Genomic DNA, 54,197 nt, shown 5'->3' with positions numbered 1-54,197 from the left:
TTTTATTTAACATCACCGCCGATGGATGTGCATTCTACAGCATTCCTAATCCTACACAACCCCTTTTCTTAATTAATTTTAATTATTTGAATCGAGTGTGTGTTTTTTCTACTATTTTGATAAAAAAGTATATTTTTCACCTATTTTTTGATCATTTATAATAAAAATTTCTGATTTTCTTCCATTCTTTAATATTTTTTTGCTTTGCTGTATCTCTATAAATAACCAATCCCTGTATTACCATACCAAAAGTCTCGTTATTTTCATGACTATTATCGGATTCAATGAATCTATATGTACAAACTAAGCTTTTAGATTATCAAAATGATAGTTATATGCATAAAACTTAGCTCAACCATTAAAACAAGCACCCTAAAACTATCTTTTATAGCTATGCCTCATCTTAACTTGCTTTCACAACCAGTGAATCTAGTCATGTTCAGATTATTCTAAAACCCATACACATACTTCTTTCTATCAATACTTCACTTTGAGCATCTTCTTTATATATCTTCATCAGCTTTAAACAAAAAAACCTATACTTCGACTTTAGGTATCACTTAAAAGCAAAAATCTCTATTCTCATGTGATCCTTCACCCTTTAAATGTGAATCCAAAATGCAAAAAAGCCTGCATAAGCAGACCTTTTCAAATTCTAGAGAGTCTATTGCATCATTTGTTTGGCATTTTCACTTCGAAAAGTACGCAAAATTTGCTGTCCTGCTCGCCCAGTTGGACTTAAACCGAGTTTAGTTTGCTCTTGGCGAATGGCTAGACGAGTTTTATCACCAATCAAACCATCAGCATCTCCAATGTCATAACCACGTTTTAACAGGAAGTTTTGAATTTCACGACGTTCTGCACGTGAAGTTCCTGCATCATCCGTTGGCCAAGCTTGAACAAAAGCGCCTTTTCCTTGTAAGCGATCTGATAGATGTGCAATCGCAAGTGCATAACTTTCTGCTGCGTTATAGCTATATATAGCATCAAAGTTTTTAAAGACTAAGAATAATGGACCATTTTCACCTGCAGGCGACATTAAGCCTGCTTGGCTGCTTTCCGAAAGGTTACCTTGAATAATCGCTGAGCCGTCCGCACGCGTTAATCCACGATTAACCCAATTATTAAGAGACTTTTTATTACGACGACTTTCACCACTTATAGACATACCTTCTGGGACTTTTACTTCAAAACCCCAAGGCATGCCTGTCTGCCAGCCACGCTTTTTCAAAAAGTTAGCTGTAGACGCTAAAGCATCAGCGGTACTTGATACTAAATCACGGCGCCCATCCCCATCAAAATCAACAGCCAGCTCTTCATAAGTCGATGGCATAAACTGTGTATGACCAAAAGCGCCTGCCCATGAACCTTTCAGTTGTTCTTCTCTTAAGTCACCACGTTGTAAAATACGCATGGTGGCAAAAAACTCACCTCGAAAATAACTTTGACGACGACCTTCACAACTGAGCGTACCTAAAGCCTGCAATAAAGGATATTTCCCTGAGATATCACCAAAATTACTTTCGACACCCCATACAGCAACAACTGTTTCAGCTGGAACACCATAAGCTGCTGAAACACGATTGAGTACGTCACGATGTTGTGCAAGCAATTGACGACCTTTTTGCACACGCTCCTCATCTACAAGCCCAGAGAGATAATCCCAGATTGGTGTCGAAAATTCAGGTTGATAGTTCAATTTTTCAATCACTGAATAATCAGGCGTTAAATTTTGTGTGTAACGATCAAAAGTAGAACCACTGACACCTGAAGCAATTGCTTGTGAACGTAAATTGGCGATACAGCTTTGAAAATTACTTTGAGATGTAAAATTATTATTTGAAATAGATGTTGAGGCTGTACTGACAGATGTGGGCTGTCCAGTTGCTGTTTGACCATTAATAATAAGTTCAGCATTGGCTTGAGTAAAAGCTAAAACAATCGATCCGCAAAGAAGTGATAAGCGACGCATAATATCCACAATATGGTTTTAAATTTAAATTATGTAATTACCATAGCATCCTGTGAATAAAATGACAGAAGCAAAACGTAAAATTTAAATTCATTCTCTCCATTTTGAATTCATAACCTGCGATTGCTTGTTTTAAATTTAAAAAATTTATCCACATACTGTTTATTTCAATTATTTTTAAATTTAAAATATTGAATCAACTTTGAATTCAAAAGATGATTCAGCCGCTCACAAGATTTATCCACAATTTATTTTAAATATTGAAATCTAAAAGTAGATGACATACTGTTGATAACTCAAGATATATTGATATTTTTTAAAAATTTTAGCTTATTTTATTTTCTATCTTTTGCAAAATACGATTTTAAATTAAAATCTTTGAATTTACTTCTAATGAAGTTTTAAATTTAAATATTTTTTCTTATGATCATGTGGGTAACTCGTAATCTCAGATATATTTATGTTGATTGATAAAACTTACCCACAAGCAATAATTTAAATTCAAAGCATAATTTATGACTAAATTGATCTCTAAAAATGATTGTATAAGATCTTTAATTTCTCCTTTCAAAAGAAAAATAAACAGGTTATTACCCCTTATGCACAAAATCTAAGTAAGAATTTACACATTTTTCATTCTTTTTCTTGGCTTTTTTATCATCATTAATGCCTTTATACACAATCAGTTGATTATATTTTAAGACAAATAACCGTTGCCTAACTGAAAGGAAAGCCATCATACAGAAAACTTAGCAATAAAAAAGCGACCATTTGCATGACCGCTTTTTTAACATTCAAACTCGTGTTTAAACGCTCATATCTTCACTCAGCGCCAATGGCTCAGGTAAGATTTTCGCCAATTGACGGCATAAATTAGTCAATTGTGAACTGTCATTCGGCATTAAAGTGATGTGACCAATTTTACGGCCTGCACGCTCAGTTTTATTGTACAGATGCAAATGTGCGCCATTCAAAGCCAGTACATCTTCAGATTTTGGATACTGACCAATAATATTCACCATAACCGTAGGGCGAACTACTTCTGTCGAACCCAAGGGTAAGCCTGCAACCGCACGAATATGATTTTCAAACTGTGAACATACTGCGCCTTCAATTGACCAGTGACCCGAGTTATGCACACGCGGTGCCATCTCATTGGCATATAAGCCGTTTTCAGTCACAAATAATTCAAGCGTCAACACACCGACATAATCCAAATGATTCAATAGGCGAGTGATGTAATTCTGCGCCACAGGCTGTAAATCTGTGCTGTTTGGTGCAGGAACAATGGAATGCGAAAGAATACCATTATGGTGATGATTTTCTGCTAAAGGCCAAGTTTTCACTTCACCATTTTGCCCACGCACTGCAATGATTGAGACTTCACGAGAAAAAATCACAAAACTTTCGGCAATCAATTCACCAGCAGGACCCAATTCAGCCCAAGCTTGTTCAATTTGATCTGCTGAACGTAATACAAACTGACCTTTACCATCGTAACCGCCAGTCGCAGTTTTCAACACGATTGGAAGACCTAAGTCTACAACCGCTTGTTGTAAGCTGTCTAATGAATCAACCGCTTTATATGGCGCAACAGGAATCTGTAATTCATCAAACAAGGCTTTTTCTGACAGACGATGCTGTGCAATGGCCAAAGCTTGACGAGGAGGGTGTAAATCTTTTTGCTTTGTTAAAACATCGACATCGATCAAAGGTGTATTTTCAAACTCAAGGCTGAAAACATCTGCACTATTGATAAAATCCTGCAAGCCATTTTCTACTTTGGTTGAAATGACCTGACCCAATGTTGCTGATGGACAATCTGTATTTGCTTCAAAGAAGGTACATTGAATATTCAGTGGTAACGCAGCTTGTGCCATCATACGGCCAAGTTGCCCCCCACCAAAAATACCGATGGTTTTATCCATAATCGTTATCCCGTGTAAGCTTAGCTTTAGATTTGACCAGGAATATTTTTGCTTGCCACTTTTTCAGTTTGCGCAGCACGGAACTCAGCAACATTTTTTGCAATTTCAGGACGTGTTAGACCTAAAATTTGCGCTGCCATAATTGCCGCATTGGTTGCGCCAGCAGGGCCAATCGCCAATGTACCCACCGCAATACCCGCAGGCATTTGTACGATAGAAAGCAATGAATCGACACCATTTAAAATAGACGATTTCACAGGAACGCCCAATACAGGTAAATCAGTTTTTGCTGCACACATACCCGGTAGATGCGCTGCGCCACCTGCACCTGCAATAATCACCTGAATGCCACGTTCGCGTGCTGTTTCAGCATATTCGAATAAACGGTCAGGCGTACGATGTGCAGACACAACTTCAGCTTCAAAAGGGACACCAAGCTGTTTCAGCATATTGGCAGTGTGTTCTAAAGTTGCCCAATCAGATTGAGAACCCATGATAATTCCAACTAAAGGAGCATCTTGTGCAGCGGCCGCATTCATTGCAAATATTCCATAAACCAATGTAAGGAAGGATAAATCTTGACGATAGCCAAGCTTTAAATGAATCAGAAGCTCACTATTATAGACTGAAAATTCATCTCACGAAAATTTAACAGATGCTGTGTCGCTATATTTTCGATATTTTTTAAGGAAATAATTCAGTCGAGCTTTTAAAAAGTATCCATTCTGTATTTAAGAATATGAGCGAATATCAATATTGAATCGGAAATACAAAGATGCTGAATTCTAAACACTTTAGATTAATTCCGTTATAGATCTTATTTACTGGCTTCTAAAAACAAAATAAACACAGCCAAAAAGGCATAGTCCTGCCCACACATAATCGAGCTTAAATGGCTGTTTAAACAATAAAATCATGAAGGGGACAAACACCAATAGAGTCACAACTTCCTGCGTAATCTTCATTTCACCCAAAGACCAACCTTGTTGTGCCAATAAACGTGTTGCAGGAATCATAAAACTATATTCAAGCAGAGCAATCGCCCATCCAAAGAGAATGGCTTGCCACAGTGGTGCATCATGTAAAAATTTAAGATGACCGTACCACGCCAATGTCATAAAGCAATTGGAGATGATGAGTAAAAATAGAGGAAGAGATAAGGCCATTTTAAAAAGATAATGATAAGAACATCGCAATAGATTACACGCTAAGCTTTAAAAAATAATAGAGTGGTCGACAATATAAATTGATAGAAAATCTAGATTAAAAGTTAATACAGCTCGATCACATCAAAAGTATCGTTTAAAGAAATTAGATATTTTATCTCAATTTTTTCAAACTCAATCCGTACAGGGCAAATATTAAATCAGAAAAATTCCCTTCTTATCTTTACCTATATTTCATGCTTGATGGCATAGCCAAAAACATACCAAGAAAAACTATCTTTTCACGAAAAGCCTTGATATCGTTGCTTTCAAATCAAATTAATCACGACAACAGCACAAAAAATTAAGTGATGTGTCTAAACCGTAGTGGAGTTAAGTATATGCATCTGCATATTTTGGGTATTTGTGGCACCTTTATGGGTTCTTTAGCGCTATTAGCACGAGATTTAGGACACAAGGTGACGGGGTCAGATGCGAATGTCTATCCACCCATGTCAACCCAACTTGAAAATGCAGGCATTACTTTAATGCAAGGCTATGACCACAGTCATTTACAACCACACCCAGATTTAGTGATTGTGGGCAATGCTATGAAACGTGGTATTGATGCTGTGGAATATATGTTGAATCAAGGTTTACCCTATATTTCAGGTCCGCAATTCCTAGCAGATCATGTACTACAAGGTAAACATGTGCTTGGTGTTGCAGGAACACATGGTAAAACAACCACCACGACAATGTTGGCTTGGGTGCTCGATCAAGCAGGTTTAAACCCTGGTTTCTTGATTGGTGGTGTACCTTTAGGTTTTAGCGAAAGCGCACGTTTAGGCGGTGGCAAATATTTCTGCGTCGAAGCAGATGAATACGATTCTGCATTTTTTGATAAACGCTCTAAGTTCGTACATTATCATCCTAAAACAGCCATTTTAAATAATCTTGAATTTGACCATGCCGATATTTTTGATGACTTGGCTGCGATTCAAAAACAATTCCATCATTTAGTCCGTACCATTCCAAGTGAAGGTCGAATTATTGCACCGATTACTGAAACGAATATTGATGAAGTCTTAGACATGGGTTGCTGGACACCTGTAGTTCGCACCTCTTTAGACGCCAACGAGACTACTGAGGTTTATGCGGAACAATTGGTCGCAGATGGTTCTCATTTTAAAGTATTGCAACACGGCGTTGTCAAAGGCGAAGTGAAATGGACAATGACTGGTCAACACTCTGTAGCCAATGCATTAGCAACCATTGCGGCAGCGGAGCATGTCGGTGTTTCGATTGAAACAGCTTGCGAAGCATTGTCGAATTTTGGTGGTGTCAAACGTCGTATGGAGTTGCTTGGTACAGTGAATGGTATCGAAGTCTATGATGACTTTGCACATCACCCAACAGCGATTGATACAACATTGGAAGGTGCTCGAAAGCGTTTAGCTGAACGTAAACTTTGGGCGATTATTGAACCGCGTTCAAACACCATGCGTATGGGTAGCCATAAAGATGGTTTAGCCCATTCTGCTCGGTTGGCGGATGAAGTGATTTGGTATCAACCTGAAGGCTTGGACTGGGATTTACAGCCTGTCATTGATGCTGCAACCAATAAAGCAGTGATTGCTCGTACTTTGGATGACATCATTAATACTATTGTTTCCAAAGCAGGCGAGGGTGATGCTGTGGTGATTATGTCGAATGGTGGTTTTGGTGGATTACATCAAAAATTGATGACGGCGTTAAAAGCAAATAATTGATTTGAAAGAAGAAAGCCCGCAATACGGGCTTTTTAATTTAATAAAATAAATATATCAAGCTACAACATCCGCAAAGCTTTTCTCACGTCTAAACATTACTTCAACATAAGAACAAGTGGGCACAATTTTTAACTTCTTTTCACGTGCAAATTCAACTAAAGTATCCAAAAGCTGACGTGCCATGCCCTGACCACGCAATGAATCATCGACCCATGTATGGTTGGCAATAATTTTATGCGCATCACTCCATACATAACTGATTTCTGCAATGCGTTTGCCTTGCTCATTATTCAGAAAAAATTCACCATTCTGTTGATTATCGATATGTTGAAATTGCATTTTTATCTCATTCATTTTTAATATAAATCAACTTTAACAAACAAACTTATGATTTCAAAACATCATGAATAGATGGGTCTTTATCAAAAACTGATTTTGCATAAGGGCAAAGAGGAATAATTTTTACATTCTTTTCACGGGCTAAACTGATTGCACGATCTAAGAGCTTATGACCGACACCTTGACCACGTAATTCATCATTAACCGTCGTGTGATCGATAATAAATTTATCTTCACCCGCCCATGTATACGCCATTTCTGCGAGACGATGACCTTCTTCACCAATATAGAACTCACCTTTCTTACCATCATCTTTATGCTTAATTTCTAACATTTTATTGATCTCTAAATGTGGTTTTCGGCAATCAACATGCCATACATTACATTGTGCCTTTGTTTACTTTTTGTCTAATACTGATCATCACATTTCATTTTTGCATTTGAATTAAACTTAACAAGTCACATTATTCAGCCTAAAATTAAGTATTCCTTTCAAAATTTCTGACTATGTCAAGCTCAGTGTTACATCCCACACCAAATACCACCCAACAGTGGATCAGTGTCATTAGCTTAGCTTTTGCTGCTTTTATTTTTAATACCACAGAATTTATTCCAGTCGCTTTACTCAGCGATATTGGTCAGAGCTTTGCAATGCCTGCAACCGAGGTCGGCATCATGATTACCATCTACGCATGGGTGGTCGCACCTATGTCATTGCCCATGATGTTGCTGACCAAGAACATCGAACGGCGCTTTTTGTTGATTGCTTTATTCACCGTTTTTATTGTGAGTCATGTGCTGTCTTATTTTGCATGGAGTTTTGAAGTATTACTTGCAAGCCGAATTGGTATTGCCTTTGCACATGCCTTATTTTGGTCAATTACGGCTTCATTGGCAGTTCGTGTTGCGCCCAAAGGTAAAGAATTCCAAGCCTTAGGATTACTTGCAACAGGTACAGCTTTAGCCATGGTTTTAGGTATTCCATTTGGTCGAATGATTGGTGAGGCTTATGGATGGCGCAATACCTTTGCACTCATCTCCATTTGTGCAGTAATCATTTGTATTATTCTTGCCAAGACTTTACCTTTACTGCCAAGTGTGAATTCAGGCTCATTGAGTAGTATTAAAATCTTTTTAAAACGACCAAGCTTAATGATTGTATTTGCACTCACAGTCATCATCATCACCGCACAATTTACGGCTTATAGTTATATTGAACCTTTTGCTTTAACCATTGCACATTTCACTTCATCACAAACTACAACGTTATTGCTAATTTACGGTGGGGCAGGGTTTATCGGTTCGTATCTGTTTGGAAAATTAGGTGGTAAATATCCCAAACTTGCTATTCCTTTAAGTTGTGGCTTATTGGCAATGTCGATGTTGCTACTCTTACCATTATCTCAAGACTTCCTCAGTTTAACTAGTTTGAGTTTATTTTGGGGTATGGGCATTATCTGTTTCAGTTTAGCCATGCAAGCCAAGGCACTGAACTTAGCTTCTGATGCGACTGATGTCGCTATGGCGATTTATTCAGGCTTATACAATGTGGGTATTGGCGGTGGAGCATTATTAGGCGGTTACGTTTCGGCAAGCTATAGCCTAAACCATATTGGTCTAGTGGGCGGAATATTGGCAATTTTCGGGACAGTTTTGGCGTTATTTTTAGTACAACGTCGAGATTTCTTAGCCAAATAATCAGTTAAAATTTGCACAAGTCGTTTAAATATGCGATCCTGTGCAGATATTAAGAAATGTCATACATTTCTTTCAATACATACGTTTGAACAAGGGGAGTAGCCTCCTTCAAACTATATACATTTAAGTCCTGAATTAATAAAAGCACTTAAATGTATATAGGGTCAGAATATCGTCATTACGCTTTGCAAAAAGCCGGTATCTGAGCATTATTTTAAAAGACTCTTTTAAGATAATGTAGGCAAGACTTTGATCATGTTGGTACAGATGTTTAATCATCTGGCAACGGGTCAAGGTCTTTTTTATGCCTGATTGCCAGATTTGGAGAATTCGATGGACTCTATTGGTAATTTATGGCTGTATCTGGCATTTTTCGGCATTGTGGCTGTCATGTTGGTGATCGACTTTTTAGGCTTCAAACAAAAAGAAGGCCAAGAAGTTAAAATTAAAACTGCTGCATATTGGAGTATTGCATGGGTTTCCGTAGCAATGCTGTTTGCAGGTGGTTTATGGCTTTACTTGCAACAAACGGTTGGTGTTACTCTCGCTAATCAAAAAACCATGGAATACATTGCAGGTTATTTACTTGAAAAATCATTGGCGATTGATAACGTCTTTGTATGGCTGATGATTTTTGCTGCTTTTGCTATTCCACCTGCATTACAACGTAAAATTTTGCTTTACGGCGTACTCGGTGCAATTGTTTTACGAACCATCTTTATTTTTATTGGGGCTTGGTTTGTTCAAGAGTTTTCTTGGATTCTCTATATCTTCGGTGCATTCCTCGTATATATGGGCTTTAAACTCCTGAAAGGGCAGGATGAAGAAGACACCAATATTGAAGATATGAAGATTTTAAAGTGGTTACGTAAGCACATGCGTATCACACCGACAATGCAAGGTGAAAAATTCTTTGTTCGTCAAAATGGCGTGTTATGGGCAACGCCGTTATTCTTAGTTTTAATCTTGGTTGAAGCTTCGGACGTAATTTTTGCAGTCGATTCCATTCCTGCTATTTTCGCCGTGACCAGTGATCCGTTTATTGTATTAACAGCAAACTTAATGGCAATTTTAGGTTTACGTGCAATGTTCTTCTTATTGGCAGGTGCTGCATCGAAAATGCATTACTTACCTTATGGTCTAGGCATTATTTTGGTCTTCATTGGCGGTAAAATGTTATTGCTTGATGTGTTCCACATGCCAATCTGGATTTCACTGGGCTTTATTGTGGTGACTTTAGCGATTACAGCATGGTTATCGATTCGCTATAACAATAAGCAAGAATTGCAGTCTTAATACTTTTTTGATTGCGAGAGCCTTCCTAATTTGGAGGGCTTTTTATTTTCAGGCAAAGACTGTAAATTACACATAAAATGGGGAATTGATAAAAATGAGCCATGCATGTTTAACCATTAATTTTCAAACTAAAAATGTCAGTATTGATGGTAAAGCCATTACTTTAGAAGGCCTAATAAATGGGCTATTTCATGCAGAGTTTGATGAAACAAAACAGCTTTGGACAATAAAAAACTCTTTCAAAGTCTATGGTCATACTGGCAATGATATATATGTAAAACAAATGTCAACAGGTATTAATTTTTTCATTATGTTTTGGGCTGAAGAAGGGCATTTAATAAATTCTAAAATAATTAAAAAACTTAAATATAAGCTAAAACTCAAAATCAATCATAACTCAAAGGTCACAATACTCGATACAGCATGGGCAAATGCTTATCTTCATTATGATATTCGATACAATGGAATTACGCTCATTTTAGAAAATTAATCAATGAGCTGAAGCTGTCCCCATCGTTCTAAAAACTTTTTAGAATTAACTCTTTGCATAAAAACTGCATGACTAACCAAGGCATTATTCCAACTTAGCTTTAATTCAAATAAATCCTCTAAACCTAACGGCGCAATTACCTCAAAATCATCATTATCCAATAAACGAATAGCAACGGCTGTCGCCGTTTCAGGCCATAAAGACAGTGCATGATGAATCGACTGTAATGGGGCAATCGATTTTCCATCTTCGGTTTCATACCATGTATGCACAAAAGCTTGATTTACCACATCCCATTCATTCTTTGGAAATTTCTTCTTCAAATAACCTGCTAAATTTTGTTCTTTAATCGCTAACTCATCTTGAGCATCATAAAAAATCACATCAATTTCTATCTGCGCAATATCATAATCTTGATCATGTAATACCGACCAAACAAAGTTACGAATCACACCTGCACTTAAAAATGCAGATGCATTAAATGCTCTTAAATCAATCAGAATTTGCATCAATGCATCATGCGCACTGATCATTTGTTTAAGCTTGGTTTGATAAATATCTGTATTCAAGAGTTGATTCGGCTTCGCTATAAATATCAATAATATGCTGATTTATCAATCTTCAGCACTGTACATTCTAAAAGCATGCAAATATCATAGCTCAGATAAAATATGTTTTATTTTTTATCATCGTACATAGCATAACGATAAAAATTTGAATAATACAAGGCTGAAAATGCGCTCAAAAAAAATTAGTTTGGTGGTTGTTCCATTGCTGATCACTGCATGTAGTAGCAACAATAAAACCTTAGTTCAAGATGTTTATAATAATCAATATGACTGTTCTTATGATTGGAAAACAGAACTCTGTGAAGAAGAAAATAATAGTGCGACAAGCTCATTGGGTGGACATTCAAGTGGATACTATGGTGGCTCACGCTACATAGGACCGCAATATTATCAAGGTAATCGTAAAGTCAATTTTCAGGGGCGTAAAGTGGAACCATCCTCAAACCTAAGCGTAGGAAAACCATTCGTTTCACAAGTCACCAAGAATCATAGTAAATCTTCACCTATCCGTGGTGGCTTTGGTCGCAGTGGTTTTTCCTTTGGCGGGTAGTTTTAAATAGAGCAATCAATACATCTCATGAAAAGAAAGTTATTTCAGCCACGCCCCAACTGGCAACAAGAACACGAAAAAATTGGTTTCGATTATTACAACTTACCTTCGCTTGATGGTTCAATTTATTGGTCTGAAGGCGTTGCATATGAATTTACTCTGAAACAAATAGAACAATTGGAAGATGCTTCCAACGAGCTTCATCAAATGTGTATACAAGTTGCAGGGGAGATGATTCAAGAGGGCAATTATCCTGACTATTTTCAAATTCCACAGGCAGCGATTCCACTAATTGAACATTCATGGCGCAACCAAGCGCCTATGCTCTATGGACGTTTTGACTTTGCCTATGATGGTCGTCAAATCAAGATGCTTGAATACAATGCTGATACACCTACAGGCTTGCTTGAAGCATCTGTAGCGCAATGGCACTGGATTGAGCAGGTTGAAAATATTCCGCATCGAGATCAGTTTAATAGTATTCATGAAGATTTAATTAAGCGTTGGAAAACCATTTTTCCACGTGGAACACATGTGCATTTTGCAGCCTGTCAGGAAGCAGGGCGCGAAGACTGGGGTAATCTGGAATATTTAATGGACACTGCTTTTCAGGCAGGTTTTAGTGTGTCTGAATTGTCGATGGAAAATATCGGTTGGGATGGACAAAATTTAGTGGATTTGAATAATCAAAATATTCAGAACTTATTCAAGCTATATCCTTGGGAATGGGTTTGGGAAGAAAATTTTGCACAGTATTTAAAGCCTGACATCCGCTGGGTTGAACCGTGTTGGAAAATGTTACTGTCGAATAAAGCCATTTTAGTAGAGCTTTGGAAAAAGTTTCCCAATCATCCTTATTTGCTTGAATCTCATGCTTTTAACAGTGCTACAAACTTACAAGGAAAATGGGTAAAGAAACCGATATTGGCACGTGAAGGTGCAAATATTCGTGTCCTTGAGGATAATGTAGATAAAGGCACAGCTTCGGGTAGTTTTTATTTTGATGATTATGATAAGTACGGCTATATTGCACAGAAATGGGTAGATACACCGTTATTTGATGGCAAGTTGCCAACGCTTGGCTTATGGATGGTGGGGCACAGCTGTGCAGGCATGTCGATTCGTGAAGATTGTTATGACATCATTGGCAACGATGCACATTTTGCAGCGCATTATTTTGTGGAGTGAAATAAAACTCAGTATATTCAAACTAAACTTTATCTATATTTTAAAGAGAAAAATCAACTTTCAATACAGTCAATTTTTTATTGTAAATCTTTATCAATTTTAGATGGTATGTTCAGCCACACGCTTCATATACATATTTAAACGAGTAAAAAATAAAATCTGCAAAAAAATGGTAAAAGCTGAAACACACCATTCATACCACACATCAAATGCCGTATTTTCTAAGCCAAAATACTGATAAATCCCCAATAGCAACAGACCAAAAACAATCCCTGCCACAGTGGTTTGTAATAAAATAGGGAAAGACAACGCCGTGATACGGTTCATAAAATTAATCCCCTCATCACCGCCATTGGCAACATAAGTTCGTTGAATTCCAATAAACATAATCACTAAGGTCAAAACTACTTCTAAGCCGATCACACGTACATCATAATAAGGCGAGAACATTCCATAATAATAAACAGCGCTGACCACTAAGGCTGCCAATAAATAATAATTTTTATAATGACGTTTCTCTAAACTATCTTCAGCCAATTCATGCGCTAAGGCTTGGGTATTCCAAAAATACATGACTATTGTTGTCTCTTATTTCTTCATTTGTGCACACTTTACGCATTCTAAAACAAAAAATAAAGCCGATTCTTCGCACTAAAATTAGTCTCAACTCTCGATAAACTAGCATTACATAGAATCTAACAAAAGCCATGAGCACAATCTTCAAATCAGGTACAATCAACTGAAAAAAGTATAAGTGTAGGTTTTTATGTCTTCCAATTCTGCTGTAACTGCTATTCGTGGTCGTTTTTTAGATATTCAAAATATCGTTTCTCAAGCCGCTCAAATTACAGAACAAGTTCGCTACATCGAAGATGGTCTACTCATCACAGAACAAGGCAAAATCACGTGGTTCGGGTCTTGGGAACAAGGTAAAAACAACCTTGATGATACGATTCAGGTTGACCATTATCCTGAACAATTGATCGTTCCTGGTTTTATTGATACGCATATCCATTTCCCACAAACGGAAATGGTTGGGGCATATGGCGAACAACTTTTAGAATGGTTAAACACCTATACATTCCCCACTGAAATGCAATTCCAAGATAAAAATTATGCAGATCAGATTGCTAAATTTTTCGTTAACGAACTGCTTAAAAATGGCACAACCACCGCATTGGTTTTTTGCACGGTTCATCCACAATCAGTAGATGCTTTATTTGAAGCTGCTGAACAACATCAAATGCGCCTAATTGCAGGTAAAGTGATGATGGATCGTCATGCACCCGAGCAACTAACCGATACTGCTGAAAGCGCGTATAACGATAGCAAAGCACTAATTGAAAAATGGCACGGTAAAGGTCGTAACCTATATGCCATTACGCCACGTTTTGCACCAACCTCTACACCTGAGCAATTGGAAAGAGCAGGACAGTTAAAAGCGGAATATCCTGATGTTTATGTGCATACTCATTTAAGCGAAAATAAAAATGAAATTGCTTGGGTGAAAGATTTATTCCCTGAGCAAAAAAGCTATTTAGACGTTTATCACCATTATGGCTTAACAGGGGAGCGCTCTGTATTCGCGCATTGCGTACATTTGGAAGATGCTGAATGGCAATGTATGCATGATACTGATTCTGCGATTGCCTTCTGTCCAACTTCGAATTTATTCCTTGGCAGTGGTTTATTTCCATTGAAAAAAACATGGGAACAGCAAGTCAAAGTCGGTTTAGGAACAGATATTGGCGCAGGAACAGCATTTTGTCAGTTACAGACTTTGAATGAAGCCTATAAGGTTCAACAACTTCAAGGGGATAAGCTTTCTGCATTTGAATCGCTTTATCATGCAACCATTGGTGGGGCAAAAGCGCTACATTTGGATGATAAGTTAGGTAATTTCAATATCGGCAAAGAAGCAGATTTTGTGGTTTTAAACCTTAAGGCAACGGCGTTACAAGCATTGCGTCAGCAACGTGCTAGAAACATCGAAGATGCTTTGTTTGCGCTATTCACCATGGGTGATGACCGTAATATTCAAGCAACCTATATTTTTGGACGAAAAGTATATGAGCAGGAAACCAATGAAAAAACAGCCTAAACAAAAGAGCACATCAAAAAGCTCGAAGAAAAAAGTCATTTTGATGGGTATAGTTTTTGTGGCTTGTGCATTACTTTTAAAACGAGATGCTCATTAGACTTCTTGCATAAAACCTTTATCTTTCTCCTCTCAGGAGAAAGATAAAAGGATGCTAAATCCGCTTATGCAAGATGCCTAAACACTCAATAGCCAATAAAAAAAAGCCATTTACATATTCAAATGCCAAAAAAGATGCATCTCCGAGTGATATGTTTTAAAATTGGCACATATTTCAGGTGTTGCAGGTCAACGCCTTTTTTTATTTTTTGTTTAGGTATCTACCCATGACCATCCAAATGAAAGTGATGATTTCAACTGAAGAAATTCAAGCGAAAGTCAAAGAACTTGGAAAACAAATTGATGCTCATTATGCCAAAAGCGACAAAGAGCTTGTTTTAATCGGATTACTTCGTGGTTCTGTAATTTTTATGGCGGATTTATGCCGTGCCATTAGCAAAGGACACGAACTCGATTTTATGACTGTATCTAGCTATGGCGGTGGTACAACATCTTCCCGTGATGTCAAAATTTTGAAAGATTTAGACGGCGAAATTCGTGGTAAAGACGTGCTTGTGATTGAAGATATTATTGATTCAGGCAATACACTCAGCAAAGTACTCGAAATTTTAGAAACGCGTCAGCCAAATTCTATTGAGCTTTGCACTTTAGTCAGCAAACCTTCGCGCCGTGAAATTGACTTAGACGTTAAATTCCTTGGCTTTGAAGTTGAAGATAAATTTATTGTCGGTTATGGTTTAGATTACGATCAAAAGTATCGCCATATTCCATTCATTGGTGAAATTGGTCTTTAATCAATTTTCCATGAAATAAAAAAGCGACGTCAGTCGCTTTTTTATGGCCCACCATTTCATTCAAAAACCAATGAACAAAAATGCAACACATTGTAGCAAAGCTGTACTTTCATGATGTGTGAAAATAATCAAAGATAAAGAGTATTTTCAATTCCTTAACACTAGAAAAGATAAGAAAAGGAGAAAGCTCATGATGGCATTAATTGGTGCAATCATTATTGGTTTTTTTGCAGGATTAATTGCTCGTGCAATTCACCCTGGGGATGACAAAGCAGGGTTCATTCTGACCACTGCATTAGGTATTGTTGGTTCTTTGGTTGCGACCTACGGCGGACAATTACTGGGACTTTATCCAAAAGGTTCATCGGCAGGTTTTATTGCATCAGTGATTGGTGCAATCATCGTATTATTTATTTACAACATGATTGCTAAACGTACCTAAGAAATAAGTTCGTAAAAAAGCACCTCAATAGGTGCTTTTTTATTTCTAATCTTTGCATTTTACAGCCCGAACTGCGTCCAGATCTGTTTAATTTTTTCAGCAGGATATGCACCCATTACTTTATAGCCATTCGAGAAAATAATCGCAGGTGTACCATTTAAACCTAAACGCTTACCTAACTCTAAATTACGTTCAATCGGTGTTGCACAATCCGCAGCAGCCGTCGGTTTAATGCCTTTTTGCAAGAGGTTTTTCCATGCAAATTCTTTATTTGCAGAGCACCATATTTGTTTTGAAGGAATAATTGACTGGGTTTTGATTGGATATATAAACGTATAAATCGTAACATCCTTCAGTTGCGCTAAATTCCCTTCAAGAGTCTTGCAATATGGGCAATTTGGGTCAGAAAAGATTGCAAGCTGACGCTTACCATTCCCCCTTACTGTTTTAACTGCATCATTTAAAGGAAGCTTTTTAAAATCCACCATATTTTGCTGCAGGGTTAAATCTTTGGTCAAATTATGCTGATCTTTCAAGCGAATCATAGACCCAACAAAAATATGCTGTGCATCTTCATTCACATATACAATTTGATTATCCAAAGTACCATTATATAAGCCTGACATTTCTGTGGTTTTTAAATCATTAATTTTAACATTTGGATATTGTTGCGCTAACTTTGCTTTCACTGTTTCAACACTGGCAACACTTAGACTTGAAAGCCCCATCGCTAAAGTGAAAGCTAGAATTTTTTTCAGCATAAAATACTCATTTCAAAACGTTCATTTTCCTAAAGTATTCTAAACTTTTAAAATCATAGCGAGTGTTTTAAAACTGTTTAAATCTATTCATCATTAGGTTTCACGTGGAACAAATGAAGTATTGCAGGCTAAGTTGAGTAATCGAAGAATAATTCAGAATCATATTGACCTTACTTTGATTAAGTTTTAGTCTACTTTAAATATCATTTCTTCCATGCCAATCTTGTAACAACTCAGATTGGCATTTTTTATTCGCATATAAAGCATAAATTTATGAATCAACAATCATGGCGACCCTTTATTATGGTCAGCCTAGCCTTGTGCATTGGTACAATTGGAACGGCATTGGCCAGTCCACTTTATCCAATCTATCAGCAACTTTGGCATCTTCTCCCTAGTCACATCACCTATATATTCGTCGCATACATGTTCGGATGTATGACCACCTTACTCTTTTTGGGTCGTATCAGTAACAGCATTGGCTTTATTCGCACCTTACAAATTGGGTTAGTTTTTGCAGTCATTGGCTTAATTTTTTCTGTTTTTGCCGATAACACCTACATGTTAGGCATTGGTCGATTTATTATTGGTATTGCATCAGGCTTGATTAGTACATCCGCAATGTTAGGGCTGATTTACACCATTCCAGATTCACATAAGCAACATGCAGCGCAATTGAGTTCGATTATTACGGTACTGGGTTTTGGCTTTGGACCTTTTATTGGTGGGAGTATTGCGCAATTTTCCGATCATCCTTTGGTGACACCGTATTTACCTGTCATCGTTGCTGCAATCTTTAGCTTAATTAGCTTGTTTAGTATCAAAACCGTAACTTTAGAAAAGCAGAAATTTTCAATTGCACCACATTTAGAATTGCCAGATCTTCAATATAAAAAACTGTTCTATATCGCCAGTTTTACTGCCTTTTGTGCGTTTGGTTCATTCAGTTTATTTGCTTCACTTGCACCATCATTTATTAGAGATGTAATTCCTTGGCATGGTCCAATGGTGAGTGGTTCAACCATTGCCAGTATTCTGATGATTTCGGCTTTAATCCAGTTCATTTGTAAATCAATGCCAATGCATAAAACATTGAATACAGGTTTATTCATGCTGATTTTGAGTTACGTCTTACTCAGTATTTGTATGATTATGCATTGGAGTTTCTTCTTTTTTATGAGTGTTGTATGTGTCGGAATTGGGCATGGCTTAAGCTTATTGGGTGCTTTTGCTTTCATTCACCACATGACGAAAGTCGAGAATCGAGCGGCTGTCGTTTCGACTTATTTATTCCTCGCTTATTTAGGTACGATTTTACCTATTATCGTGGTGGGTTATTTATCTGATCATTTTGGCTTAATGGTTGGTGTGTTGGGCTTTTGCGTAGGGGTCGGTTTATTGTGTATGTATCTATTATTCAGTCATTTTAAACTCAAAACAATATAAATAAAAAAAGGTAGGTGAAAAACCTACCTTTTTATAAAGATCAATTTAAAACAGATACTCATCGATTATTTTACAAACTCAACTTTAACCGCATCAATATCCGTTGGTTTATATTTATGCGTATCGACCTCACCAATCACTTTCACTTTTGTCCCTGCTTTAAGTTGGGCAGCAGTCGCCAATTTTTCATCAATTTCTACTGGAATCGTTCCAGTTGCATCTTTAAGTTCATAATGTTCATGCTTAATTTGACGAACAATCGTACCTGTAACGCTTACAGCCGTTTCATCCAATGATTTTTTAGCTTGAGCAACAGTCACTTGATGCTTTGCAGCAGCATCAATAATACGTTGATCATCATCATGACCAGCCCATACATGTACAGTTGAAGCCATTAAAATTGCGGAAAGAACGAGAGGATATTTTTTCATATTTTGCCCACCTAATTTTACTTATATGACTTAAGTATTAAGATTAAACAGCCTCATCAACAATGTAAAATCATTTTACAAAACAATAACTTTTCTATGAGAAAAGCTGACAATTGTCAGCTTTAATATGGTGATTAATTTTTACTTTCCAATACAGAACGATCCAAAAATTTTTCCTAAAAGATCATCTGCACTAAAGTCACCTGTAATTTCACCCAACGCATTTTGTGCTAAACGTAGAGATTCAGCGACTAACTCACCTGCCTGATAGACCACCAACTGCTCATGTGCTTCTGAAAGATACTGCTGAGTACGCTTCATTGCATCTAAATGGCGTGTACGTGCAATAAAGGTATCTTCTTCAGGATGGAAGCCTGCATGCGCTGTAATTGCATCAATCAACGCTTGTACACCCATTTCTTGCTTGGCTGATACCGTGATATGTCGAAAACCTTGATAATCACTTAATTCAGTTTTATGTACGGTTAAATCCGATTTATTCCCAATCAACATTAAACGCTTCGGTTCAAGATGCTCAGCAAAATAGTTCTGTGCTAATTCAAGTGGATCTTCACCTTGACTTAAGTCATAAACCAAGAGCAATAAATCAGCTTGCTCAATTTCTTTAATCGCACGACGAATCCCTTCTTTTTCGACAATATCGCCTGTTTCACGTAAACCAGCGGTATCCGTTAAAGTAATAGGCAAGCCATTCAACGTGATTTTCTCATGCAATACATCACGTGTCGTTCCTGCAATATCAGTCACAATCGCACGTTCAATACCTGCTAATGTATTTAATAAACTTGATTTACCTGCGTTCGGCTTACCCGCAATCACAACCTGTAAACCTTCACGTAATAACTGTCCTTGACGCGCAGATTGTTGTACCGCAGATACAGAAGATTGCACATCTTGAAGTAAAGTGAGGATTTTACCATCGGCTAAAAAGTCGATTTCTTCTTCTGGAAAATCAATGGCAGCTTCTACATGTAAACGTAAATGAATCAGTTTCTCTAAAACTGTATTTACTTTATTAGAAAATGCACCTTGTAAAGAACGTACCGCTGAACGTGCAGCAGCTTGTGACGTCGCATCAATCAAGTCTGCAATGGCTTCTGCTTGCACTAAATCCATCTTGCCATTTTCAAAGGCACGCATCGAAAATTCACCTGCTTGGGCTGCAATTGCACCAAGTTCAAGTAAACGAGCAAGCAAAGCATTTTGAATGACAGGGCCACCATGACCTTGTAACTCAACCACATCTTCACCTGTAAATGAGTGTGGATTTGGGAAACAAATCGCTAAACCTTCATCCATGACTTCATTTTTTTCATCATAAAACTGACGAAAACCAGCAAAACGAGCTTTGGGTAAAGTCTTCTGGGTCAAAGCTTCAGCAATAGCATAGGCTTTTGGTCCAGATAAACGTATGACACCCACGCCACCACGACCAAGAGGTGTTGCAATTGCAGCAATCGTCGTTTGAGTCACTAAGGTAGTCATTGAATAAATCTCAACTTAAAGCCAATAAAAAATCCGCCTAAGATTACCATCTTAAGCGGATTTATTCAGCTATTCAGTAAAGACTAGTTCGCTGATGTTACATCTTTGCTCAACTTAGCTTTCTCAACACTTTTGTTGATAAAGCTTTGTTGAAGAATCGTGATCGAGTTGTTCACAATCCAATATAAAACCAAACCAGCAGGGAAGAATAGCATAAATACTGTAAACATGATTGGCATGATTTTAAAGACTTTCGCTTGCATTGGATCAGCAGGCTGTGGGTTCAATGACTGTTGAACGAACATGGTAACACCCATGATCAACGGTAAAATAAACCACGGATCCATCGCTGACAAATCTTGAATCCAAAGCATCCAAGGTGCATGACGAAGTTCTACAGATTCCATTAAGACCCAATACAACGCCAAGAAAATTGGCATTTGAATCAGTAATGGTAAACAACCTGAAAGTGGATTCACTTGTTCACGTTTGTAAAGCGCCATCATTTCTTGAGAGAAACGCATGCGGTCTTCACCAAACTCTTCTTTCATGCGTTGCATTTCTGGTGCAATCACACGCATTTTCGCCATAGAGCGATAGCTCTTAGACGATAAAGGCCAAAGAATAAGTTTTACAAGTACAGTCAATAAGATAATTGACCAACCCCAGTTACCGACAATGCCATGGAAGAATTGTAAGCCCATGAACAATAATTTTGCAATTGGCCATAACCAACCATAATCTACAGTTTGGTTTAAACCATCTGCCAAATCTTTCAATTCAGACTGAACTTTTGGACCCGCATAGAAAGTGGCATCCACAGTCATTGCTTTACCAACAGGCACATTAATCGTTGGAGAAGTAAATCCAATGATATTCATACCATCTTCAGATTTACGTGATTCTAATTTAGCTGTGTAAGGTTGGCCTCCAAAATGACCTGGAATCCAAGCACTGACAAAGTAATGCTGAACTATTGCAACCCAACCACCTTTTGCTTCGGTGTTGAGTTTTTCTTCATTAAAATTCGCAAATTTTAATTTATTGTAATGTGCGTCAGGTGAACCCCAAGCACCACCTAGGAATGTACCTAAAGTGAAAATACCTTGATCCGTTTTACCTGGGTCTTCAGAGTTATCACGTTTGATTTGACCAAACATTTGACCCTGCCAATTTTGCGTACTACGGTTAACAACCTGATAGCTCACATCAATTGGATAAGCACCCTTTTTAAAGCTAAACGTTTTGATGATTTCAACACCATCTGCTGTCTTATAGACCATCGGTACTGATAAGACTTGTTCAGCTTGACCCTCTTTATTTTTTGTTGCCTTCGCATCTGCCAACGTATAAGTCGCTTTATCAAACTCATAGTTTGGGCGACCTGCACGGCTACTATCTGGACCATTTAGACCAATAAGACCGGATTGAGCGACATAAGTACGTTTTGGATCACTTTCAAGCATCACAAATGGCTGATTGCTATTTTTGCTTTGATCATGATTCAACAATTCAATACGAACAATATCACCACCTTTAGGACTAATCCAAAGATGATAAAGATCAGTTTGTACTGAAATCAGTTGTTGATTTGCGGTCGCTGGCGCTGGTGCTTTTTGCTGTACAACAGCAGTATTTGCTTGTGGAACATCTGTAGATGCTGCCACAGGAGCTTGGCTATTTGGCAAATCTGCCGATACGTCATGCGCTACTACAGCAGTTTGAGCTTGCTGAGCAGGTTGTTGTGCATGACCATAATCTTTTTGCCAAGCCAAAATGAGCAAATATGCGGTGACTAACATGGCCCCGAGAATTGCAAACCTGGCCCATTGTTGCATATCGATTACCCCAAATGGTTAGAGTGGTTTTGGTTCAAAAAACGTTCACGCAAGGGTACAGGAACATGAAGCGTTTGAGAATCTATTTGCTGAAACGAAATAAAACGAATTGCTTTCTTAGGCACAGGATCATAACCAGATCCTCCCCAAGGATGACATCGACACACACGTTTAGTGGCTAACCAACTGCCTTTAAACGCACCATGAAGATGAATCGCTTCTAAAGAGTATTGAGAGCAAGTTGGAATATAACGACAACGTGGTCCAATTAAAGGACTAATCACAATTTGATAGAATCGAATTAACCAATGCAGTATACGAACCATTGGTCATCTCTAATTTTGAGGAGAAGAAAGAGCTGTTTTTTGATGCTTTTTAATAAGACGTTGCAATTTTTGCCACGCAAACTCTAATTGCTGATGCAATTCTGCATTAGGAATCGCTTCAATGCCCATTTTAGGCATGACCACGATATCTAACAAATCAATATCTTGCTGATGTAAGCGAAAACTTTCACGAGCCAAACGTTTTATTCTATTTCGTTCGTGCGCACGGCGCACTTTTTTCTTAGCAACAACTATACCCAAACGGCTTTTAGGCTGTTCGGTAAATTTTGCAAGAAATAGGAAATGGGGTTGATGCACTTTAAAAAGCGCATCATCAAATACACCTTTGTAATCTGCAGCACAGCGGATTCTCACCTCTGGACTGAAACTATAAAGTGGCATCTTACCCAAGTCGAGCATCAACTAGAATTAAACAGTTAAGCTTTGACGACCTTTTGCACGACGGCGAGCTAGTACTTGACGACCAGCTTTTGTTGCCATACGGGCACGGAAACCATGAACGCGTTTGCGCTTTAATTCAGATGGTTGGAATGTACGTTTCATGTCGAAACTCCAAAATGATCTTTCTGTAAAGGATCGCGATTGTATTGCGCATTCTTTGTGCTGTCAATAAATAACTACTTTTCTTTTATCAACTCGCCACAATTTTAAACGATTTATTTTTCTGTTTAATTTTTCTGTTTATAAAGGAAAAATAAATATTCACAGCATAAGTCTCTATTTTATAGTATAAATATAAGTTATAAACATGGATAACCACAATGTTATCCATAAGGCTTTGTTTTTTTAAATTTAGATTTCTGCTTTTAAATTTAAAAGCACTGCAATTTTGAATTTAAACTTATAATCTTTCACTTATCCACAGAATCCCTGCTCTTAATATATAAATTCAAATTTTAAATTTAATATTATTATTATTAGGAGCCTATTTTTCTATGGAAAAGTCACTTTTTCTTATTTAAAACAAATAAATATGCTGTGGGTAAGTCTGTTTTTATAGACTTTATAGTTTGTGGATAACTTATCGTGCTATTTTATCCACAGCTTGTGGAAAAGCTTATCCACAATCGCTTTAAATTTGAATTTATTTATAGAAGGTTGCTTTTTTGAACAAAAAGCACTGCTTTTATCATGACAATTGTGGATAACTTGGTTAGAATGGCGACCCCCCTATGGGGTGGTCATTGTTTTTAAATTTAAAACGGAATTGAAAAAGGGGTTTCACATGCTTTGGACAGACTGCTTAACTCGCTTGCGACAAGAGCTCTCTGATAATGTCTATGCGATGTGGATTCGTCCTTTGGTTGCAGAAGAGGTTGGAGATACGCTCAGGCTATATGCACCTAATCCATATTGGACACGATATATTCAAGAGCATCATTTAGAATTAATTTCTATTTTGGCGGAACAGTTGTCTGAAGGGCGTGTTCGTAAAGTTGAAATTATTGTTGATTCAAGACCAGGTGCAATTTTATCTGCTGCAGAACAACCTGCAACGACCACGGCTGCCTTAGAGTCATCAACATCTTCTTCACACATGCTTGCAACGAAGCCAAAAAAAGACAAAGAACACGAAACAGTTTCACCTAAAAATACCAAAAAGCGTTTATTAAATCCTTCATTTAGTTTTGCTCTATTTGTTGAAGGTCGTTCGAATCAAATGGCTGCTGAAACCTGCCGTAAAGTTTTAACGCAACTGGGCGAACCACAACATAATCCCTTGTTTCTTTATGGACCAACAGGGTTAGGTAAAACGCATTTAATGCAAGCAGTTGGAAATGCATTATTACAAGCAAAACCGAATGCGCGTGTGATGTATATGACCGCAGAAAGTTTTGTACAAGATTTTGTCAGCTCATTGCAAAAAGGCAAGGTTGAAGAATTTAAAAAGAATTGCCGTTCTTTAGATTTATTGCTGGTGGATGATATTCATCTTTTAGCAGGTAAAGAAGCGAGTCTTGTTGAATTTTTCTATACTTTCAATGCCTTATTAGATGAATCTAAACAAATTATTCTGACATCAGATCGTTATCCTAAAGAATTAACAGAACTTGATCCACGTTTGGTTTCTCGTTTTTCATGGGGTTTATCGGTTGGGGTTGAACCACCCGATATTGAAACACGTATCGAAATTTTGCTAAAAAAAGCAGAGAGTAGTGGGATTGATTTACCGCGCAATTGTGCATTATTCATTGCACAACAAGTGGTTGCGAACGTACGTGAGTTAGAGGGTGCTTTGAATAAAGTCGTGGCTATTTCACGCTTTAAAGGCACTTCAATTGATCTAGATGTAGTTCGTGAATCACTGAAAGACGTTTTGGCAATTCGTGCCCGCACCATCAGCACTGAGAATATTCAACGTGTAGTCAGTGAATATTTCCGTATTCCGTTGAAAGAATTGGTGGGGCCAAAACGTACCCGTATTTATGCGCGCCCACGTCAATTGGCAATGGGTTTAGCACGTGAATTAACAGGGGACAGCTTCCCTGAAATTGGCATGGCATTCGGTGGTCGTGACCATAGTACTGTGATGCACGCGTGTGAAAAAGTACAAAGTTTGCGTGATGAAGATCCAATCTTTAATGAGGATTACAAGAACCTCTTACGCTTACTTCAAAGCTAAATTATGCTCAAATTCTGCTCTTGCAATGCGGTATAATCTACCGCATAGTACAGTGCTAAAAAATAAATTTACCTATCTTTTCAGTTATCCAGTTTTAGAGGAAATCCATCGTGCGTTTGAAAATCGCTAAAGAGAGCTTAGTCAATGTTTTATCCCATGTGGTTGGAGCAGTTGAACGTCGCCATACTTTGAACATTCTTTCAAACGTTAAAATTCAAGCGACAAATCAGGCTTTAACCATTACAGGTTCTGATTTAGAAGTTGAATTGGTGGCAAGCACAACATTGTCTGAAGGTGCATGTATTCAAGCAGGGCAGACCACTGTTCCCGCACGTAAATTAATGGATATTTGTAAATCATTACCTACAGCAGCTTTGGTTGATTTACAAATTACAGAAGATCAGCGTTGTATTTTAAAGTCAGGCAATAGTCGTTTTGTTTTAGGGACATTACCTGCGGAAGATTACCCATTATTGACCACTGAAAATAGTCAGGGTACGCAAGTTCAAGTGACTGAACGTGAGCTCAAACGCTTATTTGAAAAAACTGCATTTGCGATGGCTGTGCAGGATGTTCGTTTTTATTTAACAGGTACTTTACTTGAAATTGATGAAAATCAACTTCGTGCCGTTACTACAGATGGTCACCGTTTGGCATTATGTGAAACATCTGCAAGCTCAAATGCTTCGCAGTTGGTACAAGCGATTGTTCCACGTAAAGCTGTTGGTGAATTACAGCGTTTATTGAGTATTGAAGATAATCAATTAACGCTATTAATTGGTCGTGAACTTTTAAATGTAACCATTCAAACGGCAAGTAAAGATAAAGAACAAGGTAGTATTACGGTTCGTTTCACCACAAAATTGATTGATGGAAAGTTCCCTGATTATCGTCGTGTGATTCCACGTGGTGGCGATAAAGTTGTAAATATTGCACATGATGTGTTTAAGCAATCATTACAACGTGTTGCGATTTTAAGTAATGAGAAGTTACGTGGCGTATTCTTAAACTTTAGCGCAGATTCTTTACAGTTACGTGCCAATAATCCAGAGCAAGATGAAGCTGTTGAAGATTTGGCAATCCAATATGCCAATGCACCGATGGAAATGTCTTTCAATGCACAATATATTTTAGAAGTATTGAGTGTATTGGATGGTGATGATGTTGCCATGACCATGTCTGAAGCGAATCAGTCGGTATTGGTACAAGACCCTACACAACAAGACCAAACCTATGTTGTTATGCCAATGCGTGTTTAATTGATTATTCACTTTAGTCAATTTTAATCAATCATGCATATTGCGCGTTTAAACATACAGCGTGTTCGGAATCTAAAGACGGTTGCACTCCATGAGTTGCAACCGTTTAATGTTTTTTATGGGCAAAATGGCTCAGGTAAAACCTCTATTTTAGAAGCCATTCATCTTTTGGCAACAGGGCGTTCTTTTCGGACGCATATTCCTAAAAACTACATTCAAAATGAAACTTCAGATGCAATTGTTTTTGCACAATCTACAACTGAAAAAATTGGCATGCAAAAGTTATTGTCTGGCGAACAACTGATTAAGGTAAATGGCGATACGGTTGCCACCCAAGGTCAGCTTGCCCGAATTTTACCTTTGCATCTGATTGATCCACTCAGTACCGATATTATTGACCATGGCGCAAAGCCAAGACGTCAACTTTTAGATTGGTTGATGTTTCACGTGGAACCTGAGTTTTATCATGCATGGCAATATTATTCACGGGCTTTAAAGCAACGTAATAGTCTATTGAAGTCAAAACGCAATTTAACACTGTCAGATTTAGAACCGTGGAACAAAATGCTCAGCGATTATGGTGAAATTTTGCATTCACAACGAGTTGAAATTGTGGAGCAATGGAAAACCTATTTGCAAGATGATTTGGCACAATTGCTCCCTAATTTAACGATTGAACTTGAATATAGTGCAGGGTTCCATGTGGAACATGGCTTGGCCAATGACTTGGTTAATTACCATCAAAAAGATGTGGATCGGCGCTATACCGAATATGGTCCACACCGTGCAGATTTACGCTTAAAAACCCCGATGGGAGACGCCGATGTGGTACTCTCAAGAGGACAAAAGAAGTTATTGATAATGGCTCTAAAACTATCACAAATAGCCATGTTACATGCTTGTAATAAGGAAACTGTGGTATTATTAGATGATGTAACAGCAGAATTAGATTTAACCGCACAACAACGTTTAATTGAGCGATTGAGCCAACTTGGTAGTCAAGTTTTTATTACCACTTTAGACCACGAATCAGTAAAAAAACATTTACATGATTTGTCTATTTCCTACCAATTATTTCATGTTGATCACGGTCAAGTTCAAATTGTTGCGCCATGATTTTAGATTTTATCCACCTTTGGATAGACCTATTTTTCACTAGGGAGAAACCATGAGTTCAGAAGATCAAGCGACTTCTCAAACAGAACCAACCATTGAAAAGGCTTATGATTCCTCTAGTATCAAAGTATTACGTGGCTTGGATGCAGTTCGTAAACGCCCAGGCATGTATATTGGTGATACGGACGATGGTTCAGGCTTACACCACATGGTGTTTGAGGTGGTTGATAATGCCATTGATGAAGCATTAGCAGGTCACTGTGACGAAATTCTTGTCACGATCCATGAAGATGAATCAGTCAGTGTTTCAGATAATGGTCGTGGTATTCCTACCGATATTCATCCTGAAGAAGGTGTATCTGCTGCAGAGGTGATCTTAACGATTCTGCATGCAGGTGGTAAATTCGATGACAATAGTTATAAAGTTTCAGGTGGTTTACATGGCGTAGGTGTTTCAGTCGTCAATGCTTTATCAAGCAAATTATTATTGAATATTCGTCGTGCTGGAAAAGTATTTGAACAAGAATACCACCACGGTGATCCAGTTTATAAATTGCGTGAAATTGGTGTTACAGATGAATCTGGTACGACCGTTCGTTTCTATCCAAGTGAATTGACCTTTAGTCAAACGATTTTTAATGTTGATATTTTAGCGCGTCGTTTGCGTGAGCTTTCATTCTTAAATGCGGGCGTTCGTATTGTATTGCGTGATGAACGTATTGCAGCAGAACATGTCTTCGATTATGAAGGTGGCTTGTCTGAGTTTGTGAAATATATTAACCAAGGTAAAACACATCTGAATGATATTTTCCATTTTACCACTGAATCTGCTGAAACAGGAATTACTGTAGAAGTGGCTTTGCAGTGGAATGATACTTATCAAGAGAACGTGCGTTGTTTTACCAATAATATCCCACAAAAAGATGGTGGTACGCATTTAGCGGGCTTCCGCGCTGCATTAACACGTGGTTTGAATCAATATCTGGATAGCGAAAACATTCTCAAAAAAGAGAAAGTTGCAGTTACAGGTGATGATGCACGTGAAGGTCTAACCGCGATTGTTTCTGTGAAAGTACCTGATCCGAAATTCTCATCACAAACCAAAGAAAAATTGGTTTCAAGTGAAGTGAAAACGGCTGTTGAACAAGCGATGAATAAATCGTTCTCTGAATATCTTTTAGAGAATCCAGCAGCAGCAAAATCGATTGCAGGTAAAATTATTGATGCAGCACGTGCCCGTGATGCGGCGCGTAAAGCACGTGAGTTAACACGTCGTAAAAGCGTATTGGATATTGCAGGATTGCCAGGTAAATTGGCAGATTGCCAAGAAAAAGACCCTGCGCTTTCTGAACTTTATTTAGTCGAAGGTGACTCAGCGGGCGGTTCTGCAAAGCAGGGTCGTAACCGTAAGATGCAAGCCATTTTACCATTAAAAGGTAAAATTCTAAATGTTGAACGTGCACGTTTCGATAAGATGATTTCATCTCAGGAAGTTGGAACACTGATTACTGCACTCGGTTGTGGTATTGGTCGTGAAGAATATAATCCTGATAAATTACGTTATCATAAAATCATCATTATGACCGATGCGGACGTGGATGGTTCACATATTCGTACTTTGTTATTGACCTTCTTCTTCCGTCAAATGCCTGAATTGGTAGAACGTGGTTATATTTATATTGCACAGCCACCGTTATATAAGTTGAAAAAGGGTAAGCAAGAGCAATACCTTAAAGACAATGAAGCTTTAGAAACTTACCTAATCTCAAATGCTATTGATGAACTGAATTTGCATATTAGTGCTGATGCACCTGCAATTCGTGGGGATGCTTTAGCCAAAGTCATCGCAGATTATCAAGTATCACAGAAAAGTTTAAATCGCTTAACTGTGCGTTATCCAGCAAGCTTATTAGATGGTTTATTGGGTCTTGAAGCATTTAAGCTAGATCAAAATATTGATGAAAACTATGTGCAACAGTGGTCTGAGCAATTACGTTTAGCCATTGCAAAATATCAGCCAAGTTTACGTCCAGAAATTACCTTAGAAGCTTTTGAAAAGGAACATGCAGATGGTTCTAAGCAAACGCATTTTTGGCCACGTGTAACGGTGTATGTGCATAATTTGCCACATCATTATTTATTAGATCAAGGTCTATTGGCTTCTGGTGAATATAAGCGTTTATTACAAAATTCTAAGAGCTGGTTTACCTTGCTTGAAGAAGGCGCATATTTACAAAAAGGCGATAAAAAGATCAATGTCATCACTTTCCATGATGCTTGGCAGCATATTTTGGCTGACTCACGTCGCGGAATGATGATCCAACGCTATAAAGGCTTGGGTGAGATGAATGCAGAGCAGCTTTGGGAAACCACGATGGATCCTGAAAATCGTAACATGCTTCAAGTGACGATTGATGATGTCATTGAGGCAGATCGCATGTTCTCTTGCTTGATGGGCGATGATGTTGAACCACGTCGTGCTTTCATTGAAGAAAATGCTTTGAATGCAGATATTGATGCTTAATTAAACAATATTTCGCTTCACAAAAGCACCTTGAGCAGTCATGTTCAAGGTGCTTTTTTTATGATTGTTTTTATTTTGATATTCATCGGTATGTGATCTGTTTTATCTCAACAATTTTTATAAAAATGTCTTATTTCTATGCCAAGATCATAACAAGCGAATTATTGAATATAAAACAAGAGGCAAGCGGATGGACAGACAATTAGAACAAACACGTGATATCTGGGTAAATGCATTTTTTACAGGGAATTATGATGTTTTAGCGAATTATGAAGATGCTTCTTTTAAAGTTATTAATGAAAAAGAAGGGATTACCGAAAGTAATTTAACACGCTATGAAAAAATTGCACATGCCGTAAAAAATGGTGTATGGAAGCCACAGAAACCCAATATTAAAAGTGAGGAGTTTGAGTTTGATCGTGAACTTACACGATGTATTGTAACTTTGGAGTTGGAAGATGAAGAGACTATTATTCAAGAATTATGGATATGCCAAGAAGATTGGAAAATTACAGAACTGAGATTCTGCAAAGTAAATAATAAAATTAAAATGGATTAAAAACATATTCATTTGCTTGATTTTAATGCATTATTATTCAAATATTAATCTTACTTATTCTAAGTATTTTAAAATAATAGTGCATTAGATTATCTTAGATAATATTTTTAGTTTCTTTCAGGCGAGAAAATAAAGTCATTATTCGTCTACAAAATGCCTATTTAAAAAAGAGAAGATAATGATAAAACACATCAAATTAAGTCATATGCTTGTTTTACTAAGCTTAAGCTCAAACATATCTTATGCTGAAAATTCGGGAAGCTATCTTCAGCAATATCCTGTGCTCAAGTCCATTCAACAGGTTCAATTGACTCAAATTGAGGTTGAAAAGGGTAAAGATCGTCCGACTTTTATTGCAAATTGTATATGTGGTGCGGAAGATTATAAATTCGATTTTATTAAAAATATTGCTTACCAAATAGATAGTTGTGAAAAGAATAAAGTCTTAGTTAAGCGTAAAATAATTGCGATCCAATCTGTTCCGAAAACACAACAATATCTGATTCAATTAGACGATAAGAAGCAATATCAGTTAAATTTTATCAAGCAGAATCGTATAGAGATAAAAAATAAAGGTTTATATAAAGACCCTAAAAAAATTGATTTAAAACTCAGTACAGATCAAATTTGTGGGGATTTTGATGGCTAAATAGCAAAAAAGAAGGAATGAGTCTTGAGTTTCATTCGTCAGAATTTACTATAAATTGTACAAAAATAAAGCTAAAATTATTTTAATAAATTGTGGATAACTATAACTAGGTTGATTGAATTAACTCTAAAAAATAAAATTTTGGCCATAAAAATGCTTAAACGGCACATATAGAGCTTTATTTTAAAGTTAGATTTGAAGCTAAAACAGAATCAAAAATAATTTTTTAATGATTTATCCACAGTAAATACAAGCAATTCAATATCATTTTTTTTGAATTTAAAAAATTGAATGATTTTTGTTTGTGGATAACTGCATCATTTGCCTTTGATCAAGACTCATTTAAGCAATTGCTTATTTTTAGGAACTAAAAAATTAGTTAGTCTTTTTTTATATTTATTAAAAATTAAATTATTTAAGTTAAATTAAATGTTCCACGGTGATTGATTTAAAGCATAAATAAAAGTTATGTGTTTATTTTAGATATTTAAAAAATATTAAATAAAGAAATGAACCAGGATTTTTGTTTTTTAAATAAAAGTATTTTTTATTAAAATTTATATATAAATTATTTAATTTCAGTATTTTATTTTTAATAAATTAGAATTTTAAAGGAAAAAAACTGCCTCAAAAGAGGCAGTTTTATAAGATCAGGTTTACATCAGTATTTATTCAAAGGAACCTTCGAATTCTTCCAATTCCATCATCAATTCAAGCATTTTCTCTTCCGCATGTGCGAGTTTTGCTTTTAATTCCGTTTGTTCATTCATGAGTTTGAGCAAATCATCTTTACGATTCGCTTCATATAAGGCTGTATCGCCTAATGAAACCTCAATTTCAGCTAAACGGGGTTGAAGCTTGGTCACTTGCGCTTCATTTTTTTCAATCTCTTTACGAATTGGACGAGCAGCTTCACGACGACGAGCCGTTTCTTTACGTTGACCTTCTTTATCAAGCTTAGAAATGGTTGGCTTTATTTCTACTTTCGATTTTACTGGTGGTGCAGGTTGTTTACCGCCATTTTTAATCATATCGATACGGGCTTGGCGTAACCAATCTGCATAAGCAACTAAATCACCATCAAATTCACGACTCTCACCACCATGAACCAAGATGAGTTCATCACAAACACTTGCAACCAATTGACGTTCGTGCGAAACAAGAACCACCGCACCCTCAAAATCAGTTAATGCCATGGTCAATGCGTGACGCATATCTAAGTCTAAATGGTTGGTTGGTTCATCTAGAATCAAGACGTTTGGACGTTGCCATACAATTAAAGCCAAGGCTAAACGTGCACGTTCGCCACCTGAGAAGCTTTCACTTGGCGTATCCATGCGTTCGCCACTGAAACCAAAACTCCCTAAAAATGAACGTAAGCTTGCTTCGCTGACTTTTTGCTCAGCGATACGTGCCAATTGCAACATTGGGCTCGCATTACCATCCAAAGCGTCCATTTGATGCTGTGCAAAGTAACCGACATTCAGTAATTCTGAATCTTTACGCTCGCCTTGGAGTAATTGTAAATCACCAACCAATGATTTGATGACTGTCGATTTACCCGCACCATTCATCCCGAGTAGACCAATACGGCTGGTCGGGGTAATTTGTAAATTCACATTGGTCACGATAATTTTATCGCCATAACCAATATCCGCATTTTCAAGTTCAAGTAATGGTGAACTCATTTTGCTTGGTTCACGGAAACTGAAAGTAAATGGTGTGTCCACATGGGCAGCAGAAAGTTCCTGCATGCGTTCAAGTTGCTTAATACGGCTTTGTGCTTGTTTGGCTTTAGTTGCTTGAGCTTTAAAACGGTCAATATATTTCTGTAAATGAGCACGTGTTTCTAATTGCTTTTCATAAGCTTGTTGTTGCTGTGCTAAACGCTCACTACGGGTACGTTCAAAAGTTGAATAGTTACCGGTATACATAATCAATTCTTGATTTTCGATATGTAAAATATGGTCGGTAATGGCATCTAAGAAGTCACGGTCATGTGAAATGAGGATCAATGTGCCTTCATAAGCTTTCAACCAATCTTCTAACCACAGAATTGCATCTAAGTCTAAATGGTTGGTTGGTTCATCAAGTAATAATAGGTCTGAACGGCTCATAAGGGTACGAGCAAGGTTCAGACGCATACGCCAACCACCTGAGAAGCTTGAAACCTCAAGTTGTGACTGATGCTCAAAGAAACCTAAACCTGCCATTAATTGTGAAGCTTTCGATGGTGCTGAATAACCATTAATTTCGTCAAAACGACCATATAAATTGGCTAACTCATCATCACTTAATTCTTCAGGACGATCTAACTTATTTTGAATATCCCAAAACTCTTCATCGCCAGATAGAACGAAATCAATGGCTTTCATATCCAATGCTTTAATTTCTTGCGCCATATGAGCAACAGTCCATACCGCAGGACGGGTTAATGAGCCACTGTCTGACTCCATACCACCGAGTAGTGCATTAAATAATGTGGATTTACCTGCACCATTGACACCTGTTAAGCCAATTTTCCAACCCGGATGGAGTTGCATAGACGCTTTTTGAAATAAAACACGTCCACCGCGACGTATAGAAAGTTGTTCTAACTGAATCATTGATGATCAAACTATTGGATACTGGATGCGCTATTTTAAAGGATTAGTGAGCAAAGAACCAAAGAATAATAAAATGTTTGAAAACTGCTATTTATCGGATAATAGAGTATTAACTCTATTTTTATCTAAAAAAGATGATTATAGTCAAATTACATAAAGTTACACCGTAAGTATAAGGACAGACTATGAAAAAAGAGTTACTTGCACTCACTGTAATGACATTGTCTACAGTTTCGAGTCTAGCTCAAGCAAAACAAGATGTTTGTGTATTTGATCTGTTGGGGAAGGCAGGTGAATCTTATAAAATGATGGAAGAGTGGGCACTTGCATCTAAAGCTTGGAATAGCGATGTCAGACTGATCTCATATCAGAATGAAGAGTTGGCAGATAAAGATTTTAAAGCTAGAAAATGTGATGCGGTTTATATGACCACGATGCGTTCGCGGACATACAATAAATTTGCAGGCTCTGTTGATGCTTTGGGGGGCGTCCCAAGTAATGCAATTGCACACAAAGCGATTGTTTATGTTTTAGATAAAAGAAATATCAAAAGATTAAGAAGTAATATTGATGGTGTGGAATATGAGGTGGGCGGAATAGGACAGATTGGACCTGCTTATATTTTTGTGAAAGATCGTAGTATTAATACGATTGAAAAAGGTGCAGGGAGAAAATTTGCAGTTTTAGAATATGACAAAGCTCAAATCGCGATGGTAAAACGAGTAGGTGCCATCCCAGTTCCTTCGGATATTTCTGATTTCGTTGCAAAATTTAATAAAGGTCAGGTCGATATGGTTGGAGCACCTGCTTATGCCTTTAAACCGCTTGAGATGGAAAAAGGTTTAGGTGCTAATGGTGCAATGTTTAATTTTCCAGTTTTAAATGTAACGGCAGATCTCATTTTCAATATGGAAAAATTCCCAGAAAACTTTGGTACACAATCGAGAGCATGGTTTATTAAACAATTACCGCGTCAATTTATAACAGTAAAACGTCTAGAAGATGGAATTCCGAGCAAATATAGAATGGTTTTGAGTAAAGAAGAAAAAGAAAAATACCAAAAACTGCTTAGAGAAGGACGCATTGAACTGACTAAGCAAGGTGTTTATGATGCAACGATGATGTCAGTTCTAAAAAAGGCACGCTGTTCAGTAGATCGAACCAATTTTGAATGTTCTATTGGTGGAGAGTGATTTATTTAATGCTCTAAGATCTAAAAATGATCGTTTTATAAAAGATTTTTTTGGATAATTTCTTTATTTTTTTGAAATGAGAAATAAAGAGATTATCCATTTTTATGCAAGTTATCTAAAGTCATCATTAGATCTTTTACAAAAGTCAAAAATGAATAAAATTTTTATAGTGAAAATAATGTTTGATTCAGATTGAATGTTCCTTCTCTCTTTGGGGGACGGTTAGGATGAGGGGGAACCCAAAAGATAATCCTCTCTTTAAAAAGGAGCGGGGATATTTATTGTGAACAAATGTTGATGAAAAGCTGATTGATGTAAGAGTTTTATTATAATTTAAGTATTTTATCGTTCGAGACTAATTGAATATTTAAAGAATAGGCATTTCAAATTATTCTAATAGCAGACAGAAATTAATTTACTTATTATTCGATCATTACATATTAGGATCGGATTCTTGTTAAAATAACTAAATCAATAGTTTAACTTAACTTAACTAATTATTTATTTTTCATAAATTATTGAAAATAAATAAGTTTATTAAAATTAAATTATTATAATTAAAAAAAGTAATAAAATTAATAAAAACTATTTATTTTGTGCTATAAATCACAATATAATGCGACATAAAGTATAAATAATGAGCGAATGAATAATGAAAAATAAAATATGGATATTAACTGCAAGTTTGGCATGTATTAGTTTTTCGAGCTTAGCCCAAGCACGACAAAATGTATGTGTATTTGATTTATTGGGAAAAGCGGGTGAATCTTTTAAGTTTATGGAAGAGTGGGCACTTGCTGCTAAAACTTGGAATGCGGATATTAATTTGATTCCTTATCAAAATGAAGATCAAGCCGATAAAGATTTTAAAACCAGTAAATGTGATGCGGTCGCAATGACCACAATGCGCTCGAGAGAATACAATAAATTTGGTGGTTCAATTGATGCTTTAGGTGGTGTACCTTCAAATGCAATTGCTAAAAAAGCTATTATTTATGCGATGGATAAACGCAATGCAAAGCGCTTGGTATCTGTCAAAAATGGAACCAAATACGAATTAGCAGGTATCAGCCCCATTGGCATTGCTTATATTTATGTCAAAGATCGTTCTATTAATACACTTGAAAAAGCGGTAGGAAAGAAATTTGCTTATTTACATTATGATGCTGCTCAAAAAATGGCAGTAGAACGTGTCGGTGCTGTTGGTGTACCTTCAGACATTTCTAATTTTGTGAAAAAATTTAATAATGGTGAAGTAGATGCCATTGCAGCACCAGCCTACGCTTTTAAACCACTGGAAATTTATAAGGGTTTAGGCAATAAAGGTGCGATGTTTAATTATCCTGTAGTCAATGTGACAGCGGATCTTATTATTAAGTCTGATCAATTTCCTGAAGGCTTTGGTTTAAAATCACGTGAGTGGTCAACCAAACAAGTTCCTAAAATGTTTAAAATGATTGAACGTATGGAAGCTGAAATTCCTGCAAAGTATAAACTGAATATTTCTGATGATGATAAATTGAGATACCAGAAACTCCTTCGTGAAGGACGAATTGAACTGACGAAGATGGGTATTTATGATCCACAAATGATGTCTGTATTAAAGAAAGCCCGTTGTACGGTCGACCGAACTAATTTTGAATGTTCTACTACTGGTGAATAAAAGTAGCGTACTTTGATTCTATACAGATGATTTTATAGAATAGGTAATTTCGAAAATTTAAAAATATTGGCCACTAGAAATGTGAAATAGCACAAAAAAGCGTAAAAATATATAAAATTGAATTTCCAGTTCAAAACTAAACCAATGAAAAATAAAAGAATTTTTTTTTATTAAAAAAAATGGAGTAAATACTCTATTTTTTTTAAAAGAAGCTGATTAATATTGCGCTTATGGACAGTTTCCGATTAGTACATATAAGATCGATAAGGATGTAATTATGAAAAAAATAGCTTTAACTATCGCAGCAACCTCAATTATTGGTTTATCTTCAGCTGCTCAAGCAGCAGTAGATGTTTGCGTATTTGATTTACTAGGTAAATCAGGTGAATCATTCCAAATGGCTCAAGAATGGGCATTGTCTGCGAAAGGTTGGGGTGCTGACGTTAACCTTATTCCACGTCAAGACGAAGCTGTAGCCGATAATGATTTTAAAGCAGGGAAGTGTGATGCTGTATTTATGACAGCAATGCGTACTCGTCAATATAATAAATTTGCCGGATCAATTGACTCACTTGGTGGTGCGCCAAGTAATGCCATTGCACAAAAAGCGATTACTTTTGCTTTAGATCAACGTAATGCAGACAAAATGGTCAGCAATTTGGGTGGTAAAAAATACGAAGTTGGTGGTATTGCACCTCTAGGTTCAGCATTTATTTTCGTTCGTGATAAAAACATTAACTCAATTGAAAAAGCAGCAGGTAAAAAATTCGCTGTATTGAGCTATGATTCTGCACAAAAAATTATGGTGCAACGTGTTGGCGCACAAGCAGTGCCTTCAGACATTTCTAACTTTGTTGCTAAATTTAACAATGGTCAAGTCGATATGGTCGGTGCGCCGGCTTATGCCTACAAACCATTAGAAATTTATAAAGGTTTAGGAACCAATGGTGCGATGTTTAACTTCCCAGTACTACAAGTGACTGCGGATCTAATTCTTCGCCCTGAAAAATTCCCAGCAGGTTTTGGTCAAAAATCGCGTGATTATTTCGTGAAAAATTTACCAAAAAGCTTCACGATGATTAATCGTTTAGAAGCGGGCATTCCTGCAAAATATAAAATGAATCTGACTGCTGAAGATAAATTGAAATATCAAAAATTGATGCGTGATGGTCGTTTAGAGTTAACCAAAATGGGTATTTATGATGCTGGCATGATGTCAGTACTGAAAAAGGCACGTTGTTCTGTCGATAAAGCCAATTTTGAATGTTCATTAGGCGGTGAATAAGCTTAATTTTTAAAGAAAAAGCCTAGATTCTTTCTAGGCTTTTTCTTTGTCATTTGTATTGTCATTTCAGCCATTGCAGATTCATATAAATGGCGTATTATTAATTGAAATTGTATGATTCAATCACTGTTTTAAGATTGAAAGAACAATATAAGAGAGTCTTTTTTTGATTTATATTTTCAAAAATATAAATTTAGCATCATGATTCGAAAATAGACGGATCTTAGAATAGACAATGAAAAATAATGTAAATCTATTCATACACTGATTAATGAAAAATCATTGTTAGTTGATTGAATAAAATAATGACTGATCATGGAAAGGAAAAAAATAGAATGCAATGGTCTAAAACTCTTTTACTCTCAGCAGGTTTATTGGCTGCAGCATCAACCACTCAAGCAAAGCAAGTGATGTGTGTATTTGACTTGGTGGGTAAAAATGGTGATGTATTTACTTTAATGAAAGACTATCAGCTTGCAGCGAAAAACTGGGGCGCGGATATAGAATTAAAAGTCGGACAGAATGAAGCAGTTATTGCAGAAGACTTCAAAGCAGGTAAGTGTGATGGCGTGAGTATCACGGGTATGCGCGGACGCCAATTTAATAACTTTACAGGTTCTTTAGATGCAATTGGTGCGATTCCAGACCTAAGCGTTGCGATTAAAGTGATGCAAGGCTTATCTACGCCAACCTTTGCTAAATATATGACCAGTGGTAAATATGAAGTTGTTGGCGTAATTCCAGTCGGTGATGCTTATTTGATGGTGAATGACCGTAATATTAATACGGTTGCGAAAGCAGCAGGTAAAAAAATTGCGGTACTCGATTACGACGAAGCGCAGAAAATTTTAGTTCAGCAAATTGGTGCTCAAGCTGTAAGTGCGGATGTCACCAATTTTGGTAGTAAATTTAATAATGGTCAGGTGGATATTATCGGTGCACCTGTAGCCGTATTTAAACCTTTAGAACTGTATAAAGGCTTAGGTGCAAAGGGTGCGATTGTCAATTATCCAATTCTACAAGTGACGGGTAATCTAATCATTCGTCCTGATAAATTTCCAGCAGGCTTTGGTCAAAAATCACGTGATTGGGTGAAATCACAATTACCACGTGCCAATACCATTATTGGTAAAATGAAAGCTGATATTCCTGCGAAATATTGGATGCAAGTTCCAGCGGGTGATAAGCCAGGTTATCAAAAACTAATGCGTGAATCACGAATTAGTTTGACGCAAAAGGGTGTTTATAATAAACAAATGATGAAATTGCTGTGGCAGTTCCGTTGTAAGAATGACCCAAGTAATTTTGAATGCAGCTTGCAAGAAGAGAACTACAAATAAGTTTTGATTAATCTTGATTAAATTAGTCTGAATAAACTTTAAAGTTCTCAAACTGACCATATATTGAGTATGTTATACTGAATATATGGTTTTTTATTTTTATAGCCAATCAAATTTGTTTGAGGAATGCCCATCATGAATGCCCCAGCGCTTGAGATGACTGATAATGCTGCTACAAAAGTACGTCAACTTCGTGACAGCGAAGGTAATCAAGACCTTATGTTACGTGTCTATGTAACAGGTGGAGGTTGTTCAGGTTTTTCTTATGGTTTTAACTTTGCTGAAAGTATCAATGAAGATGATGCTGAGTTTGCGAATGGTGATGTCAAGATGTTGGTTGACTCTCTGAGCTATCAATATTTAGTCGGTTCTAAAGTTGATTATGTAGAAGGCTTGGAAGGTTCACGTTTTATTATTGAGAATCCAAATGCGACAACCACATGTGGTTGCGGTTCTTCATTCTCAATCTAAGTCAAAAAAATTAAAAGCCCTCTGACTAAGAGGGCTTTTTTGTTTATATCGTTTCAAGAATATGTCGAGTCAATTCTTTTGCATTTTGTACAGGAATCCAATGTGTCGCATCCATAATGATTTCTTTATAGGGTGCATTTACATAGTGATGATTGAGCTCAACACTACGCTTTCCGATAGCTGTATCGTATTTTCCCCAAATGAATAAGGTAGGTACTTTTACAGGTTTAATTAAATTCTTATGAGAACTATAAGGTAAGGCTCTATACCAATTGATGGCAGAACTAATACGATTTTCTTTCACGATATCTTGTCTAAAATCTTGTAACTGTTGTTCAGTCATCCCTGTATTTTTAAGTAATGACTCACCAATTTTTGAGAACTGTTTAAATAATAATTCAGGAATTTTTGGTAGTTGAAAAAGACCGATATAGTAAGATTTTAATAATTGATTACTGCTCAACATTGAACGCATAAACGCGGCTTTATGTGGTACTGAAATAGTCACTAAATGTTGTATTTTGTCTGGATAGCGTTGTGCCACTTCCCATGCAACTACTGCACCCCAGTCATGACCCACTAAATAAACAGGTTGTTGAATGATGTCTAAGAGTGCATTGATGTCTTCAACTAAGTAAGAACTTCGGTAAGCAGCTCTTTCTTTCGGTTGAGCACCTAAACTATAGCCTCGTTGATTCACTGCATAAGTACGATAACCTTGAGCATTCAAAAGCTCACTGCTTTCTTTCCAACTTTTATTGGTTTCAGGAAAACCATGCAGGAGTACAAAAGGTTTTCCAACGAGTGGCCCTGAATCAATCACATCAAATGTTAAACCATCTCTTTGATAGAATTCTAATCGTTGTTGGTTTAAATCCATTTTATTATCTCTATTTAAATTCGATTTATAATGAGGGTTGAAGTGGTTTTATTGAACAGCAACATGGGACATCCACAGGGATAAAAAGGTCGAACATTGTTCTACAATATTCGACCTGAAAGCTGAGACATGAATGTGCAATTTTAATGTAGTTATTTCTTTGTTCAATTTTCTAAGTATTAAGCGCATTCTCAAACAAAGATAAAATTAAACAGCCGTAATGGTGCCTAAAATACGATAGCCTTTCGCGCCCGTGACAGTGGGTAAATTGGCACTTTGTTGTGTATCAAAACGCATAGCTAACCAAGCAAAAGCGGTTGCTTCTACCCAAGTTGGCGATAAACCCAGTGCCGACGTAGTTTGTACAGACCAATTGTGCTTACGTAAACGCCAACGCAGTTGTTCGAGTAGGTGTGAGTTATATGCTCCACCGCCACAGACATAAACTTCACCAGTTTCTAAGGGTGAACGGTAAATGGCTTTTTTAATGGCACGTGTTGTCAGTTTTAATAAAGTTGCTTGAATATTTTCAGGCGTATCTTCTAGTTCCTCATACTCAATATCATCACGCCAATCAGCAATTTGCTCATCTAGCCATTCAATATTAAAATCTTCGCGACCTGTGCTTTTCGGAGGTTCTTTTGAAAAGTATTCATGACCTTGTAGACGATCTAATAAAGAGCGGATCGGTTGTCCGTAGGCTGACCAGTTACCATTATCATCATAAGGTTGACCTGTATAACGATGGCACCAAGCATCCATCAGAATGTTGGCAGGACCTGTATCAAAGCCGTAAACGCCGTCTGGGTTTCCAGCAGGAAGCATGCTGACATTGGCAATACCGCCTAAATTTAAAATAACACGGTGAATGGTCGGATGCTGAAATAAAGCTTGATGAAATGCAGGAACGAGGGGAGCCCCTTGACCACCCGCAGCCATATCACGGCGACGGAAATCTGAAATCACAGGAATTTGCGTTATTTCAGTAATAATATTGGGGTCGCCAATTTGTAAGGTAAAATTATATTCAGGACGATGACGAATGGTTTGACCATGTGAACCAATGGCTTTAATTTGATTGCGATCTAGCTGGTTTCCTTCAATAAGCTGATTAATCCCTTGACCAATCATACGTGCAAGCGCAACGTCAGCTTTTCCCATACGATCAATTTCATTATCATTCGGAAGGGTTAATGACATCAATTCATCGCGTAATTGAGGGTCAAAAGTAACCGTTAAGGTGGCATGAATTTGTAATGGATCAAAAGAAGCGGCAACAAAATCGACGCCGTCCATGCTGGTTCCAGTCATTACGCCAATATAGATTGTTGTCATGAAGATACTTCGCCTGCATTATGCTGAAAAAGTGTTAGTATATCGCACAAATTGAACAACTGATGTATTTGGGTTTTGTGATGTCAAATTTCCTGCCAGCTGAAGAACAACTTGCCCTCATTCGACGAGGCACACATGAAATTATCTCTGAAGAAGATCTACTGAAGAAACTCAAAGAGAATCGTCCTCTAAAAATTAAAGCAGGTTTTGATCCTACAGCACCTGATTTGCATTTGGGACATACAGTTCTGATTAATAAACTAAAAACCTTTCAAGACTTGGGTCATGAAGTGACATTCTTGATTGGTGATTACACCGCAATGATTGGTGATCCAACAGGTAAAAGTGCGACGCGCCCACCTTTGTCTCGTGAACAAATTGTAGAAAATGCAAAAACTTATCAAGAACAAGTTTTTAAAATTTTAGATCCAAATAAAACCAAAGTACGTTTTAACTCGGAATGGTTTGCAGAAAAAACAGCTGCTGATTTGATTCAATTGGCATCGCAACAAACGGTTGCACGTATGTTAGAGCGTGATGACTTTACTAAGCGTTATAACAACCATCAACCGATTGCGATTCATGAGTTTTTGTATCCATTGGTTCAAGGTTATGACTCCATTGCACTTGAAGCTGATGTAGAGCTGGGTGGTACAGATCAGACGTTTAACTTGTTAATGGGTCGTACTTTACAAGGTCGTTATGATCAAGAAGCACAGGTTTGTATTACTGTGCCCATTCTTGAAGGTTTAGATGGCGTTAACAAAATGTCTAAATCATTGGGCAATTATATTGGTGTATTTGATGCGCCTGGTGCGATGTATCAAAAAGTCCTTTCAATGCCTGATACTTTAATTGAACGTTATTTTGATTTACTCAGTTTTAAATCGATTGAAGACATTCAAGTTTTGTTAAAAGACGTTGCTGAAGGTCGTAATCCGCAAGAAGTGAAAAAGATTTTAGCAGTGGAGTTGGTTGAACGTTTCCATGGTGCTGAAGCTGCAGCAAATGCACATAAAGGTGCAGGAAATATTATTACTGAAGGTGAATTACCAGAAGGTACACCAGAAGTGACGATTTCTCGTGCTGAGTTTGGTGGCGAAATGTTTATTGCCTCTATCCTACGTTCTGCTGGTTTAACTAAAAATGCGGCTCAAGCGAAAGATGCTGTTGCACGTGGTGCAGTTAAAGTCGATTGGGAAGTGGTTGATGCTAATTTCTCTGTGAATGAAAACAAAACTTACATTATTCAGGCAGGTAAAAAAGCAATTGCTCGCGTAACATTTACTGATTAATGATAAAGCCTTGATATATAAAAAGAGTCACTTTAACAGTGACTCTTTTTTTGTGTAAATTAAGCATCTTTATCATAAAACCGAATATGCAAATTAAAAAAAGTGCTATAAAAACATGTATTAATTTTTGCCAAATGTCTTGATTTAAGTTTGAAAAGTGATTATATTCGATTTTCTAAATTGTGGTGTACGTCACACTCTAGAGGGTAAGTCTAAAACAAAAAAATAAAAGAATACTATAAAATAGAATCAATATAATCGGTCTTAAGATCAGATTAACTCCATGGAGAAGATATTTTGGGAGAGATATCTTCTCCATTTTATTTTGTGAATTTGAGTCACGAAATGGAATGGATTAAGAACAGTATTTTGAACAACGCTTTAGTTTTTTATTTAGATATTCGAGTGATATAAATCTTAATTTTCCGCCAAGGAAAAAGTTTGTGTGATAAATCAAAATCTATTTTTCAAAAAGTTTCACGTGGAACTGATCTGCTTTAATTTAAGATCATTTAACTTTATAAATTTTGGTGTAGCAATTTGAAATACAAGTTCAAAGGCTCATTTCAATTTAAATAATTTCTTTTCTAGATAAAACTGGTGAGAGTACTTTTAAATCTCTTGGATTATCACATGTGGGGTGAAGATATGATGCATAGATTCCTTCATGTTCGAAATTGAATTATCTAAAATAAAAAGCCTTGACCAAATAAGTACTCAGTCAAGGCATTACACGCATCATATTTATTCTATTGCAGATGTATCAATTTTGACAGCTTCCAAAATATCCCAAATGACCGCAGTCACATCTTGTGTGTGGTCACGATCATTAAAAATTTCATAAGCAGTAATGGTAATATCAGTATCGCTTGGTAATTGCTTTTGCTCTTCTTCAATTAAATGTTGAATGGGCAATAACGTTTGTTTGACAGTTAAATGTAAAACATCTTTAAACTCGATATTTTCATCTTCAAGCTCAATAATCTGTTCATTAAAATAAGGCAAGAGAAGAGAGTAGAGGTAAGGTTGAATTTCAGTAATATCTAAAATTTGAATATCCCGAGTCTGTTCAATCGTGCTGATATGATCATTTACTTCCAAAATAATATGATAATAGCTCACTGCCTTCTCCTTGAATTATATGATTTCACAATAGCATGGATTTAGATCAGAATGAGTGAAATAGACATAAATCCATAACAAAAATATGGATATAGATTAGTCATGGCATCAGATTAATGTCTAGCATTTAGGAGTGCCAAATCAGCAGGTGTTAATTTAAAGTGTGCCAAGTCTTGCTCTTTCATAATCGGAAACATTAAGGCTTTAGGATCTTGATTATGTTGTAGTCCAAGTGCATGACCAAGTTCATGTGCAATGGTTAAACGCAGATCATCGTTAGATTCAAACTCATAAATATTTATTTCACGACCATCAAAAACACCTTTATCAAATTGGCGAGGCTGAAAGCGCTGATTAAATTGATCGACAGATTGATTAAATTGCTGATTAATCGAGTTGGCTGTATTCACGTGTTGATTCAATTGGGCAACTTTTTGATTAAATAAATTAATTTGTTGTTGTAGTTCAAACTGCTCTTTTTGTAATTGCTGCTTATCTTGATCCAATTGCTGTCGAGCGGTTTCAGTTAAATTAGATTGCGCTTGGTTTAAGGCTTGAATCATTTGATTGTATTGATTCACTTTGTTTTGATAATTGGCTTGGTATTGATCTAAAGCTTGTTTGGCTTGGCTCAATTGAGCATCAAGTTGTTTCACTTTATCTTGTTCAGAATTTGTATATTGTCGTGAGTTTTCAATCACTTTAATTTCTTGTTTACGTGCCGTAGATTCAGCTTGTCGTTCATCATAAATTAAATTAATGCTTAGTTTTGCATTAGGATCATAAATAAAAAGACTTTTCATACTTCCTTGTTGCCAAATATCCGCTGCCTGTTGAGCCAACTGTAGCACTTGTTCAGTGGTTATATTAAAACGAGGATCAATCGTACCAATGCGATAACGGAGTCGAGTATCCAAAGGGTGTTGGATACGATCGAGAGCTGAGTTATGGGTTAGCTGTGGATGCATGTACCGTTGAATGGAAAAATAAGCAGTGAACAGCATTAAGGCAAGAATGATCCAAAAGCGCATTTTCTTTATTTAAAAATAATTTTTGTTAGATGTAATTTAGCTGAAATTTAAGGATTGGCAAGTAGTTCTGATGGGTTTGTTTGCTGAATGCATACAGAGTTTCAAGTTTACTTGTCTTAATATTTTTTTAAGTTGAGCTAAATAAGAAGAATAAGTCATTATGATGAATGTAAGTTTGATCTTGGGTTGGCTATTTTTAGTGATCGGCATTGCTTGCTGGGTATTTGTTTTCAAATGTTTGTACCTGTTGTTTAGAACGCGAATTATTGTAGATTTACCCCTCAGTCAACAAATCAAAGAGTTTTCAATACAAGAAAAAGGCGGATTTTCTATTTGGCAGGTTGGGCCTTTATTAAAACAAGCACCAATGTTATTTTCACAACCTCAATTGACTGATCTGACTCGTCAGCAAGTGGTAAAACTGTCTCCAAGTATTGGGCGAGCAACGAAGAATAGTTTTAGTCAGAGTGCAATGTTGGTCTTTTATTGTGAATTAGATGTCGGGAAATATTGTTTAGAGGTTTTTGCTGGATCTTCATTACATACAATAGAAGAACGAATCTCCAAAGCTATTTTAACCACCATTCCTATTGGAAGAGCTTCGAATCAGCAGTATCGTTTTCAGCTAAGAGAAAGCCTAACCAAAAAACAAAGGTTGCTGATGCCCATTTTTGTTTTTATTGGTTTATTCTTTTTTCTTCAAGGTCTATTTACCATATTGAATTTACTGTTTGATATTCCTATGGAAACTATGTTGCTTTAATAACGTGTTTAAGTTGTATAGAGCATCTGAATATCTAAAAATAAAATAATGAATGCTAATATACTCAGTAGGTGATTCATGATGACTGATTTTTTTAAATATTCAGCATCTGTATAAATATGAATAAATTCTTTGGGATGTAGCATGATGTAGATGATCTTTTGTTTAAAGACATGCGTAACAGATATTTGTTGAGCTTGTTTTAAAATGACAGAACGAATAATAAAAGCATTGATCCACCAGATGATGAATAAGATTAGAAGAATGAATCCAATGCTCCACGTGAAACGTATGAGATCATTCTGTTCAGAGAAAGTCCGTTCAGTGTACCAATGACTCATCAAAACAATGGTTAAGATTAAAATCAATCTATAGAAAGTTTGTCGGATAAACTGAAGGTGTTTTGGTTTTCGTTCATCTTGCACGACAGCATTTTTAAAAAACTGTACAATATACCAAGCAAAGCTATGGCTGAGTATTTCAAAAAAAATGTATAAGCTAAGGGTTATACCGAGAATTTTAATCATGATTTTTTTGTAAAAATGCTTTGATATAAAGCAGGGCTAGCTAAAATAATTAATAATATTCCTGCGGAGACATAGGCAATATCATTAAAAATAGCCGCATAACTACTCATATAAAACCAATGCATATAAGGTAGAAAGTAAATTAAAAACGTTGGGAAGAACGTGTAAATATAGGCTTTCCGAGCCCATTCTTGTCGTAGGCATAAACCAATAGTAATGATAAGTAATACAACGCCCACTAGAGATATAATGGCTATTTCCCAACTTTGGGGATCTCGATATAAAGTTTTATCAAGAAGTTCTAATTCGGGTGCCGTACTGAACATATCGATACTGGTAGCAATCATCGGTAGTATAAATTGTGCAATGATTAAGCTGTAATATACGGGTAGAGAAATCATGGCATTATTTTTCATGAGTATTCTTTTAGTTTTACGATTCATTATTTTATAGCATAAAAAAACCGCGCTTTCGCGCGGTTTTTTTACATCGTGTTAAAACGATAAATTACTTCTTATCATCTTTAACTTCAGTGAACTCAGCATCTACAACGCCATCATCCGCTTTTTGTTGTTGACCTGCATCGCCACCTTGGAATGAATTTGGATCAAAACCTTCAGCGCCACCTTGACCTTGTGCAGCTTCATAAGCACGTTGGCTAATTGGCATGATGATGTTTTGTAAAGCTTCAGTTTTTGCTTTAATCACATCAACATCATTTTCTTTTGTTGAAGCTTCAAGCTCAGTTACTGCAGTTTCAATTGCAGTTTTTTCATCAGCAGTCACTTGTTCACCAAGATCTTTCACTGCTTTTTGTGAGCTAGAAACCAAAGCATCAGCTTCGTTACGTGCTTTCGCAAGTTCTTCAAATTTACGATCTTCTTCAGCATTCGCTTCAGCATCTTTAATCATTGCATCGATTTCAGCATCAGACAAACCTGAGTTTGCTTTAATCTGGATAGATTGCTCTTTACCAGTGCTCTTATCTTTTGCAGATACTTTCAAAATACCATCAGCGTTGATGTCGAAAGATACTTCAATTTGTGGCACACCACGTGGAGCAGGTGGAATGTCGCCCAATTGGAAGTTACCTAACAATTTGTTTTGCTGCGCCATTTTACGTTCACCTTGGAACACAGAAATGTCTACAGCAGGTTGGTTGTCAGCAGCAGTTGAGAATACTTGAGATTTCTTCGCAGGAATCGTCGTGTTTTTCTCAATGATTGCAGTTAACACACCGCCCATTGTTTCAATACCAAGTGTCAATGGAGTAACGTCAAGTAAAAGTACGTCAGTTTTGTCACCTGACAATACCGCACCTTGAATCGCAGCACCCATCGCAACAGCTTCGTCAGGATTCACGTCTTTACGTGGTTCTTTACCAAAGAATTCCTGTACTTTCTGTTGAACCATTGGCATACGTGACTGACCACCCACCAAAATTACGTCAGAGATGTCAGAAGTCGAAAGACCTGCATCTTTAAGCGCAATACGGCAAGGCTCAATCGTACGAGCAACTAAATCAGCAACCAAACCTTCAAGTTTCGCACGCGTTACGTTGATCACTAAGTGTTTAGGACCAGTCGCATCTGCCGTGATGTACGGAAGATTAATTTCAGTTGCGTTAGAAGAAGAAAGCTCGATTTTTGCTTTTTCAGCAGCTTCTTTCAAACGTTGTAATGCAAGTGGATCTTGCTTCAAGTTGAAGCTTTGTTCTTTCTTGAACTCTTCAACTAAGTATTCGATTAACGCATTGTCAAAGTCTTCACCACCAAGGAATGTATCACCATTGGTCGACAATACTTCGATTTGTTGATCGCCATCAAGGTCTGCAATTTCAATGATTGATACGTCAAAAGTACCACCACCTAAGTCATAAACCGCGATTTTACGATCGCCTTCTTTTTTATCCATACCAAATGCAAGTGCAGCAGCAGTTGGTTCGTTAATGATACGTTTAACTTCTAAACCCGCGATTTTACCCGCATCCTTAGTTGCTTGACGTTGTGCATCATTGAAGTAAGCAGGAACTGTAATAACAGCTTCGGTGACTGTTTCACCTAAATAGTCTTCCGCTGTTTTTTTCATCTTTTTCAAGATTTCAGCTGACACTTGTTGTGGTGCCAATTTCTTATCGTTTACTTCAACCCAAGCATCACCATTGTCTGCTTTGATAATTTTGTATGGTACAAGACCGATATCTTTTTGAACTGCTTGGTCTTGATACTTACGACCGATTAAGCGTTTGATTGCATACAATGTGTTTTTAGGGTTAGTTACTGCTTGACGTTTCGCAGACTGACCAACAAGAATTTCACCATCTTTGTACGCAACAATAGAAGGCGTAGTACGAGTACCTTCAGCATTTTCAATTACTTTAACTTTATCGCCTTCTAGTACAGCAACGCATGAGTTAGTTGTACCTAAGTCAATACCGATAATTTTAGCCATTAATTTATTCCTCTCAATTTTTTTGCAATTAGTTTTTGCTTGTTATCCGATATGAGAGCCAATCAAAATATTTCAAGTCATCTTTGATGAAATTTCAGCAAAATATTTGAAAAACTCTCTAATTTATTGGGTTTATTGACCCACCATCACCATCGCAGGGCGAAGTAAACGATTATTTAAGGTATAACCCTTTTGTAGCACTGTACCAATTTGGTTGGCTGGTGCAGTCGGATCAATACCTACAGCCTGATGTAAATCAGCATTAAAACCATTTGTCGTATCTGCTTCAACGACACCAAATTTCTCTAAAGTGCTAAGTAATGACTTTAATGTCAATTTCACACCTTCAACCATTGCGTTGTCTTCATCTGCAGCTTGAAGCGCACGTTCAAGGTTATCGACAGAATCGAGTAATTCTTTGGCAAACTTTTCAATCACAGTCTCTTTATGCTTTTCAGACTCGCGTTGAATACGTTCAACACTTTTCTGTGCTTCATATACCGCATTTGCCGTGCGTGCTTTTTCAAGTTTTAAACTTTCTTGAAGTTTTTGAATCTGAGCTTGTAAATCTTCAACACTAACGTCAGCTTGCTCAGTTTCAGCTTGAGTTTGCTCTTGTTGCTGTTCAGCTTGCTCTTGTTGAATATCTTGAGCTTGCTCATTTTGCTCATTAGCCATTGATGATCTCCGTTTAAATGGGTTCTTAAACATGTACAGTCCTTTTGGCTTCAGCGATGACTGTTTATCCTGAACTGCCATGATTGTTTAATTCATTAATACTAATAAGGTAGGGGCGAGCGAGAAAAATTCAAGCTTTCAGCAACATAAATTAAAAAAATTCAGGTTTGAAGAGTCTTTTACGCTAAATTCATGGTTCAACAACCACTTTAAAAGATATTGATGACAAATAAGTTGATCTCATATTTCTATTGAATTTTTATGAATACTCAATGTTGATGTAGAGATGTTTTGAATAAGGATGCACAAGTACTTTATTTATTCTCCCAAGAAGAAATAAAAAGCTGTGATGTAACAGGCTTAGAACATATAAATATGATCAATGCTGATGAAGTTAAAGCATATTTATAAAAAAGTATAAAATTTGTGCGTAAACACGTAAAATAGATTGAATCAGAGATGAAAATTTAGAATATAGGCATACAAATGAAATTATCAGCAAAACTCAGTTCAATGTTAATGGTGACTTTGATGGTGGGTTGTACAACTCAGCCAATGAGTCATCATGCTGATACCACCCAAATCATCAACCCTGCACAATCAGAGACCAATACAACGATGATTGAAGGGCATCATTTACATGTTCAATCGAATGTCGCTTTACAAGCAGACCCGACATTACCACTCGATGAAATTGCGACTGCTCCAACAAATGAAAAAGACACAAGTACTCAATAAACCGAATTTTAAAAACGAGTTATTTCCGTTATAAAAAAGCCTAATAATCTTACTAGGCTTTTTTTGATCTTAATTTTGATCATTCGGATCTTTTTTATTGGGCCAGTTTTTATTTCGAGTCGGTTGGCTATTGCCTTGAGATTTATTGCTTTGACCTGAGGTTTGGCTATTTGAATGGTTGTGGTTCCAGCGCCCTTGGTCTGCTTGTCCATTTTGCTGGGGACGATTTTGTCCATTGCTTTGTCCGTTTTGTTGCGGGCGATTCGACCATGTTGGCTGTCCACTTTGCTGGGGACGATTTTGTCCATTGCTTTGTCCGTTTTGTTGCGGGCGATTCGACCATGTTGGCTGTCCACTTTGCTGAGGACGATTTTGCCAGTTTGGTCGATCATTTTGTTGAGGGCGATTAGACCAAGTAGGTTGGGTACTTTGTTGAGGACGATTTGTCCAATTAGGTTGCGTACTGGGTTGTGGACGACTTTGCCAATTTGGGCGTCCATTTTGCTGTTGGTTCTGATTCCATTGTGGACGTTTTTGAGCGTTTTGATATTTACGACGATTTTGTTGAAGCTGAATTTGCATCGTTCTATCACGATCCCAACGCGCACGATCATTTCTATAAATGATGCGATCAGAATCCCAATTATAATTGTGGTAAACCGTTTGGTATCCACCATTATAATAGCCACCATAATTATCATAAGCTGTGGAGTAGCCACCTCCACCGTAGTATGGGCCATCATCAGGAAAGGCAACGCAACCGACAGCCAAGCATGCAGTTGCTACAGAAATGAACATGAGTTTAATTGACATCACTGTGACCTCACTTGGGTGACTTAGGCTTGGAATAGCAAAAAATACCCTGATTTATAAATAAATAGTCAATGACAAGGAATATGTACTCAGATTAGCGTATCTAAGTTTTATATTTGTATATTGATTGCGAGACTTGTATAAGAATATAGTCAGTCAAAGCCTGATCATGTAGAAAATATGAAGAATTGGGATAAAGGAAGGGTATGGAATGGTTGCTTTTAATCGAAATTTACAAGAATTCTTAGAAAAAGGTCAAGGGCCTGCTGGACGTACTTTAGATCGTTTACCTAAATTTGCGCAGGAATCATTGGTTAAAGTTTTAGGATATCCATATGAATATCCGCAGTTGGATAGTTTTACCAAATGTTTAATGGCAGCACAACTGAAACAAGGTAAGGTGGGTTTTATTGGTGCAGATGTAGAACGATCACGTAGACAGTTCGAAGCACAGATGCAATCAATCATCAATAAACCGACACAAGTACAATTGGTTGAAGATATTCGCTTGCCCTTACAAAGCGGTAGCATCTATGCACGACATTATCACCCAGCGCCAAGTAAAAAATTACCGATGATCGTATTCTATCATGGTGGTGGTTTTGTCGTGGGCAGTGTTGATACGCATGATGAGGTTTGTCGTCTTATTGCGACACATGCCAAAGTTCAAGTATTAAGTATTGAATATCCATTAGCACCAGAAGTGGGTCCACGTGACATTATTCAGTCTTGCGAAGATGCGCTAGCTTGGGTCTATCAAAATCGCCGTCATTTTAAAATTTTAAAAAACCGTATTGCTGTTGCAGGAGATAGCGCAGGTGGAAACATCAGTGCAGTTGTCGCACAGCGCACAGTCAATGCAGTATATGCACCATCTGCACAGTTCCTGATATATCCTGCTGTCGATTTTAAAAGTCGTCATCCTTCATTTTATGCATATAAAGATGGATTGGTTTTAACGGGTACAGATGTAGACTATGTCACTGACTATTATGTTACTCGTTATAATGTTGCACTGGACGACACGATTATTTCACCGACTAATGGTAGCTTGAAAAAATTAGCACCAGCTTTTTTAATCACAGCAGGGCACGACGTTCTGCATGATGAAGGCAAGATTTACGCGCATAAGTTACGTCAAAATGGAGTTAAGGTGCATTATCATGATTTTGAAGACCAAACGCATGGCTTTATTAATCTGACACCTGTTTCAAAGAAAGCAAAAAAATACGTGATTGAGATGAGTAAAGAGTTCCGAAAATTTTGGGATAAAAATAGTTAAACTTTAATAAGCTTTATCAACGAATCCGAGTCTTTTTTGAAGCTCGGATTTTTTGTTAGAGAAAATGGTTTGCAAGAGGAGGAGCGATAAGATCGATTTATCTGTAATGAAGTCTTTATTCAAGCTGTATAGATAAACAATTCAAAAGCTCTTCCTTTATAGATGTTGATTGATAGCAAATGAATAGCATATATAAGTATAAATAACCTTTTCAATGTTTTTACATCTTAGTTAGAAAGAATGAAAAGCCTTTATCAAAGATATCTACCTTATTCGTTGAAATAAAAGTTAACGGAATACCACTTTTCATTTGACTAAGATAAGCAAATTTTAATAGAAACCGAAAGAGAGAAAATTAATGTTAAAAACATTAAGCATGGGATTGGCTTTAGCCATTGCAAGTTCAAGTATCTTTGCTAATACCAATATGCAAATTAAGACCAACATGGGAAACATTGATATTGAGCTTTATGATGATAAAGCGCCTGTTTCAGTGAAAAACTTTGAAAGCTATGTGAAGAGCAACTTTTATAGTGGCACGATTTTCCATCGCGTCATTCCAGGCTTTATGATTCAAGGCGGTGGTTTCGATAGCACGATGAAAGAAAAGCCGACACAAGCTTCTATTAAAAATGAAGCCAATAATGGATTGAAGAATACACGTGGCACTTTAGCCATGGCACGTACTAATGCCCCTAACTCAGCGACAAGCCAATTCTTTATTAATGTTGCTGATAATGCATTTTTGAATCAAGCACCCATGAATCCAGGCTATGCAGTCTTTGGTAAAGTGACGAAAGGAATGGATATTGTCGACAAAATCACAAAAACACCGACTGGATCGGTAGGCCTATTCCAAGATGTACCGAATCAAACCGTGAAAATCCTCGGTATTCAAACGATAGAAATAAATACAAAGAAATAATTTAAAAATAAAGCAGAAATATTTTTGACATATTTCTGCTTTAAAATTAAAAGCTTATGCTTGTTTTTAGCTAAAAAAGCACCAGCTTAGTGCATAAAAAAAGAACACATGATAAAACAATCAGTTAAAAGCACTTGCACCTGTACGAAATTGCCCTATAATGAGCTCATACCGACGCGATACAGCAAACGAACTTAGCTTAAAGGGTTAAGTTGTTAAATGTTTATTGCGTCTTGTTCATCCCTGACGAAGTGATGAATTAATCATTAAGAGATTATGAAGAACAACTTGTGTGGATTTTTACTGATTGATTGATCGAAATTATTTTCATTGATTGATGGTAGAAATTACTCGAAGTTTATTTGAGAAATATTTGTCAGAAAATTGATGAGCCAAGAT

The 54,197-nt window shown here is 36.8% G+C and carries 51 protein-coding genes; 26 read left to right on the top strand and 25 right to left on the bottom strand.

Annotation, left to right across the window (positions count from 1 at the left end; all coding sequences use genetic code 11):
• Nucleotides 1–664 precede the first annotated feature (664 nt).
• From B9T35_RS16575 to B9T35_RS16560, 4 genes are all read right to left on the bottom strand, one after another.
• Nucleotides 665–1,972 (bottom strand): lytic murein transglycosylase, encoded by a 1,308-nt coding sequence (locus B9T35_RS16575; RefSeq protein ID WP_086192223.1) that lies wholly within the window; start codon nucleotides 1,970–1,972, stop codon nucleotides 665–667.
• 806 nt (nucleotides 1,973–2,778) lie between these two features.
• The gene (locus tag B9T35_RS16570; RefSeq protein WP_086192222.1) at nucleotides 2,779–3,900 is read right to left on the bottom strand and encodes a 5-(carboxyamino)imidazole ribonucleotide synthase; all 1,122 of its coding nucleotides are present in this window, start codon (nucleotides 3,898–3,900) and stop codon (nucleotides 2,779–2,781) included.
• 26 nt (nucleotides 3,901–3,926) lie between these two features.
• On the bottom strand, nucleotides 3,927–4,439 hold the full coding sequence (gene purE, locus B9T35_RS16565) for a 5-(carboxyamino)imidazole ribonucleotide mutase (protein WP_086192221.1): 513 nt from the start codon (nucleotides 4,437–4,439) through the stop codon (nucleotides 3,927–3,929).
• Nucleotides 4,440–4,721: 282 nt separating this feature from the next.
• Nucleotides 4,722–5,066 (bottom strand): DMT family protein, encoded by a 345-nt coding sequence (locus tag B9T35_RS16560; RefSeq protein WP_086192220.1) that lies wholly within the window; start codon nucleotides 5,064–5,066, stop codon nucleotides 4,722–4,724.
• A 380-nt stretch (nucleotides 5,067–5,446) separates the two neighbouring features.
• On the opposite strand from B9T35_RS16560, the gene mpl reads away from it, so the two are divergent.
• Nucleotides 5,447–6,817, top strand: coding sequence for a UDP-N-acetylmuramate:L-alanyl-gamma-D-glutamyl-meso-diaminopimelate ligase (gene mpl, locus B9T35_RS16555; protein ID WP_086192219.1), 1,371 nt, complete (start codon nucleotides 5,447–5,449; stop codon nucleotides 6,815–6,817).
• 54 nt (nucleotides 6,818–6,871) lie between these two features.
• On the opposite strand, the gene B9T35_RS16550 is transcribed toward mpl, so the two are convergent.
• Both B9T35_RS16550 and B9T35_RS16545 read right to left on the bottom strand, forming a co-directional pair.
• Nucleotides 6,872–7,156 (bottom strand): GNAT family N-acetyltransferase, encoded by a 285-nt coding sequence (locus tag B9T35_RS16550; RefSeq protein ID WP_086192217.1) that lies wholly within the window; start codon nucleotides 7,154–7,156, stop codon nucleotides 6,872–6,874.
• Between the two features lie 46 nt (nucleotides 7,157–7,202).
• On the bottom strand, nucleotides 7,203–7,490 hold the full coding sequence (locus B9T35_RS16545; RefSeq protein ID WP_086192216.1) for a GNAT family N-acetyltransferase: 288 nt from the start codon (nucleotides 7,488–7,490) through the stop codon (nucleotides 7,203–7,205).
• A gap of 173 nt (nucleotides 7,491–7,663) precedes the next feature.
• Here B9T35_RS16545 and B9T35_RS16540 point away from each other — a divergent pair, with 173 nt between their 5' ends.
• From B9T35_RS16540 to B9T35_RS16530, 3 genes are all read left to right on the top strand, one after another.
• Complete coding sequence (locus B9T35_RS16540; protein WP_086192214.1) at nucleotides 7,664–8,854, top strand: sugar transporter; 1,191 nt, start codon at nucleotides 7,664–7,666, stop codon at nucleotides 8,852–8,854.
• Between the two features lie 333 nt (nucleotides 8,855–9,187).
• Complete coding sequence (locus tag B9T35_RS16535) at nucleotides 9,188–10,150, top strand: TerC family protein (RefSeq protein WP_086192212.1); 963 nt, start codon at nucleotides 9,188–9,190, stop codon at nucleotides 10,148–10,150.
• A 94-nt stretch (nucleotides 10,151–10,244) separates the two neighbouring features.
• Complete coding sequence (locus tag B9T35_RS16530) at nucleotides 10,245–10,640, top strand: hypothetical protein (protein ID WP_086192203.1); 396 nt, start codon at nucleotides 10,245–10,247, stop codon at nucleotides 10,638–10,640.
• Here B9T35_RS16530 and B9T35_RS16525 read toward each other — a convergent pair.
• On the bottom strand, nucleotides 10,637–11,173 hold the full coding sequence (locus B9T35_RS16525; RefSeq protein ID WP_086192227.1) for a nucleotidyltransferase family protein: 537 nt from the start codon (nucleotides 11,171–11,173) through the stop codon (nucleotides 10,637–10,639). The two genes, B9T35_RS16530 and B9T35_RS16525, sit on opposite strands and share 4 nt — an antisense overlap.
• Nucleotides 11,174–11,375: 202 nt before the next feature.
• On the opposite strand from B9T35_RS16525, the gene B9T35_RS16520 reads away from it, so the two are divergent.
• Nucleotides 11,376–11,759, top strand: a complete 384-nt coding sequence (locus tag B9T35_RS16520) for a hypothetical protein (RefSeq protein WP_086192202.1) — start codon at nucleotides 11,376–11,378, stop codon at nucleotides 11,757–11,759.
• Between the two features lie 27 nt (nucleotides 11,760–11,786).
• The gene (locus B9T35_RS16515; protein ID WP_086192200.1) at nucleotides 11,787–12,947 is read left to right on the top strand and encodes a glutathionylspermidine synthase family protein; all 1,161 of its coding nucleotides are present in this window, start codon (nucleotides 11,787–11,789) and stop codon (nucleotides 12,945–12,947) included.
• 99 nt (nucleotides 12,948–13,046) lie between these two features.
• On the opposite strand, the gene B9T35_RS16510 is transcribed toward B9T35_RS16515, so the two are convergent.
• Complete coding sequence (locus tag B9T35_RS16510; protein ID WP_086192199.1) at nucleotides 13,047–13,520, bottom strand: hypothetical protein; 474 nt, start codon at nucleotides 13,518–13,520, stop codon at nucleotides 13,047–13,049.
• Between the two features lie 193 nt (nucleotides 13,521–13,713).
• On the opposite strand from B9T35_RS16510, the gene guaD reads away from it, so the two are divergent.
• The 3 genes from guaD to B9T35_RS16495 all read left to right on the top strand — a co-directional run bounded on the left by guaD (nucleotide 13,714) and on the right by B9T35_RS16495 (nucleotide 16,341).
• A complete protein-coding gene (gene guaD, locus B9T35_RS16505) occupies nucleotides 13,714–15,048 on the top strand; it encodes a guanine deaminase (RefSeq protein WP_086192197.1) in 1,335 nt (444 codons plus the stop codon).
• A gap of 323 nt (nucleotides 15,049–15,371) precedes the next feature.
• Nucleotides 15,372–15,899 (top strand): hypoxanthine phosphoribosyltransferase, encoded by a 528-nt coding sequence (hpt, locus tag B9T35_RS16500; protein ID WP_086192195.1) that lies wholly within the window; start codon nucleotides 15,372–15,374, stop codon nucleotides 15,897–15,899.
• A 190-nt stretch (nucleotides 15,900–16,089) separates the two neighbouring features.
• Nucleotides 16,090–16,341: a GlsB/YeaQ/YmgE family stress response membrane protein gene (locus tag B9T35_RS16495; RefSeq protein ID WP_086192193.1), complete on the top strand. Its 252-nt coding sequence runs from the start codon at nucleotides 16,090–16,092 to the stop codon at nucleotides 16,339–16,341.
• 59 nt (nucleotides 16,342–16,400) lie between these two features.
• On the opposite strand, the gene B9T35_RS16490 is transcribed toward B9T35_RS16495, so the two are convergent.
• On the bottom strand, nucleotides 16,401–17,102 hold the full coding sequence (locus B9T35_RS16490) for a DsbC family protein (protein ID WP_086192192.1): 702 nt from the start codon (nucleotides 17,100–17,102) through the stop codon (nucleotides 16,401–16,403).
• 273 nt (nucleotides 17,103–17,375) lie between these two features.
• Between B9T35_RS16490 and B9T35_RS16485 the strand changes: the two genes are divergently transcribed.
• Complete coding sequence (locus B9T35_RS16485; protein WP_086192190.1) at nucleotides 17,376–18,548, top strand: MFS transporter; 1,173 nt, start codon at nucleotides 17,376–17,378, stop codon at nucleotides 18,546–18,548.
• A 65-nt stretch (nucleotides 18,549–18,613) separates the two neighbouring features.
• Here the strand turns inward: B9T35_RS16485 and B9T35_RS16480 are convergent, their stop codons facing one another.
• The 6 genes from B9T35_RS16480 to rpmH all read right to left on the bottom strand — a co-directional run bounded on the left by B9T35_RS16480 (nucleotide 18,614) and on the right by rpmH (nucleotide 23,213).
• Nucleotides 18,614–18,979, bottom strand: coding sequence for a NirD/YgiW/YdeI family stress tolerance protein (locus tag B9T35_RS16480; protein ID WP_086192188.1), 366 nt, complete (start codon nucleotides 18,977–18,979; stop codon nucleotides 18,614–18,616).
• 141 nt (nucleotides 18,980–19,120) lie between these two features.
• Nucleotides 19,121–20,485 carry a tRNA uridine-5-carboxymethylaminomethyl(34) synthesis GTPase MnmE gene (gene mnmE, locus B9T35_RS16475; RefSeq protein WP_086192187.1) on the bottom strand — a complete coding sequence of 455 codons (1,365 nt, stop codon included), beginning with the start codon at nucleotides 20,483–20,485 and terminating at the stop codon, nucleotides 19,121–19,123.
• A gap of 83 nt (nucleotides 20,486–20,568) precedes the next feature.
• On the bottom strand, nucleotides 20,569–22,323 hold the full coding sequence (yidC, locus tag B9T35_RS16470; protein ID WP_086192185.1) for a membrane protein insertase YidC: 1,755 nt from the start codon (nucleotides 22,321–22,323) through the stop codon (nucleotides 20,569–20,571).
• A 5-nt stretch (nucleotides 22,324–22,328) separates the two neighbouring features.
• Complete coding sequence (yidD, locus tag B9T35_RS16465; RefSeq protein ID WP_086192183.1) at nucleotides 22,329–22,649, bottom strand: membrane protein insertion efficiency factor YidD; 321 nt, start codon at nucleotides 22,647–22,649, stop codon at nucleotides 22,329–22,331.
• 9 nt (nucleotides 22,650–22,658) lie between these two features.
• On the bottom strand, nucleotides 22,659–23,051 hold the full coding sequence (gene rnpA / locus B9T35_RS16460) for a ribonuclease P protein component (protein ID WP_086192182.1): 393 nt from the start codon (nucleotides 23,049–23,051) through the stop codon (nucleotides 22,659–22,661).
• A gap of 27 nt (nucleotides 23,052–23,078) precedes the next feature.
• Nucleotides 23,079–23,213 carry a 50S ribosomal protein L34 gene (gene rpmH / locus B9T35_RS16455; RefSeq protein ID WP_067662597.1) on the bottom strand — a complete coding sequence of 45 codons (135 nt, stop codon included), beginning with the start codon at nucleotides 23,211–23,213 and terminating at the stop codon, nucleotides 23,079–23,081.
• Nucleotides 23,214–23,895: 682 nt separating this feature from the next.
• Between rpmH and dnaA the strand changes: the two genes are divergently transcribed.
• The 6 genes from dnaA (at nucleotide 23,896) to B9T35_RS16425 (ending at nucleotide 31,400) form a co-directional block, all read left to right on the top strand.
• On the top strand, nucleotides 23,896–25,293 hold the full coding sequence (gene dnaA / locus B9T35_RS16450; protein WP_086192180.1) for a chromosomal replication initiator protein DnaA: 1,398 nt from the start codon (nucleotides 23,896–23,898) through the stop codon (nucleotides 25,291–25,293).
• A 110-nt stretch (nucleotides 25,294–25,403) separates the two neighbouring features.
• Complete coding sequence (dnaN, locus tag B9T35_RS16445) at nucleotides 25,404–26,552, top strand: DNA polymerase III subunit beta (protein WP_086192179.1); 1,149 nt, start codon at nucleotides 25,404–25,406, stop codon at nucleotides 26,550–26,552.
• 33 nt (nucleotides 26,553–26,585) lie between these two features.
• Complete coding sequence (recF, locus tag B9T35_RS16440; protein ID WP_086192178.1) at nucleotides 26,586–27,668, top strand: DNA replication/repair protein RecF; 1,083 nt, start codon at nucleotides 26,586–26,588, stop codon at nucleotides 27,666–27,668.
• Nucleotides 27,669–27,720: 52 nt separating this feature from the next.
• On the top strand, nucleotides 27,721–30,192 hold the full coding sequence (gene gyrB / locus B9T35_RS16435) for a DNA topoisomerase (ATP-hydrolyzing) subunit B (RefSeq protein ID WP_086192177.1): 2,472 nt from the start codon (nucleotides 27,721–27,723) through the stop codon (nucleotides 30,190–30,192).
• A gap of 190 nt (nucleotides 30,193–30,382) precedes the next feature.
• Nucleotides 30,383–30,751 carry a hypothetical protein gene (locus B9T35_RS16430; protein WP_086192176.1) on the top strand — a complete coding sequence of 123 codons (369 nt, stop codon included), beginning with the start codon at nucleotides 30,383–30,385 and terminating at the stop codon, nucleotides 30,749–30,751.
• A gap of 178 nt (nucleotides 30,752–30,929) precedes the next feature.
• Nucleotides 30,930–31,400, top strand: coding sequence for a hypothetical protein (locus tag B9T35_RS16425; RefSeq protein WP_086192175.1), 471 nt, complete (start codon nucleotides 30,930–30,932; stop codon nucleotides 31,398–31,400).
• A 668-nt stretch (nucleotides 31,401–32,068) separates the two neighbouring features.
• Here B9T35_RS16425 and B9T35_RS16420 read toward each other — a convergent pair.
• Nucleotides 32,069–34,006 (bottom strand): ATP-binding cassette domain-containing protein, encoded by a 1,938-nt coding sequence (locus B9T35_RS16420; protein ID WP_086192174.1) that lies wholly within the window; start codon nucleotides 34,004–34,006, stop codon nucleotides 32,069–32,071.
• Between the two features lie 185 nt (nucleotides 34,007–34,191).
• On the opposite strand from B9T35_RS16420, the gene B9T35_RS16415 reads away from it, so the two are divergent.
• The 5 genes from B9T35_RS16415 (at nucleotide 34,192) to erpA (ending at nucleotide 39,958) form a co-directional block, all read left to right on the top strand.
• On the top strand, nucleotides 34,192–35,199 hold the full coding sequence (locus B9T35_RS16415; protein WP_086192173.1) for a putative solute-binding protein: 1,008 nt from the start codon (nucleotides 34,192–34,194) through the stop codon (nucleotides 35,197–35,199).
• 652 nt (nucleotides 35,200–35,851) lie between these two features.
• Nucleotides 35,852–36,862, top strand: coding sequence for a putative solute-binding protein (locus tag B9T35_RS16410; RefSeq protein ID WP_086192172.1), 1,011 nt, complete (start codon nucleotides 35,852–35,854; stop codon nucleotides 36,860–36,862).
• A gap of 277 nt (nucleotides 36,863–37,139) precedes the next feature.
• Complete coding sequence (locus B9T35_RS16405) at nucleotides 37,140–38,147, top strand: putative solute-binding protein (protein WP_086192171.1); 1,008 nt, start codon at nucleotides 37,140–37,142, stop codon at nucleotides 38,145–38,147.
• A 335-nt stretch (nucleotides 38,148–38,482) separates the two neighbouring features.
• A complete protein-coding gene (locus B9T35_RS16400; protein WP_086192170.1) occupies nucleotides 38,483–39,487 on the top strand; it encodes a putative solute-binding protein in 1,005 nt (334 codons plus the stop codon).
• 135 nt (nucleotides 39,488–39,622) lie between these two features.
• Entirely contained in the window at nucleotides 39,623–39,958 is a 336-nt protein-coding gene (erpA, locus tag B9T35_RS16395) for an iron-sulfur cluster insertion protein ErpA (RefSeq protein ID WP_086192169.1), read from the top strand.
• A 43-nt stretch (nucleotides 39,959–40,001) separates the two neighbouring features.
• On the opposite strand, the gene B9T35_RS16390 is transcribed toward erpA, so the two are convergent.
• Entirely contained in the window at nucleotides 40,002–40,838 is an 837-nt protein-coding gene (locus B9T35_RS16390; protein ID WP_086192168.1) for an alpha/beta fold hydrolase, read from the bottom strand.
• A 207-nt stretch (nucleotides 40,839–41,045) separates the two neighbouring features.
• Nucleotides 41,046–42,173, bottom strand: coding sequence for an anhydro-N-acetylmuramic acid kinase (locus tag B9T35_RS16385; RefSeq protein WP_086192167.1), 1,128 nt, complete (start codon nucleotides 42,171–42,173; stop codon nucleotides 41,046–41,048).
• 62 nt (nucleotides 42,174–42,235) lie between these two features.
• Here B9T35_RS16385 and tyrS point away from each other — a divergent pair, with 62 nt between their 5' ends.
• Nucleotides 42,236–43,468 carry a tyrosine--tRNA ligase gene (gene tyrS / locus B9T35_RS16380; RefSeq protein WP_171264307.1) on the top strand — a complete coding sequence of 411 codons (1,233 nt, stop codon included), beginning with the start codon at nucleotides 42,236–42,238 and terminating at the stop codon, nucleotides 43,466–43,468.
• 744 nt (nucleotides 43,469–44,212) lie between these two features.
• On the opposite strand, the gene B9T35_RS16375 is transcribed toward tyrS, so the two are convergent.
• Both B9T35_RS16375 and B9T35_RS16370 read right to left on the bottom strand, forming a co-directional pair.
• A complete protein-coding gene (locus B9T35_RS16375) occupies nucleotides 44,213–44,590 on the bottom strand; it encodes a hypothetical protein (RefSeq protein ID WP_086192166.1) in 378 nt (125 codons plus the stop codon).
• A 113-nt stretch (nucleotides 44,591–44,703) separates the two neighbouring features.
• Nucleotides 44,704–45,621: a matrixin family metalloprotease gene (locus tag B9T35_RS16370; protein WP_086192165.1), complete on the bottom strand. Its 918-nt coding sequence runs from the start codon at nucleotides 45,619–45,621 to the stop codon at nucleotides 44,704–44,706.
• A gap of 160 nt (nucleotides 45,622–45,781) precedes the next feature.
• On the opposite strand from B9T35_RS16370, the gene B9T35_RS16365 reads away from it, so the two are divergent.
• Nucleotides 45,782–46,384 (top strand): hypothetical protein, encoded by a 603-nt coding sequence (locus B9T35_RS16365; RefSeq protein ID WP_228147183.1) that lies wholly within the window; start codon nucleotides 45,782–45,784, stop codon nucleotides 46,382–46,384.
• Between the two features lie 8 nt (nucleotides 46,385–46,392).
• Here B9T35_RS16365 and B9T35_RS16360 read toward each other — a convergent pair whose 3' ends face one another.
• The 4 genes from B9T35_RS16360 to grpE form a co-directional block, all read right to left on the bottom strand.
• Nucleotides 46,393–46,911: a hypothetical protein gene (locus B9T35_RS16360; RefSeq protein ID WP_086192164.1), complete on the bottom strand. Its 519-nt coding sequence runs from the start codon at nucleotides 46,909–46,911 to the stop codon at nucleotides 46,393–46,395.
• The gene (locus B9T35_RS16355) at nucleotides 46,908–47,327 is read right to left on the bottom strand and encodes a hypothetical protein (RefSeq protein ID WP_086192224.1); all 420 of its coding nucleotides are present in this window, start codon (nucleotides 47,325–47,327) and stop codon (nucleotides 46,908–46,910) included. Before B9T35_RS16355 ends, B9T35_RS16360 begins: the two co-directional genes overlap by 4 nt.
• Before the next feature lie 91 nt (nucleotides 47,328–47,418).
• Complete coding sequence (gene dnaK / locus B9T35_RS16350) at nucleotides 47,419–49,362, bottom strand: molecular chaperone DnaK (protein ID WP_086192163.1); 1,944 nt, start codon at nucleotides 49,360–49,362, stop codon at nucleotides 47,419–47,421.
• 132 nt (nucleotides 49,363–49,494) lie between these two features.
• Nucleotides 49,495–50,040: a nucleotide exchange factor GrpE gene (grpE, locus tag B9T35_RS16345; RefSeq protein ID WP_086192162.1), complete on the bottom strand. Its 546-nt coding sequence runs from the start codon at nucleotides 50,038–50,040 to the stop codon at nucleotides 49,495–49,497.
• A 486-nt stretch (nucleotides 50,041–50,526) separates the two neighbouring features.
• Between grpE and B9T35_RS16340 the strand changes: the two genes are divergently transcribed.
• Complete coding sequence (locus tag B9T35_RS16340) at nucleotides 50,527–50,778, top strand: hypothetical protein (protein ID WP_086192161.1); 252 nt, start codon at nucleotides 50,527–50,529, stop codon at nucleotides 50,776–50,778.
• A 69-nt stretch (nucleotides 50,779–50,847) separates the two neighbouring features.
• Here the strand turns inward: B9T35_RS16340 and B9T35_RS16335 are convergent, their stop codons facing one another.
• Nucleotides 50,848–51,591, bottom strand: coding sequence for a hypothetical protein (locus tag B9T35_RS16335; RefSeq protein ID WP_086192160.1), 744 nt, complete (start codon nucleotides 51,589–51,591; stop codon nucleotides 50,848–50,850).
• Between the two features lie 211 nt (nucleotides 51,592–51,802).
• Between B9T35_RS16335 and B9T35_RS16330 the strand changes: the two genes are divergently transcribed.
• Nucleotides 51,803–52,873: an alpha/beta hydrolase gene (locus tag B9T35_RS16330; RefSeq protein ID WP_086192159.1), complete on the top strand. Its 1,071-nt coding sequence runs from the start codon at nucleotides 51,803–51,805 to the stop codon at nucleotides 52,871–52,873.
• A gap of 358 nt (nucleotides 52,874–53,231) precedes the next feature.
• The gene (locus tag B9T35_RS16325; RefSeq protein ID WP_086192158.1) at nucleotides 53,232–53,798 is read left to right on the top strand and encodes a peptidylprolyl isomerase; all 567 of its coding nucleotides are present in this window, start codon (nucleotides 53,232–53,234) and stop codon (nucleotides 53,796–53,798) included.
• Nucleotides 53,799–54,197 lie beyond the last annotated feature (399 nt).

Origin of the sequence: Acinetobacter sp. ANC 3832 (assembly GCF_002135415.1) — a bacterium.
Taxonomy (GTDB): Bacteria; Pseudomonadota; Gammaproteobacteria; order Pseudomonadales; family Moraxellaceae; genus Acinetobacter.
The sequence above is the reverse complement of the archived record's forward strand: the minus strand, read 5'-3'. Positions and strand labels throughout refer to the sequence as shown.

What these genes read in the sequence shown, in the direction of transcription:
- B9T35_RS16415 (WP_086192173.1), top strand. Translation starts at nt 34,192, where the DNA reads ATGAAAAAAGAGTTACTTGCACTCACTGTAATGACATTGTCTACAGTT.
- B9T35_RS16575 (WP_086192223.1), bottom strand. Translation starts at nt 1,972, where the DNA reads ATGCGTCGCTTATCACTTCTTTGCGGATCGATTGTTTTAGCTTTTACT.
- dnaA (WP_086192180.1), top strand. Translation starts at nt 23,896, where the DNA reads ATGCTTTGGACAGACTGCTTAACTCGCTTGCGACAAGAGCTCTCTGAT.
- dnaK (WP_086192163.1), bottom strand. Translation starts at nt 49,362, where the DNA reads ATGGCTAAAATTATCGGTATTGACTTAGGTACAACTAACTCATGCGTT.
- purE (WP_086192221.1), bottom strand. Translation starts at nt 4,439, where the DNA reads ATGAATGCGGCCGCTGCACAAGATGCTCCTTTAGTTGGAATTATCATG.
- B9T35_RS16385 (WP_086192167.1), bottom strand. Translation starts at nt 42,173, where the DNA reads ATGACAACAATCTATATTGGCGTAATGACTGGAACCAGCATGGACGGC.
- B9T35_RS16340 (WP_086192161.1), top strand. Translation starts at nt 50,527, where the DNA reads ATGAAATTATCAGCAAAACTCAGTTCAATGTTAATGGTGACTTTGATG.
- rnpA (WP_086192182.1), bottom strand. Translation starts at nt 23,051, where the DNA reads ATGCCACTTTATAGTTTCAGTCCAGAGGTGAGAATCCGCTGTGCTGCA.
- B9T35_RS16410 (WP_086192172.1), top strand. Translation starts at nt 35,852, where the DNA reads ATGAAAAATAAAATATGGATATTAACTGCAAGTTTGGCATGTATTAGT.
- B9T35_RS16400 (WP_086192170.1), top strand. Translation starts at nt 38,483, where the DNA reads ATGCAATGGTCTAAAACTCTTTTACTCTCAGCAGGTTTATTGGCTGCA.
- B9T35_RS16560 (WP_086192220.1), bottom strand. Translation starts at nt 5,066, where the DNA reads ATGGCCTTATCTCTTCCTCTATTTTTACTCATCATCTCCAATTGCTTT.
- B9T35_RS16425 (WP_086192175.1), top strand. Translation starts at nt 30,930, where the DNA reads ATGATAAAACACATCAAATTAAGTCATATGCTTGTTTTACTAAGCTTA.
- erpA (WP_086192169.1), top strand. Translation starts at nt 39,623, where the DNA reads ATGAATGCCCCAGCGCTTGAGATGACTGATAATGCTGCTACAAAAGTA.
- B9T35_RS16490 (WP_086192192.1), bottom strand. Translation starts at nt 17,102, where the DNA reads ATGCTGAAAAAAATTCTAGCTTTCACTTTAGCGATGGGGCTTTCAAGT.
- mpl (WP_086192219.1), top strand. Translation starts at nt 5,447, where the DNA reads ATGCATCTGCATATTTTGGGTATTTGTGGCACCTTTATGGGTTCTTTA.
- B9T35_RS16545 (WP_086192216.1), bottom strand. Translation starts at nt 7,490, where the DNA reads ATGTTAGAAATTAAGCATAAAGATGATGGTAAGAAAGGTGAGTTCTAT.
- B9T35_RS16515 (WP_086192200.1), top strand. Translation starts at nt 11,787, where the DNA reads ATGAAAAGAAAGTTATTTCAGCCACGCCCCAACTGGCAACAAGAACAC.
- grpE (WP_086192162.1), bottom strand. Translation starts at nt 50,040, where the DNA reads ATGGCTAATGAGCAAAATGAGCAAGCTCAAGATATTCAACAAGAGCAA.
- mnmE (WP_086192187.1), bottom strand. Translation starts at nt 20,485, where the DNA reads ATGACTACCTTAGTGACTCAAACGACGATTGCTGCAATTGCAACACCT.
- B9T35_RS16430 (WP_086192176.1), top strand. Translation starts at nt 30,383, where the DNA reads ATGGACAGACAATTAGAACAAACACGTGATATCTGGGTAAATGCATTT.
- B9T35_RS16495 (WP_086192193.1), top strand. Translation starts at nt 16,090, where the DNA reads ATGATGGCATTAATTGGTGCAATCATTATTGGTTTTTTTGCAGGATTA.
- B9T35_RS16510 (WP_086192199.1), bottom strand. Translation starts at nt 13,520, where the DNA reads ATGTATTTTTGGAATACCCAAGCCTTAGCGCATGAATTGGCTGAAGAT.
- B9T35_RS16360 (WP_086192164.1), bottom strand. Translation starts at nt 46,911, where the DNA reads ATGATTAAAATTCTCGGTATAACCCTTAGCTTATACATTTTTTTTGAA.
- B9T35_RS16540 (WP_086192214.1), top strand. Translation starts at nt 7,664, where the DNA reads ATGTCAAGCTCAGTGTTACATCCCACACCAAATACCACCCAACAGTGG.
- B9T35_RS16390 (WP_086192168.1), bottom strand. Translation starts at nt 40,838, where the DNA reads ATGGATTTAAACCAACAACGATTAGAATTCTATCAAAGAGATGGTTTA.
- recF (WP_086192178.1), top strand. Translation starts at nt 26,586, where the DNA reads ATGCATATTGCGCGTTTAAACATACAGCGTGTTCGGAATCTAAAGACG.
- tyrS (WP_171264307.1), top strand. Translation starts at nt 42,236, where the DNA reads ATGTATTTGGGTTTTGTGATGTCAAATTTCCTGCCAGCTGAAGAACAA.
- B9T35_RS16570 (WP_086192222.1), bottom strand. Translation starts at nt 3,900, where the DNA reads ATGGATAAAACCATCGGTATTTTTGGTGGGGGGCAACTTGGCCGTATG.
- rpmH (WP_067662597.1), bottom strand. Translation starts at nt 23,213, where the DNA reads ATGAAACGTACATTCCAACCATCTGAATTAAAGCGCAAACGCGTTCAT.
- B9T35_RS16405 (WP_086192171.1), top strand. Translation starts at nt 37,140, where the DNA reads ATGAAAAAAATAGCTTTAACTATCGCAGCAACCTCAATTATTGGTTTA.
- gyrB (WP_086192177.1), top strand. Translation starts at nt 27,721, where the DNA reads ATGAGTTCAGAAGATCAAGCGACTTCTCAAACAGAACCAACCATTGAA.
- B9T35_RS16485 (WP_086192190.1), top strand. Translation starts at nt 17,376, where the DNA reads ATGAATCAACAATCATGGCGACCCTTTATTATGGTCAGCCTAGCCTTG.
- B9T35_RS16335 (WP_086192160.1), bottom strand. Translation starts at nt 51,591, where the DNA reads ATGTCAATTAAACTCATGTTCATTTCTGTAGCAACTGCATGCTTGGCT.
- yidC (WP_086192185.1), bottom strand. Translation starts at nt 22,323, where the DNA reads ATGCAACAATGGGCCAGGTTTGCAATTCTCGGGGCCATGTTAGTCACC.
- B9T35_RS16370 (WP_086192165.1), bottom strand. Translation starts at nt 45,621, where the DNA reads ATGCGCTTTTGGATCATTCTTGCCTTAATGCTGTTCACTGCTTATTTT.
- yidD (WP_086192183.1), bottom strand. Translation starts at nt 22,649, where the DNA reads ATGGTTCGTATACTGCATTGGTTAATTCGATTCTATCAAATTGTGATT.
- B9T35_RS16550 (WP_086192217.1), bottom strand. Translation starts at nt 7,156, where the DNA reads ATGCAATTTCAACATATCGATAATCAACAGAATGGTGAATTTTTTCTG.
- B9T35_RS16480 (WP_086192188.1), bottom strand. Translation starts at nt 18,979, where the DNA reads ATGAAAAAATATCCTCTCGTTCTTTCCGCAATTTTAATGGCTTCAACT.
- B9T35_RS16535 (WP_086192212.1), top strand. Translation starts at nt 9,188, where the DNA reads ATGGACTCTATTGGTAATTTATGGCTGTATCTGGCATTTTTCGGCATT.
- B9T35_RS16530 (WP_086192203.1), top strand. Translation starts at nt 10,245, where the DNA reads ATGAGCCATGCATGTTTAACCATTAATTTTCAAACTAAAAATGTCAGT.
- guaD (WP_086192197.1), top strand. Translation starts at nt 13,714, where the DNA reads ATGTCTTCCAATTCTGCTGTAACTGCTATTCGTGGTCGTTTTTTAGAT.
- B9T35_RS16325 (WP_086192158.1), top strand. Translation starts at nt 53,232, where the DNA reads ATGTTAAAAACATTAAGCATGGGATTGGCTTTAGCCATTGCAAGTTCA.
- B9T35_RS16520 (WP_086192202.1), top strand. Translation starts at nt 11,376, where the DNA reads ATGCGCTCAAAAAAAATTAGTTTGGTGGTTGTTCCATTGCTGATCACT.
- hpt (WP_086192195.1), top strand. Translation starts at nt 15,372, where the DNA reads ATGACCATCCAAATGAAAGTGATGATTTCAACTGAAGAAATTCAAGCG.
- B9T35_RS16365 (WP_228147183.1), top strand. Translation starts at nt 45,782, where the DNA reads ATGATGAATGTAAGTTTGATCTTGGGTTGGCTATTTTTAGTGATCGGC.
- B9T35_RS16355 (WP_086192224.1), bottom strand. Translation starts at nt 47,327, where the DNA reads ATGAAAAATAATGCCATGATTTCTCTACCCGTATATTACAGCTTAATC.
- B9T35_RS16420 (WP_086192174.1), bottom strand. Translation starts at nt 34,006, where the DNA reads ATGATTCAGTTAGAACAACTTTCTATACGTCGCGGTGGACGTGTTTTA.
- B9T35_RS16330 (WP_086192159.1), top strand. Translation starts at nt 51,803, where the DNA reads ATGGTTGCTTTTAATCGAAATTTACAAGAATTCTTAGAAAAAGGTCAA.
- B9T35_RS16525 (WP_086192227.1), bottom strand. Translation starts at nt 11,173, where the DNA reads ATGATCAGTGCGCATGATGCATTGATGCAAATTCTGATTGATTTAAGA.